Annotated in this window: 52 protein-coding genes, 1 pseudogene and 1 riboswitch (1 of these 54 running past the window's edge); of the genes and pseudogenes, 21 read left to right on the top strand and 32 right to left on the bottom strand. The window is 72.6% G+C overall.

Annotated features, from left to right (window positions below):
* From IF37_RS0116305 to IF37_RS0116280, 6 genes are all read right to left on the bottom strand, one after another.
* On the bottom strand, positions 1-689 hold the 5' portion of the coding sequence (locus IF37_RS0116305) for an endonuclease/exonuclease/phosphatase family protein (RefSeq protein WP_030742583.1). It extends 58 nt beyond the left edge of the window; 689 of the gene's 747 nt are visible here — the first part of the coding sequence; the start codon lies at positions 687-689; its stop codon lies off the left edge, out of view.
* Positions 690-825: 136 nt separating this feature from the next.
* Positions 826-1,779 (bottom strand): ROK family glucokinase, encoded by a 954-nt coding sequence (locus tag IF37_RS0116300; protein WP_030742581.1) that lies wholly within the window; start codon positions 1,777-1,779, stop codon positions 826-828.
* Positions 1,780-1,846: 67 nt separating this feature from the next.
* Positions 1,847-2,347: a DUF5304 domain-containing protein gene (locus IF37_RS0116295; protein WP_030742579.1), complete on the bottom strand. Its 501-nt coding sequence runs from the start codon at positions 2,345-2,347 to the stop codon at positions 1,847-1,849.
* Positions 2,348-2,404: 57 nt separating this feature from the next.
* Positions 2,405-3,577, bottom strand: a complete 1,173-nt coding sequence (locus tag IF37_RS0116290; RefSeq protein WP_030742577.1) for an ArsA family ATPase — start codon at positions 3,575-3,577, stop codon at positions 2,405-2,407.
* A 44-nt stretch (positions 3,578-3,621) separates the two neighbouring features.
* Positions 3,622-4,065 (bottom strand): SRPBCC family protein, encoded by a 444-nt coding sequence (locus IF37_RS0116285; RefSeq protein WP_030742575.1) that lies wholly within the window; start codon positions 4,063-4,065, stop codon positions 3,622-3,624.
* A gap of 124 nt (positions 4,066-4,189) precedes the next feature.
* Entirely contained in the window at positions 4,190-4,987 is a 798-nt protein-coding gene (locus IF37_RS0116280) for a metallophosphoesterase (RefSeq protein WP_030742573.1), read from the bottom strand.
* A gap of 296 nt (positions 4,988-5,283) precedes the next feature.
* On the opposite strand from IF37_RS0116280, the gene IF37_RS0116275 reads away from it, so the two are divergent.
* Positions 5,284-7,080: a long-chain fatty acid--CoA ligase gene (locus IF37_RS0116275; protein WP_030742571.1), complete on the top strand. Its 1,797-nt coding sequence runs from the start codon at positions 5,284-5,286 to the stop codon at positions 7,078-7,080.
* Positions 7,081-7,305: 225 nt separating this feature from the next.
* Here the strand turns inward: IF37_RS0116275 and IF37_RS0116270 are convergent, their stop codons facing one another.
* The gene (locus IF37_RS0116270; protein ID WP_030742569.1) at positions 7,306-8,448 is read right to left on the bottom strand and encodes a glycosyltransferase family 4 protein; all 1,143 of its coding nucleotides are present in this window, start codon (positions 8,446-8,448) and stop codon (positions 7,306-7,308) included.
* A 134-nt stretch (positions 8,449-8,582) separates the two neighbouring features.
* Here IF37_RS0116270 and IF37_RS0116265 point away from each other — a divergent pair, with 134 nt between their 5' ends.
* Positions 8,583-9,818 carry a glycosyltransferase family 87 protein gene (locus tag IF37_RS0116265; protein ID WP_030742567.1) on the top strand — a complete coding sequence of 412 codons (1,236 nt, stop codon included), beginning with the start codon at positions 8,583-8,585 and terminating at the stop codon, positions 9,816-9,818.
* Between the two features lie 13 nt (positions 9,819-9,831).
* Here the strand turns inward: IF37_RS0116265 and IF37_RS0116260 are convergent, their stop codons facing one another.
* The 5 genes from IF37_RS0116260 to IF37_RS0116240 all read right to left on the bottom strand — a co-directional run bounded on the left by IF37_RS0116260 (position 9,832) and on the right by IF37_RS0116240 (position 15,164).
* Positions 9,832-11,016, bottom strand: coding sequence for a hypothetical protein (locus IF37_RS0116260; RefSeq protein ID WP_253915778.1), 1,185 nt, complete (start codon positions 11,014-11,016; stop codon positions 9,832-9,834).
* 27 nt (positions 11,017-11,043) lie between these two features.
* Positions 11,044-12,045, bottom strand: coding sequence for an NlpC/P60 family protein (locus tag IF37_RS0116255; RefSeq protein WP_030742564.1), 1,002 nt, complete (start codon positions 12,043-12,045; stop codon positions 11,044-11,046).
* A gap of 238 nt (positions 12,046-12,283) precedes the next feature.
* Complete coding sequence (locus IF37_RS0116250) at positions 12,284-13,324, bottom strand: NlpC/P60 family protein (RefSeq protein WP_030742562.1); 1,041 nt, start codon at positions 13,322-13,324, stop codon at positions 12,284-12,286.
* Positions 13,325-13,534: 210 nt separating this feature from the next.
* The gene (locus IF37_RS0116245; RefSeq protein WP_030742560.1) at positions 13,535-14,878 is read right to left on the bottom strand and encodes an NYN domain-containing protein; all 1,344 of its coding nucleotides are present in this window, start codon (positions 14,876-14,878) and stop codon (positions 13,535-13,537) included.
* Between the two features lie 46 nt (positions 14,879-14,924).
* On the bottom strand, positions 14,925-15,164 hold the full coding sequence (locus IF37_RS0116240) for a hypothetical protein (protein ID WP_014672226.1): 240 nt from the start codon (positions 15,162-15,164) through the stop codon (positions 14,925-14,927).
* Positions 15,165-15,317: 153 nt separating this feature from the next.
* Here IF37_RS0116240 and IF37_RS0116235 point away from each other — a divergent pair, with 153 nt between their 5' ends.
* Positions 15,318-16,061: a rhomboid family intramembrane serine protease gene (locus IF37_RS0116235; RefSeq protein WP_030742558.1), complete on the top strand. Its 744-nt coding sequence runs from the start codon at positions 15,318-15,320 to the stop codon at positions 16,059-16,061.
* Entirely contained in the window at positions 16,058-16,339 is a 282-nt protein-coding gene (locus IF37_RS0116230) for an Lrp/AsnC family transcriptional regulator (protein WP_030742549.1), read from the top strand. The genes IF37_RS0116235 and IF37_RS0116230 overlap by 4 nt, the downstream gene beginning before the upstream one ends.
* Before the next feature lie 123 nt (positions 16,340-16,462).
* Here the strand turns inward: IF37_RS0116230 and IF37_RS0116225 are convergent, their stop codons facing one another.
* The 6 genes from IF37_RS0116225 to IF37_RS0116200 all read right to left on the bottom strand — a co-directional run bounded on the left by IF37_RS0116225 (position 16,463) and on the right by IF37_RS0116200 (position 23,537).
* Positions 16,463-17,824: an aminotransferase class V-fold PLP-dependent enzyme gene (locus tag IF37_RS0116225; RefSeq protein WP_030742547.1), complete on the bottom strand. Its 1,362-nt coding sequence runs from the start codon at positions 17,822-17,824 to the stop codon at positions 16,463-16,465.
* Between the two features lie 143 nt (positions 17,825-17,967).
* A riboswitch (SAM riboswitch) is annotated at positions 17,968-18,084 on the bottom strand.
* Between the two features lie 68 nt (positions 18,085-18,152).
* Positions 18,153-19,217 (bottom strand): anthranilate phosphoribosyltransferase, encoded by a 1,065-nt coding sequence (gene trpD / locus IF37_RS0116220; protein WP_030742545.1) that lies wholly within the window; start codon positions 19,215-19,217, stop codon positions 18,153-18,155.
* 136 nt (positions 19,218-19,353) lie between these two features.
* Positions 19,354-20,991: a cytochrome bc complex cytochrome b subunit gene (locus IF37_RS0116215; RefSeq protein WP_030742537.1), complete on the bottom strand. Its 1,638-nt coding sequence runs from the start codon at positions 20,989-20,991 to the stop codon at positions 19,354-19,356.
* A complete protein-coding gene (locus IF37_RS0116210) occupies positions 20,988-22,046 on the bottom strand; it encodes a ubiquinol-cytochrome c reductase iron-sulfur subunit (protein WP_030742534.1) in 1,059 nt (352 codons plus the stop codon). Before IF37_RS0116210 ends, IF37_RS0116215 begins: the two co-directional genes overlap by 4 nt.
* A complete protein-coding gene (locus IF37_RS0116205) occupies positions 22,043-22,855 on the bottom strand; it encodes a c-type cytochrome (protein WP_030742532.1) in 813 nt (270 codons plus the stop codon). Before IF37_RS0116205 ends, IF37_RS0116210 begins: the two co-directional genes overlap by 4 nt.
* A gap of 61 nt (positions 22,856-22,916) precedes the next feature.
* Positions 22,917-23,537, bottom strand: a complete 621-nt coding sequence (locus IF37_RS0116200; protein WP_030616646.1) for a heme-copper oxidase subunit III — start codon at positions 23,535-23,537, stop codon at positions 22,917-22,919.
* 154 nt (positions 23,538-23,691) lie between these two features.
* Between IF37_RS0116200 and IF37_RS0116195 the strand changes: the two genes are divergently transcribed.
* Positions 23,692-24,093: a response regulator transcription factor gene (locus tag IF37_RS0116195; RefSeq protein WP_030742529.1), complete on the top strand. Its 402-nt coding sequence runs from the start codon at positions 23,692-23,694 to the stop codon at positions 24,091-24,093.
* Between the two features lie 140 nt (positions 24,094-24,233).
* On the opposite strand, the gene IF37_RS0116190 is transcribed toward IF37_RS0116195, so the two are convergent.
* From IF37_RS0116190 to coxB, 4 genes are all read right to left on the bottom strand, one after another.
* Complete coding sequence (locus IF37_RS0116190) at positions 24,234-25,496, bottom strand: Ig-like domain-containing protein (RefSeq protein ID WP_030742527.1); 1,263 nt, start codon at positions 25,494-25,496, stop codon at positions 24,234-24,236.
* A gap of 132 nt (positions 25,497-25,628) precedes the next feature.
* Positions 25,629-26,027, bottom strand: coding sequence for a cytochrome c oxidase subunit 4 (locus IF37_RS0116185; RefSeq protein ID WP_030742525.1), 399 nt, complete (start codon positions 26,025-26,027; stop codon positions 25,629-25,631).
* Positions 26,024-27,757 (bottom strand): cytochrome c oxidase subunit I, encoded by a 1,734-nt coding sequence (gene ctaD / locus IF37_RS0116180; protein ID WP_030742522.1) that lies wholly within the window; start codon positions 27,755-27,757, stop codon positions 26,024-26,026. The genes IF37_RS0116185 and ctaD overlap by 4 nt, the downstream gene beginning before the upstream one ends.
* The gene (coxB, locus tag IF37_RS0116175) at positions 27,754-28,713 is read right to left on the bottom strand and encodes a cytochrome c oxidase subunit II (protein ID WP_030742520.1); all 960 of its coding nucleotides are present in this window, start codon (positions 28,711-28,713) and stop codon (positions 27,754-27,756) included. Before coxB ends, ctaD begins: the two co-directional genes overlap by 4 nt.
* Before the next feature lie 278 nt (positions 28,714-28,991).
* Here coxB and IF37_RS0116170 point away from each other — a divergent pair, with 278 nt between their 5' ends.
* Entirely contained in the window at positions 28,992-30,368 is a 1,377-nt protein-coding gene (locus IF37_RS0116170) for a cysteine desulfurase/sulfurtransferase TusA family protein (protein WP_030742518.1), read from the top strand.
* Positions 30,369-30,452: 84 nt separating this feature from the next.
* Here IF37_RS0116170 and IF37_RS0116165 read toward each other — a convergent pair whose 3' ends face one another.
* On the bottom strand, positions 30,453-31,427 hold the full coding sequence (locus IF37_RS0116165; protein ID WP_030742516.1) for a carbohydrate kinase family protein: 975 nt from the start codon (positions 31,425-31,427) through the stop codon (positions 30,453-30,455).
* Positions 31,428-31,557: 130 nt separating this feature from the next.
* Between IF37_RS0116165 and IF37_RS0116160 the strand changes: the two genes are divergently transcribed.
* Together IF37_RS0116160 and IF37_RS44485 are read left to right on the top strand one after the other, a co-directional pair.
* Positions 31,558-31,764, top strand: a complete 207-nt coding sequence (locus IF37_RS0116160; RefSeq protein ID WP_030742514.1) for a hypothetical protein — start codon at positions 31,558-31,560, stop codon at positions 31,762-31,764.
* 113 nt (positions 31,765-31,877) lie between these two features.
* On the top strand, positions 31,878-32,024 hold the full coding sequence (locus IF37_RS44485; protein ID WP_158727347.1) for a hypothetical protein: 147 nt from the start codon (positions 31,878-31,880) through the stop codon (positions 32,022-32,024).
* On the opposite strand, the gene IF37_RS0116150 is transcribed toward IF37_RS44485, so the two are convergent.
* Positions 32,017-32,373 carry an iron-sulfur cluster assembly accessory protein gene (locus IF37_RS0116150; RefSeq protein ID WP_023551351.1) on the bottom strand — a complete coding sequence of 119 codons (357 nt, stop codon included), beginning with the start codon at positions 32,371-32,373 and terminating at the stop codon, positions 32,017-32,019. The genes IF37_RS44485 and IF37_RS0116150 overlap by 8 nt on opposite strands.
* A gap of 271 nt (positions 32,374-32,644) precedes the next feature.
* Here IF37_RS0116150 and nadA point away from each other — a divergent pair, with 271 nt between their 5' ends.
* Positions 32,645-33,829 carry a quinolinate synthase NadA gene (gene nadA / locus IF37_RS0116145; protein ID WP_030742510.1) on the top strand — a complete coding sequence of 395 codons (1,185 nt, stop codon included), beginning with the start codon at positions 32,645-32,647 and terminating at the stop codon, positions 33,827-33,829.
* Positions 33,830-33,888: 59 nt separating this feature from the next.
* Here nadA and IF37_RS0116140 read toward each other — a convergent pair whose 3' ends face one another.
* From IF37_RS0116140 to IF37_RS0116130, 3 genes are all read right to left on the bottom strand, one after another.
* The gene (locus IF37_RS0116140; RefSeq protein ID WP_030742508.1) at positions 33,889-36,990 is read right to left on the bottom strand and encodes an efflux RND transporter permease subunit; all 3,102 of its coding nucleotides are present in this window, start codon (positions 36,988-36,990) and stop codon (positions 33,889-33,891) included.
* Positions 36,991-37,143: 153 nt separating this feature from the next.
* Complete coding sequence (locus IF37_RS0116135) at positions 37,144-37,824, bottom strand: response regulator transcription factor (RefSeq protein ID WP_030742506.1); 681 nt, start codon at positions 37,822-37,824, stop codon at positions 37,144-37,146.
* Positions 37,821-39,038, bottom strand: a complete 1,218-nt coding sequence (locus IF37_RS0116130; protein ID WP_030742504.1) for a sensor histidine kinase — start codon at positions 39,036-39,038, stop codon at positions 37,821-37,823. Before IF37_RS0116130 ends, IF37_RS0116135 begins: the two co-directional genes overlap by 4 nt.
* Positions 39,039-39,312: 274 nt before the next feature.
* Here IF37_RS0116130 and IF37_RS0116125 point away from each other — a divergent pair, with 274 nt between their 5' ends.
* Positions 39,313-40,680, top strand: a complete 1,368-nt coding sequence (locus IF37_RS0116125; protein ID WP_030742495.1) for a hypothetical protein — start codon at positions 39,313-39,315, stop codon at positions 40,678-40,680.
* Positions 40,681-40,701: 21 nt separating this feature from the next.
* Here the strand turns inward: IF37_RS0116125 and IF37_RS0116120 are convergent, their stop codons facing one another.
* Positions 40,702-40,980 carry a hypothetical protein gene (locus IF37_RS0116120; protein ID WP_030742493.1) on the bottom strand — a complete coding sequence of 93 codons (279 nt, stop codon included), beginning with the start codon at positions 40,978-40,980 and terminating at the stop codon, positions 40,702-40,704.
* 32 nt (positions 40,981-41,012) lie between these two features.
* On the bottom strand, positions 41,013-41,804 hold the full coding sequence (locus IF37_RS0116115; RefSeq protein ID WP_079165769.1) for a PspA/IM30 family protein: 792 nt from the start codon (positions 41,802-41,804) through the stop codon (positions 41,013-41,015).
* A 287-nt stretch (positions 41,805-42,091) separates the two neighbouring features.
* On the opposite strand from IF37_RS0116115, the gene IF37_RS0116110 reads away from it, so the two are divergent.
* From IF37_RS0116110 to IF37_RS0116100, 3 genes are all read left to right on the top strand, one after another.
* Positions 42,092-42,691 (top strand): DUF3043 domain-containing protein, encoded by a 600-nt coding sequence (locus IF37_RS0116110; RefSeq protein ID WP_030742488.1) that lies wholly within the window; start codon positions 42,092-42,094, stop codon positions 42,689-42,691.
* A gap of 77 nt (positions 42,692-42,768) precedes the next feature.
* Complete coding sequence (locus IF37_RS0116105) at positions 42,769-43,542, top strand: bifunctional 2-polyprenyl-6-hydroxyphenol methylase/3-demethylubiquinol 3-O-methyltransferase UbiG (RefSeq protein WP_030742486.1); 774 nt, start codon at positions 42,769-42,771, stop codon at positions 43,540-43,542.
* A gap of 56 nt (positions 43,543-43,598) precedes the next feature.
* Positions 43,599-44,717, top strand: a complete 1,119-nt coding sequence (locus IF37_RS0116100) for a S1C family serine protease (protein ID WP_030742484.1) — start codon at positions 43,599-43,601, stop codon at positions 44,715-44,717.
* A gap of 36 nt (positions 44,718-44,753) precedes the next feature.
* Here IF37_RS0116100 and IF37_RS0116095 read toward each other — a convergent pair whose 3' ends face one another.
* Positions 44,754-44,963, bottom strand: a complete 210-nt coding sequence (locus tag IF37_RS0116095) for a hypothetical protein (protein WP_030742483.1) — start codon at positions 44,961-44,963, stop codon at positions 44,754-44,756.
* Between the two features lie 79 nt (positions 44,964-45,042).
* On the opposite strand from IF37_RS0116095, the gene IF37_RS0116090 reads away from it, so the two are divergent.
* Entirely contained in the window at positions 45,043-46,245 is a 1,203-nt protein-coding gene (locus IF37_RS0116090) for a bifunctional adenosylcobinamide kinase/adenosylcobinamide-phosphate guanylyltransferase (protein WP_030742481.1), read from the top strand.
* Between the two features lie 30 nt (positions 46,246-46,275).
* On the opposite strand, the gene IF37_RS0116085 is transcribed toward IF37_RS0116090, so the two are convergent.
* A complete protein-coding gene (locus tag IF37_RS0116085; RefSeq protein ID WP_030742479.1) occupies positions 46,276-47,259 on the bottom strand; it encodes a class I SAM-dependent methyltransferase in 984 nt (327 codons plus the stop codon).
* A 133-nt stretch (positions 47,260-47,392) separates the two neighbouring features.
* Between IF37_RS0116085 and cobT the strand changes: the two genes are divergently transcribed.
* The 3 genes from cobT to IF37_RS44480 all read left to right on the top strand — a co-directional run bounded on the left by cobT (position 47,393) and on the right by IF37_RS44480 (position 51,235).
* Positions 47,393-48,463, top strand: a complete 1,071-nt coding sequence (gene cobT / locus IF37_RS0116080) for a nicotinate-nucleotide--dimethylbenzimidazole phosphoribosyltransferase (protein WP_030742477.1) — start codon at positions 47,393-47,395, stop codon at positions 48,461-48,463.
* Between the two features lie 219 nt (positions 48,464-48,682).
* Complete coding sequence (locus IF37_RS0116075; RefSeq protein WP_030742475.1) at positions 48,683-50,479, top strand: phosphatidylglycerol lysyltransferase domain-containing protein; 1,797 nt, start codon at positions 48,683-48,685, stop codon at positions 50,477-50,479.
* Between the two features lie 21 nt (positions 50,480-50,500).
* Positions 50,501-51,235, top strand: coding sequence for a hypothetical protein (locus IF37_RS44480; protein WP_030742474.1), 735 nt, complete (start codon positions 50,501-50,503; stop codon positions 51,233-51,235).
* Here IF37_RS44480 and IF37_RS0116065 read toward each other — a convergent pair.
* Positions 51,175-51,384 (bottom strand): annotated as a pseudogene (locus IF37_RS0116065) (hypothetical protein); the annotation flags it as partial. The gene IF37_RS44480 and the pseudogene IF37_RS0116065 sit on opposite strands and share 61 nt — an antisense overlap.
* A gap of 125 nt (positions 51,385-51,509) precedes the next feature.
* Between IF37_RS0116065 and IF37_RS0116060 the strand changes: the two are divergent.
* The 4 genes from IF37_RS0116060 to IF37_RS39465 form a co-directional block, all read left to right on the top strand.
* Positions 51,510-52,295, top strand: a complete 786-nt coding sequence (locus IF37_RS0116060; protein WP_030742469.1) for an adenosylcobinamide-GDP ribazoletransferase — start codon at positions 51,510-51,512, stop codon at positions 52,293-52,295.
* 297 nt (positions 52,296-52,592) lie between these two features.
* Positions 52,593-54,158: a leucyl aminopeptidase gene (locus tag IF37_RS0116055; protein WP_030742468.1), complete on the top strand. Its 1,566-nt coding sequence runs from the start codon at positions 52,593-52,595 to the stop codon at positions 54,156-54,158.
* Positions 54,159-54,433: 275 nt separating this feature from the next.
* Positions 54,434-55,822 carry a dihydrolipoyl dehydrogenase gene (lpdA, locus tag IF37_RS0116050; protein WP_030742466.1) on the top strand — a complete coding sequence of 463 codons (1,389 nt, stop codon included), beginning with the start codon at positions 54,434-54,436 and terminating at the stop codon, positions 55,820-55,822.
* A 63-nt stretch (positions 55,823-55,885) separates the two neighbouring features.
* Positions 55,886-56,192 (top strand): biotin/lipoyl-containing protein (locus tag IF37_RS39465; protein ID WP_037856621.1); only part of this gene is annotated, 307 nt, incomplete at its 3' end.

The following is a 56,192-nucleotide window of genomic DNA, read 5'->3' as shown; positions in this document are numbered from 1 at the left end:
AGGTCCGTCTCGCGCACGCCGGGCTGGTCCAGCGGGACACCGCAGCCCAGTACCTCGACGCCCCGGGTCGCGAAGACCGCGTCGATGCGCCGGCGGGGGTCTGCGGGGGTGGAGGTGAACTCGCCGCCCCAGGGCGCGGTGGCACGGCAGTCCTGGAGGCTGTCGGCGAGGCGGCGGAAGGCCGGGCCGTCGGGGCGTTCGTTGAGGTCTCCGCCGGCGACGGCGTGCTCGACGCCGAGTCCGGCGAGGCGGTCGAGGAGCAGGGCGCCCTGGGCACGGCGCTCGTCCTGCCGGAGCGAGAGGTGACAGCTGAGGACGCCCAGGCGGGCGCCGCCGAACCGGACCACCGCGGTGGCGAAGCCGCGGCGGTGCAGACCGGGGGTGAGCGGCAGGAGGACGTCCTCCGTGCGCTCGACGGTGGCGCGCAGGGAGCAGAGGATCGCGGGGCCGGCCGCCGTGGCTCCGCCGGTGAGGACGACCTGGCCGGAGGCGGCCGCCAGCCGGGCGAGCTTCTTGCGCCAGCGGAAGAAGCGGGGGGCCTCCTGGACCAGGACCAGGTCCGGGGCGCAGGCGGCGATCACCCTGGCGAGGGCGGCCGTGTCGTCCCGCATCGAGCGGATGTTGTAGCTCAGGACCCTGATGACCGCGGAACCGTCGGGCTCGGTGCGGGAGTTGGGGAGCAGCTCCATGTGGATCAATGTACGCCCCCGGCCCGGGGCGTGCGGTGGGTGCCCGTGCGACGCGTGCCGCACGGGCACCCGGCCCCGCCGCCTTCCCGGCCGGCCGGCGCGGTGGCCGGACGCCGGGGAGACGGGGAGGCGGGGGTTACATGATCGGGTCGGGCTCCCGCGCCAGGTCCGCCGCGCCCACCATGCCCGCCTTGTTGCCGAGCTGGGCCGCGATCACGTCGGCCACCGGGCGCCAGTTGCCGCCCACCAGCCAGCGCTTGTACGACTTGCGGATCGGGTCGAGCACCAGCTCGCCCTCGTCGGAGAGGCCGCCGCCGACGATGAAGGCGGACGGGTCGAAGAGGGAGGCCAGGTCGGCGAGGCCGGCACCGGCCCAGCGGGCCAGCTCGCGGTAGGAGTCGACGGCCACCGGGTCGCCCTGGCGGGCGGCCATCGAGATGTGCTTGCCCTCGATGCCGTCCGGGGTGCCGTCGCCCATCGAGAGGAGCACCTCCGCGTTCTCGGGGGTGGCGTTGGCACGCTGCTTGGCGTACCGGACCAGGGCGCGACCGGAGGCGTACTGCTCCCAGCAGCCCTGCGAACCGCAGCCGCAGAGCAGGCCGTCCGGGACCATCCGGATGTGGCCGAACTCGGCGGCGACGCCGAAGTGGCCGCGGCGCAGCTTGTTGCCGATGATGATGCCGCCGCCGAGGCCGGTGCCGAGCGTGATGCAGATGACGTTGCGGTGGCCCTTGCCGGCACCGAACTTGTACTCGCCCCAGGCGGCTGCGTTGGCGTCGTTCTCGACCACGACCGGCAGGCCCGTGCGGGCCTCGACCTTCTCCTTGAGCGGCTCGTTGCGCCAGTCGATGTTGGGCGCGAAGTACACCGTGGAGCGCTGCCGGTTGACGTAACCGGCCGCACCGATGCCCACGCCGACGATCTCGTGCCCGGCGCGCGCGCCCTCCACGGCCGAGGCGATGGCGTCCACGATGGCCTCGGCCGTGGAAGGGGTCGGCACCTTGAAGGTCGAGAGGATGTTGCCTTCCTCGTCGACCACGCCGGCCGCGATCTTCGTGCCGCCGATGTCGACGCCGATGGTGAGTCCCATGAATCCCTCAGTTCCGGTCGTGCCCCGCTACGGCCAACCGTACCCGAGGCCCCACCGTGGGAGGGCTTCAGTCCAGGTCGATCCGCTCCCCGGGCCCGGTGCCCTCGCCGGGGTCGCGCCGGTCCGGACCGTCGCCGGCCGCCGGGCCGCCGCCGGCCGCCGGGTCGGCGCCGCGGGCGGTCCAGCGCCGCTCCTGGGACTGGACGGCCGAGCGGTAGGCGGCGAGCAGCTCGCCGCCGGCGGCGGCCAGGTGGTCGAAGACGTCCGGGTTGCGCTCCATGACGGGTTCCACGGCGGCCTTCGCCTGCTGGACGACCTGCCGCACCGCCTGCTGGGCGGCCGGCCCGGCGAGGCCGCCGAGGAGCGGCGACGGCAGACCGGACAGCCTGTCGGCCACCGCGTCCACGAGCTTCCTCAGCTCCTCGGCGGCCGAGCCCGGCGGCGGGCCGTGCTCGGTGCGGCGGCGGGTCTTCTCGGCGGCGAGGTCCTCGGCACAGGCCGTGGCCCAGGCGTCGGCGTCGGTCGCCCGCTCCTGCGGCGGTTCGGGTGCGGAACGCTCTTCGCTCATGGCGGACTCCTGACTGCGGTTCGCCCTTACGACGTTACCCGAACGGACGTGCCCGGTTCACCGTCCGCCACCCGGCCACAGTGACGGATCCGGGGCGAAGCGGATGCGCAGTTCCCCGTCCCGCAGTCCGGCGCCGGCGACGGTGCAGCGGCGCAGGGCGGAGGGCAGCGGGACGATCCGGCGGAACGGACCCACGGTGATCAGGAGTTCGTCGCCGCGCCGGACGAGGTCCAGCTCCTCCCGTATCGCGCCGGGCAGCGGGAGGTGCCAGACCAGCACGCCGTCCTCGGCGGTCCGGTCGGTGACCGGCCACCCGGCCGTGGCGGGAGCGGGGTTGACGGCCGGCACGGCGAGCGCGGCGAGGTCGTCGGGGCCGTGCGGGTCGCGGCCGAGGTGCGGGACGGGGTGGACGTCGTAGGGGTCGCTCCAGTCGGCGAGCGTCTTGCGCTGCTGGGCGAGGAGCCCCGCGAGCCAGCCGTCGGGGGCGGCCTCGGGCAGGGTCCGGTTGGCGATCAGGGCCTCGGTGCGCAGCCCGCGCAGGGCGAGGCCGAGGCCGGCGGTGCGGACCGCGTCGGCACCGGCCGGGCCGGGCTCGGCGACCAGGCGTACGGCGGTGTCCCGGTCGGTGAGGACGGCCTCGACGGCGGCCAGTTCGACGTCCCAGCGGGCCGCGGTCTCGTACAGCCAGTCGGCGGGCATGGGCACGCCGGCCAGCCGGCCGAGGACCGGGCGCAGGGCGCGGGCGGCCTGCCGCTCGGGCGGGAGGAGGCGGCGCAGGTAGCGGCGCAGTTCCTCGGGCAGGCCGAGCAGGGCGAGCGCCGGGGCCAGGGGCGGGAGGTCGGCCACCAGCAGGTCGTACCGTTCGCTGAGCGCTCCGTCGCGCAGCGCGCGCAGGAAGGACAGCTCCTCGGCGCCGGGCAGCGGGGTGACCTCCTCGGCGTCCAGTCGGGCGGCGCCCAGCAGGTCGAGGACGTTCACGGCGCGGGTCTGGAAGGCGGCGAGGTCCTGCCGGAAGCGTTCCGTGGCGTCCGGACGCCAGACGGTGAGGTGCGGCGCGGCCTGGACCGGGGCCGGTCCGGTCGGGGTGCCCAGGGCCGTGCCGGGGGTGTCGGTGCGGTCGGCGCTGAGCAGGAGCGTACGGACGCCCTCGCCGGCGGCGCGCAGGGCGGTCGCGGCGGCGATCGTGGTGCGCCCGCTGCCGCCCGGGCCCGTGATCAGGATGGTGCGCATGACGGTGAACGGTACCGCCGTGCGCGGGGCGGGGACCGGGGCGACTACTCGTCGCCCGACTCCACCCGCTTCTTCAGGCCCGCCAGCGCCCGGTCGATGATGACCTTCTCCGCCTTGCGCTTGATCATGCCGAGCATGGGGATCTTGACGTCGACGGTGAGCCGGTAGGTGACCTCGGTGGCGTCCGGGCCGGCCGGCGCCAGCAGGTAGGTGCCGTCCAGGGAGCGGAGCATCTGGGACTTGACCAGGGTCCAGGAGACCTCGTGGTCGCCGGTCCAGGTGTAGGCGAGGGTCTGGTCGTCCTTGATGGCGCCGGCGTCCATGACGAGGCGGACCTGCTCGGCGCGGCCCTGTCCGTCGGCGGCGAGGACCGTCGCCTCCTTCACCTCTCCGGTCCAGTCCGGGTAACGCTCGAAGTCCGCGATCACCGCCATGACGTCGGCCGGAGCGGCCTCGATCGTGATGCTCGAACTGGTGTGTTCCGCCATCGCCGTGGCTCCTCCGGATGCGGGCCGTGTGGGGAGAGGTCTGTGTGCGCCGGGCTGCGCACGTCTGTGCAGCGTGAAGGCTACCGCGCCGCCGGCCCGCGCCCCTCACCCCGTCCGCCGGGCCTCACCATTCGAGCACCCAGGGGGTGCCGGTGCCGGCGAAGTGCCCCACGTTCACGCACTCGGTGGCGCCGATCCGCATCCGGCGCGCCAGGGGCTGGTGCACATGCCCGAAGAGCGCGTACCGGGGCCGCGTGCGGCGGATGGCGTCCAGCAGGGCCCGGCTGCCCCGCTCGAAGCGGCGGGCCACGGTGTCGTAGACGAGTTCGGGGACCTCCGGGGGAATGTGGGTGCACAGCACGTCGACCTCGCCGACGGCCTCGATCTTCGCCGCGTACTCCTCGTCGCCGATCTCGTACGGGGTGCGCATCGGGGTGCGCAGGCCGCCGCCGACGAAGCCGAAGGTGCGGCCGCCGATCTCCACCCGCTGGCCGTCGAGGACGGTGGTGCCGGGTCCGGCGTACTCCGCCCACAACTGCGGCATGTCGACGTTGCCGTAGGTGGCGTACGTCGGGGTGGGGAACGCGGCGAACAGCTCGGCGTACTGCCTGCGCACCGCCTTCTCGATGGCCGTGGCCCGGTCGGTGCCGATCCCGGCCCACAGCCGGGCGCCGAACTCACGGGCCTCGGCGAACCGGCGGGCGGTGCGCAGCGCGACGATGCGGTCGGCGTTCTCCTCGCCGAAGAGGTCGGGGAAGATGCCGCGCGAGTGGTCGGCGTAGTCGAGGAAGAGGACGAGGTCGCCCAGGCAGATCAGGGCGTCGGCACCGTCGCCGGCCCGGGCCAGGTCACGGGCGTTGCCGTGGACGTCGCTGACCACATGGATCCGGGTCCGCCGGTCGCCGGTGCGTGGGGATGCCATGGTGATCAAGAGTAAGCCTGTGGGGTGTGGGTGAACAGTGCCGGTCCCGCCTGCGGTTACTCGCCGGTCGGTTCACTCGTGGACTACTGTGCGCGAAGGAACGCCCCCGTGTGTGACGCAGCGAACATCTCGGCACGACCCCCTGTCCTAGACGCCATACCGGCGGGTAACGTCCGGGCAGTCCAGTCGTGCTCTGGTTTTCAGCCACCGAAGTACCCGAGCACTGCCCGAGCCTTGGACCGCACCGTCGCATCGCACAACGTCGTGGCGCCGGCGCCCTATGAGGAGCAGCAGTCTTGCGCGAGTTCAGCCTTCCGGCTTTGTACGAGGTCCCCGCGGACGGCAATCTGACCGATATCGTCCGCAGAAACGCCGCGCAGCACCCCGACGTCGCCGTCATCGCCCGCAAGTCGCAGGGCGTCTGGCAGGACGTGACCGCCCGGGAGTTCCTGGCCGAGGTCCGCACCGCCGCCAAGGGTCTGATCGCCTCCGGGGTGCAGCCGGGCGACCGGGTGGGGCTGATGTCCCGGACGCGGTACGAGTGGACGCTGCTGGACTTCGCGATCTGGAGCGCGGGCGCGGTCACCGTGCCGGTGTACGAGACCAGCTCGCCGGAGCAGGTGCGGTGGATCCTGTCCGACTCGGGCGCGACGGCCTGCGTGGTGGAGCTGGACGCGCACGCGGCGGCGGTGGAGTCGGTGCGCGAGTCGCTGCCCGCGCTGAAGCACGTCTGGCAGATCGAGGCCGGTGGCGTGGCGGAGCTGGGCCGGCTCGGGCAGGACGTGTCGGACGAGGCGGTGGAGGAGCGCGGCTCGCTCGCCAAGGCCGACGATCCGGCGACCATCGTGTACACGAGCGGTACGACCGGGCGCCCCAAGGGCTGTGTGCTCACCCACCGCAGCTTCTTCGCCGAGTGCGGCAACATCGTGGAGCGGCTGCGTCCGCTGTTCCGCACCGGTGAGTGCTCGGTACTGCTCTTCCTGCCGCTCGCGCACGTCTTCGGGCGGCTGGTGCAGATCGCGCCGATGATGGCGCCGATCAGGCTGGGGTGCGTCCCGGACATCAAGCACCTCACGGACGAGCTGGCCGCGTTCCGGCCGACGCTGATCCTCGGTGTGCCGCGGGTCTTCGAGAAGGTCTACAACTCGGCTCGGGCCAAGGCGCGCGCGGAGGGCAAGGGCCGGATCTTCGACAAGTCGGCGGACACCGCGATCGCCTACAGCAAGGCGCTGGACACCCCGTCGGGCCCGTCGTTCGGCCTGAAGGTCAAGCACAGGGTCTTCGACCGGCTGGTCTACGGCAAGCTGCGCGCGGTGCTCGGCGGCCGGGGCGAGTACGCCATCTCCGGCGGCGCCCCGCTGGGCGAGCGGCTCGGCCACTTCTTCCGGGGCATCGGCTTCACGGTGCTGGAGGGGTACGGCCTGACGGAGTCCTGTGCGGCGACCGCGTTCAACCCGTGGGACCGGCCGAAGATCGGCACGGTGGGACAGCCCCTGCCCGGCTCGGTGGTGCGGATCGCGGACGACGGCGAGGTGCTGCTGCACGGCGATCACCTGTTCAAGGAGTACTGGAACAACCCGGACGCGACGGCGGAGGCGCTGGCCGACGGCTGGTTCCACACCGGTGACATCGGCACCCTCGACGAGGACGGCTATCTGCGGATCACCGGCCGGAAGAAGGAGATCATCGTCACGGCGGGCGGCAAGAACGTGGCCCCGGCCGTGATCGAGGACCGCATCCGGGCGCACGCGCTGGTCGCGGAGTGCATGGTGGTGGGCGACGGGCGGCCGTTCGTGGGCGCGCTGATCACCCTCGACGAGGAGTTCCTGGGGCGATGGGCCGTCGAGCACGGCAAGCCGGCGGGTTCCACCGCGGCGTCGCTGTGCGAGGACCCGGATCTGCTGGCGGCGGTCCAGGCGGCCGTGGACGACGGCAACGCCGCGGTGTCGAAGGCGGAATCGGTGCGGAAGTTCCGCATCCTGTCCTCCCAGTTCACGGAGGATTCGGGCCATCTGACCCCGTCGCTGAAGCTGAAGCGGGGCATGGTGGCGAAGGACTACGCCGGCGAGATCGAGGCGATCTACGCCAAGTGATCGCGGGGCGGGCTCGGGGCGCGGTGTCCTCGGCGAGGACCCGCGCCGGCGTGCGTTCGGCGGGGGCCGTGATGGTGACGCACGGGTCCATGCCGATGTTCCCGGGCACGAGCGAGCCGTCGGTGAGTCGGGGTTGTCCTATCGGCAGTTGACGCCGCATCAGTTTCGCTGGCGTGTTCCGCAGCATGTGCGGACTCTCCGCATTCGGCCAGGGCGTGGCCAGGATCAGAGGAGATCCCTCAGCTTCTCCGCCAGCAGGTCCCAGCGCCACCTCTCCTCGACCCACCGCCGGCCCCGCTCCCCCATCCGGCGGCGCAGTCCGGGGTCGCCGAGCAGGGCGACGATCCGTTCGGCGGTCTCTCCCACCGAGCCGCCCCGCACCACCCAGCCGGTCTCCCCGTCGAGCACCGCGTCCGGCGCGCCCCCGGAGTCGCCCGCGACCACCGGCAGACCGGTGGCCGACGCCTCCAGGTAGACGATGCCGAGGCCCTCGACGTCGAGGCCGCCCCGGCGGGTCCGGCACGGCATCGCGAAGACGTCCCCGGCGCCGTAGTGGGCGGGCAGTTCGGACCAGGGCACCGGGCCGGTGAAGCGGACGGAGCCGGCGACACCGGTCTGGTGCGCCAGTCGGCGCAGGTCCCCCTCGTACGGTCCGCCGCCGACGATCAGCAGGACCGCCTCCGGCTCGGCGGCCAGGACGGCGGGCATGGCCCGGATCAGGGTGTCCTGCCCCTTGCGCGGCACCAGGCGGGAGACGCAGACCACGACCGGCCGGTCGGTCAGGCCGAGCCGGGCCCGGACCTCGGCACCGCCGGACTCCGGGTGGAAGGTCTTCTCGTCGACCCCCGGCGGCAGCTGCACCATCCGCGCGGCCGCCCGCGGGGTGAGGGCGGTGGCGATCCGGGACCGGGTGTACTCGCCGAGGTAGGTGATCGTGTCCGTGCCCTCGCCGATCCGGCGCAGCAGCCGCCGGGCGGCGGGCAGCTGGGCCCAGCCGGCCTCGTGCCCGTGGGTGGTGGCCACCAGCCGCTCGGCGCCGGCCGCGCGCAGCGCCGGCGCCATCAGGCCGAGCGGTGCCGCCGCGCCGAACCACACCGAGGTGCAGCCGTGCTCGCGGAGCAGTCCGGCCGCCCGCCGGGTCACCCGCGGGGTGGGCAGCAGCATGGTCGTGCGGTCGCGCACCACGGTGAAGGGCTGCTCGGCGTCGAAGGCGGCGGTGGCCTCGGCGCCCTCCCGGCCGCGCTTCCAGGTGGAGGCGTAGACGACCACCCGGCCGGGGTCCAGGCGGAGGGCCATGTTGTGCAGGAATGCCTGGATGCCGCCCGGGCGGGGCGGGAAGTCGTTGGTGACGATCAGGGTCTTGTGCATCGCCGCCGACCCTACCGAACGGACCCTTCCCGGCCGGGCGCGGCCGGGTCTGTGGCATCCGCGCAGGGGCGCGGGACATCATGGTCGCTCGCAGCGGATTCGAACGGCACGGGACGCGGACGGCAGGGGATCACGTGGAGACGAAGGGTGCCGGGCGGTCCCTGGCCTGGCTGCTCGGGACCTGGGCCGTCACACGCGCGGTCCTGCTGCTGTTCGTGTTCCGGGTCTACGTCTTCCCGGGCCCGGACGTCACCTCGGACGTGTCGGTGATCTACCGCGGGTGGTACGAGGTGCTGCGCCAGGGGACGTTTCCGCTGGACGACGTGACCTGGCAGTACCCGCCGGCCGCGGCCCTGGCGGTGCTCTCCCCCGCCGCCCTGCCCTTCCTGTCGTACGCGCACGCCTTCTACGTACTGGCGTGCCTGGCCGACGCCGCCGTGCTGGCGCTGCTGCTCCGCGCGGGCCGGCTGCCCGGCCGCTCCCCGCGCGGGGCCGGGGTGTGGGTGGCGGGGGTGCCGCTGCTCGGCCCGACGGTGTACGCCCGCTACGACGTGATGGTGACCGCGGTGGCCGTGGCGGCGCTGCTCGCCGGGGCCCGGCACCCGCGGCTGATGGGGGCGCTGACCGCGTTCGGGGCGCTGCTGAAGGTGTGGCCGGCGCTGCTGCTGGTCGGTGCCGTGCGGCGGCGGGCGTGGGGGTCGGCGGCGGTGACCGCGGCGGGCGTCGCGCTGCTGTTCGCGGTGTCCATGCCGGGCGCGTTCGCGTTCCTGACCTTCCAGCGCGACCGGGGCACCGAGGTGGAGTCGCTGGGCGCCCTGGTCTTCCACGTGGCCCGGCACTTCGGCTGGCGCGGCGAGGTGTTGCTGAACTACGGCTCGATCGAGTTCCTGGGCCCGTACGTGGACGTGGTCAGCGCGGCCGCGCTGGCGCTGACCGGGGCCGCGTTCGGCTGGCTGCTGCTGTGGCGGCTGCGCGCGACCCGTCCGGCCCCGCACACCCTGGCCGAGGCGGCGCTGACGGCGGTGCTGCTGTTCACGGTGACCAGCCGGGTGATCAGCCCGCAGTACCTGGTGTGGCTGATCGGCCTGGCCGCCGTCTGCCTCTCGTACCGGGCGAGCCGGATGGCCGCGCCCGCGCTGATGGTCGTGCTCGCGTCCTTCGTCACGGTCCTGGAGTTCCCGCTCGGCTTCTCGCACGTGGTGCTGAGCGACTGGTACGGCGTCGCGCTGCTGGGCGTGCGCGACGGCCTGCTGGTCGCGGCCACGGTCACGGCGGCCCGCCGGCTCTGGCGCTCCACCGTCCCGCCGTCCGCGACCGCCCCCTTCCCGCCCCGGCCCGCCCGGACCACCGGGACGCCGGTCTCCTCCTGACGCGCCGGCGCGCTCAGCCGAGCTGCGTCCTGACGTAGTCCCGCCAGCCCGCGGTGAACTTGCCCGACGTCGTGCCGAGCACCTTCCCCAGGGCGTCCTCGACCGCCCCCGCCCGTCGCGGGTGGGCGCCGACGGCCCGGTAGAAGGCGCCGAGCCGGGCCGGGCCCCACCGGTCGGCGATCATCCGGCAGGCCAACCAGCCGCTCTCGTAGGCCCGCGCCAGCTTGGTGGGGTCGCTGGTGAAGCCGAAGTCCGCGTCGGCGGGGAGCGCCCGCGGCACCTCGCCGTCCCGTACCGCCCGGCCGAGTTCCGGGGCGGCCTCGGCGGCGGTGCGGCCGGTGCCGAGGTAGCCGATCCAGTCCGCGTACCCCTCGGAGAGCCACAGCGGTGTGGCGGCGGTGGTGTCCGCCCGGGTGGCGACATGGGTGGTCTCGTGGGTGACGACGACCTGCCGGCCGGTGTCGCCGAGCGTCGAGTAGGCCTCCGGGTTGACCACCACCCGGTCCGCGGGCGCCTGGCCGGAGCCTCCCGCCTCGCCCGTGGTGACGGCCGCGATGCCCCGGTAGTCGGCGGCGGGCGAGCCGAGCAGGGCCGCCATGCCCTCAAGGGACGCCGGGACGAGGACGACGACCCGGCGGCTCCAGCGGGTGCCCCACGCCCCGGAGACGGCCGGGACCGCCCGGTCGGCCAGCCGGGCGAACGGCTTCAGACCGGCGGGGGCGCCGGTGCCCAGCACCAGGCTGTGCGTGCCCCGGACGGCGGTCACCGTGCCCTGGTCCCACAATTGCTGCCCGGCCTCCCGCGCGGGTCGGTCGGCGGTGACGTACCAGCGGCCGTCGGCGGTGCGGCCGAGGGTGAGGGTGCGGCGGGTGTCGACGGGGGCCCGGTCGTAGCCGGTGACGCGGTAGCTCAGGTAGGCGTCGGCGGTGGCGCCGGAGGCGGTGCGGCGCACGGCGGTGACCCGGTAGCCGAAGGAGGCCAGCGGGACGGCGCGCAGCCGGATGTACCCGGTGCGGGTGCCCGTGGCGCCGTACGCCCGCTCGTCGTGGCCGAGCAGCGCCGCCGAGCGCCGGTCCAGCACCCGCTGCACCTCGGTCCGGGCCGGATCGGGCGGCGGGTGCCCGCCGCACCCGGCGAGCGGCGCCAGCAGCCCCAGCGCCACCGCTCCGATGCTCCACGCCCGTCCGCGACCAGCCACTTCCCGATCGTACGGCGCGGAGCGCGGTCAGGGCCGGGTGACCGAGGAGACCGGCATCATCCCGACCGGGTCGTAACGCACCGGGGCGCCGGGATAGGGCGCGTGGATGACCCGGCCGTCACCGGCGTACATCGCCACATGGCTGGCGTCGGAGCGGTAGACGACCAGGTCACCGGGGCGTGCCTGGGAGAGCGGGACCCGCCGGCCGGCCGACCGCTGCGCCTGCGAGGTGCGCGGCAGGTGGACGCCGGCGTGCGCGTACGCCCACTGCGTCAGGCCCGAGCAGTCGAAGCCGGAGGGGCCGTTGGCGCCCCACACATAGGGGCGGCCGAGGGCGGAGCGGGCGGCGGCCAGGGCCGCGGCGGCGCGGCCGTCGGCGGCGGCCGGGCCGGGCAGGTCCGGGCGGCTGCCGCGGGAGGCCCGCTCGTAGGCGGCGCGTTCCGTGGCGGACAGGGCGTTGATCAGCTGCCGGGCCCGGGCGAGCTTGCGCTCCACGGTCCGCTTGTGGGCGGCCGCGGCCGCGCGGCTGCGCTCCAGTTCTGCCAGGATCCCGGCCGCCTCCGCGCGCTCCTGGCCGAGTGCGCGCAAGCCGGACCGCAACTCCCCCAGCCGGCCCGCCTGCCGGGTGCCGATCCGGTCGAGCGTGGCCGCCTTGTCCAGGTAGTCGTCGGGGTCGGCGGAGAAGAGCAGGGCGACCGCCGGGTCGATGCCGCCGGCGCGGTACTGCGCGCCGGCCAGCGAACCGAGCTGCTCGCGCAGGTCGTTGACCTTCTGCTGCTGCCGGGCGATGTGGTCCTGCGCGGCGCGGACCCGCCGGCGCAGCTCATCGGCGCGCTCGTCGGTCGCGTCGTACGCCTGGGTCGCCTTCTCGGCCTCCTCGTACAGCCGGTCCAGCTCGGCGCGGGCGCCGCCGCCCGGCGCCCCCTGCGCGGGTACGGCGCCGAGCGCGGCCGCCGCGGCCGACAGCGCGCACAGGGCGGCGGCGCCCCGGTCGAATCCGGACGGTGCAAGGCGGCGATGGGACCCCACGGCAGTCCTTCTGCAGGCGGACACAGACCGTTTCCCCGGCGCCTGGGGACGGGGAGGCCCCGGCGCCGGGGAAACGCGGCAGACAGTAGCCGTGGGAACGGGTCCGGACCAAAGACATCGGCGTCAACACACGCTGACGCCCCGCCGCTGACGCAGGTCACCGGCGGGGCGTGGGGTCAGTTCCGGTTCCGGTGATTCGCCCGTTCGGGCGCCACCGTGTCCGGGTCGGGCGCGGGCGTCAGACGCGGACGCCGAACATGAACGGGCCGCCGATGGTGGTCATCGACTCGTACCGGACCACCGTGCCGGTGCGCGGGGCGTGCAGGATCTGGCCGTTGCCCGCGTAGAGACCGACGTGGTGCAGGTCGTTGAAGAAGAAGACCAGGTCGCCGACCTTGAGGTCGCTCTGGCTGTAGATCCGGGTGCCGATGTTGGCCTGCGCCTCGGAGGTGCGCGGGATGGAGACGCCGGCCTGGGCGTAGGACCAGGAGGTCAGACCCGAGCAGTCGTACGAGGAGGGGCCCGTCGCGCCGTAGACGTACGGCGAGCCGATCCTGGTCTGGGCGGCGGCGAAGGCGGCCTGGGCGCGGCCGGAGGCGGGCGGGGCGTCCCTGAGCTCCACGCGCTCGGTGGAGGATCGGCTGGCGCGCTGCTGCTCCTCGGCGAGCTGCGCCTTCTCCTTGGCCGTCAGGGTGTTCAGGAGCCGCTGCGCCTCGGCGAGCTTGCCCTGGACTTCCTTCTTCTTGTTGCCCAGCTCGGTGCGGGTGGCGGAGAGGTCCTTGAGCTTCTCGCCGGCCTCGGCCCGCTCCTGGGCGAGTTCGCGCTGCTTGTCCTGGATCTTCTTCAGCGCGTCGACCTGCTGGCTGCTCAACTGGTCGAGCGTGGACGCCTTGTCGAGGTAGTCGTCCGGGTTCGAGGAGAGGAACAGCTGGACCGAGGCGTCGATGCCGCCGGAGCGGTACTGGGCCGTGGCCAGCGAACCCAGGCCGTCGCGCAGCTTGTTGAGCTCCTCCTGGCCGCGGGCGACGTCGTCCTGGATGGTGGAGATCTCCTTCTGGAGCTTCTGCTGCTTCTCCTTGGCGCCGTTGTACTTCTCGGTCGCCTGCTCGGCCTGCTCGTAGAGCTTGTCGACCTTCGCCTTGACCTCGTCCTTGCCGAGCTTCTCGCTCGGCGCGGCGTTGGCGGCGTTGGCGCTGAGCGCGACAGCAGCTGCGGCAGCGGTGGTGAGCACGGTCACACGGGTGCGGCTCGGCTGCTTGGGTCGACGGTGGGACGCCACGGAGGACGACTCCTTCTTGTGAGTGATCACCCGTTCGGAGGTTCGAGCCAGACCTTAGTGACCCAGTTGTGATCAGTTCAAATCCTCGCGGCAAAAAAACCCGCTACGCCACGCATTCTTTGCACACAACTCACCTGTGGTGATGCGTGGTTGACACTACGTTGCGCGACGATCGGCTCAATTCGGGCATCGACTATGCCCGTTGGACCTTCAGGACAACCGCTTCAGAAGCACCGCGGAAGCCACCGGACGGGCACCCGCCTTGGCGACCCCGTCGGCCACCTCCCGGTCGGTGGAGGCGACGATGACCGGACGTCCGGGCGGCTCCGCGCGCACCAGCTGGCGGATCAGCTCGTCGGCCGTCACACCCGGCTTGGAGAACAGCACCCGCACCCCGCGCGGCGGCGCGAGCAGCACCGGCGCGGCCAGCTCGGCGCCGTCGAAGACGCACGTCACCTCGGCCCCGGTCTGCGCGGCGAGCGCCGAGAGCTGGCCCAGCAGCCGCAGCCGCTGCTTCTCCAACGGCATCTGCGGATAGCCGGTCTTGGTCACGTTGTAACCGTCGACGACCAGATGTGCCTGCGGCAGGGCCAGGAGCTGATCGAGAATGGCCGGATCATGCTCGGACAGGGCGCGCGCCGCGATGTCCTTCGGCGTCATCCGGCCCGGCTCCACCGCGTCGACCGTCTCGGCCGGGCGCACCGACACCGGCGGCAGGGCGAGTTCGCGGCGCAGCCCCTGGGTGGCGTCCAGCAGGGTGTCGAGCAGCAGCCGCACCCGCATGTCCTCCACGCTGCGGCCCTCGCGGGCCGCCCGCCGGGCGGCCTCCAGCCCGGCCTCGGCCTCGCCCAGCCGGGCCTTGAGCCGCCGGGACTCGCTCTCCGCGGCCGACACCTGCGCCTGCGCCTCGGCCCGCACGGCGTCCACCTCGCCCCGCGCCTTGCGCAGCGCGGCCTCGCCCCGCTTCACATCGCTGAGCGCGGAGCGCAGCTTGCGGTGCAACGCGTCCGTCTCCCGCCGCACCGCCTCCAGCTCCGCGCGCAGCCGTTCGGTCTCGGCCCGGGTGTGGTCGCGGGCCAGCGCCAGCTCCGCGCGCAGCCGCTCCAGCTCGGCCCGGCTCTCCTCGTCGGCCCGCTCGGCGTCCGCCCGCTGCGCCTCCTCGCCGGCCGCGGTGACCAGCTTCACCCAGCCCGCCGGGCGCAGCACATAGGCCGCCGCCGCCACGTCGAGCGGGTCCGCGGCCGGGGGCGGCGAACCGGCGTCGAGGGCACCGGCGAGTTCCGGCTGCGCCTCCCGGAACCGATCCCCGATCCGCTGCCGGAACAGCGGTTCGGTCTCCAGCGCCGCCGCCATCGCGTTGCCGGCGAACTTCGCCCGGCGACTCGGCGTGAACCGGGCGTACTGCCTCAGCTGGGCGGGCAGTTCCGTCACCGTCAGCCCGCCGAACGCCTCGGCCACGATTCTCACCACCCGCCGGCGCACGCCGTCGGGCAGGGGACGGTCAAGCACCTCAGCGGTGCCGTCGCCCGGCCCCCCGCCTGCGGTCTCCACCATCCGTCACACCCCAATACCGAGATCGCTCTCCGGGGGCCGCTCCGCTTCAGGAGCCGGCGCCCGGCCTGTCCACGAGTTCCACCTGGTCCACCGCGTTGCACCAGCGGCAGCGCACCGACTCGATGGTCTCACTGACCACCTCGCGCTCCTCCACCGTCGGCTCACCGGCCAGGTCGAGGTGGACGTACTCGACGACCTTGGACGAGCGGGTCACGTCGAAACGGGTGAGGTTGCCGCAGAGGGTGCAGCGCCACCGGGTCGTGGCGGTCGGCAGGGGAACCGTCATCGCGCTGGTTCGCTTCCTTCTCGTGTCGGTCCGCGCCGCTCCCCGACGCGTGTGGCTCGTAACCCTACGGCCTGGCGGGGACTCGCCGCCCGTCCGTTCACGGCGGCGAGGCGGTCTGTCAGCAAGCGTCCCGTTACGTCATGCTCTGTAGTTGTGATCAGCACCTGGAGCACGGCGGCCGGCAGGACACTCAGAGCGGTCCGGGGCACCTCGGCGCCCGTGACGTACGGCCTCATCGCCGTGTGCAGTCTGCTCTTCGCCCTCGGACCGGCCTCCGGGTTCGTCCCCGGGTACGGCACCGGGGACGCCCTGCTCGCCGCGCAGCGGGTGTACTTCCACCGCTGGGGCGTGGTCCCGGCCGAGCTGTTCGACGGGCCGGCCGGGGCCGCGCTCACCCCTGCGACCGCGCTCTTCGTGCACGGCAACTGGGTGCATCTGCTCGGCAACATGCTCTTCCTCTTCGTCTTCGGAGCGATGACCGAGGAACGGATGGGCCGGGTCGAGTTCACCCTGTTCTACGTCGGCTGCGGATACCTCGCCCTGCTCGGCTACGCGGCGGCCAACGCGGCCTCCGGGCAGTCGCTCGTCGGCGCCTCCGGGGCGGTCTCGGCGGTCCTCGGAGCGTTCCTCTACCTGTTCCCCCGAGCGCGCGTGACCAGTCTTCTGCCGTTCCTGTTCTTCCTGCCGCTGCGCTTCCCGGCGTGGGTGGTGCTGCCCTGCTGGGCGGCCCTCCAGTGGCTGGCGGCGGAGCAGGCCTCCGAGGGGCCCGGGGTGGCCTACCTCGCGCACCTCATCGGCTTCGGCCTGGGCTTCGGCTACGCGTGGGTGCGTCACGGCCGTGGGACTAGAGTGAAGGCCGCACCGGCTCCGGCCACCGAGGGAGAGAGACAACCGTGATCACCGCGATCGTTCTGATCAAGACCAGCGTGGACCGGATCCCCGAGATCGCGGAGCGGATCGCCGCGCTGGACAGCGTCAGCGAGGTCTTCTCGGTCACCGGCACCTACGACCTGATCGCCATGGTCCGGGTCCGGCAGCACGAGGACCTGGCCGAGGTCATCCCGGCCCGCATCAGCAAGATCCCCGGCGTCGAGGCCACCGACACGCACGTCGCGTTCCGCACCTACTCCCAGCACGACCTGGAGGCGGCGTTCGCGATCGGCCTGGACAACTAGGAGCTTCTCCTCGAATTCAACCCGGCCGCCGCGGCGACGCCGGGGCGCGGGATCACGCGGCCGCCCGCGCCGAGCCGGTGCGTGACCGGGTCCGGGCGCGGGCGGGGGTGCGCGCGGGCCGCCTCACACCGCCGGGACGCAGCGGCCCTCCTCCGTGCGGTACCGCCACTTGGCGCCGTCGCTCACCAGCTCCCGTACGGCGCCCACGAAGCGCTCCACGTGCTCGTCCGGCGTGCCCGCGCCGAAGCTGACCCTGATGGCGTTCAGGGACTTCTCCCCCGGGGCCGCCTCGGGGGCCCCGCACTCGCCCTGGCTCTGCGGGTCGCTGCCGAGCAGGGTGCGTACCAGCGGGTGGGCGCAGAACAGGCCGTCGCGGACGCCGATGCCGTACTCGGCGGAGAGCGCGGCGGCGAAGTGGGAGCTGTTCCAGCCCTCGACGACGAAGGAGATGACGCCGACCCGCGGCGCGTCGTCGCCGAAGAGGGAGAGGACGCGCACCTCCGGCACCTCGGCCAGGCCCTCGCGGACCCGGGCGACGAGGTGCTGTTCGCGGGCGACCAGGGCGTCCCAGCCGGCCTCGGTGAGCGCCTTGCAGGCGGAGGCGATGGCGTAGGCGCCGATGACGTTCGGGGAGCCGGCCTCGTGGCGGGCCGCGGTCTCGTGCCACTCGACGGCCACACCGCCGTCCTCGCGCCGGGTCACCTTGCGGCTGGCGCCGCCGCCCGCGAGGTAGGGCTCGGCCGCCCGGAGCCAGTCGGCGCGGCCCGCGAGGACCCCGGAGCCGAAGGGGGCGTACAGCTTGTGGCCGGAGAAGGCGACCCAGTCGACGTCGAGGTCGGCGACGGAGACCGGGTGGTGCGGGGCCAGCTGGGCCGCGTCCAGGACGATCCGGGCGCCGTGGGCGTGTGCGGCGGCGGCCAGCTCGCGCACCGGCCACAGCTCGCCGGTGACGTTGGAGGCGCCGGTGACGCAGACCAGGGCCGGGCCGTGCGGGTCGCGGTCGGCGAGCGCCCGCTCCAGGGTCTCGACCGCCTGCCGGGGGGTGCGCGGGGCGTCGAGGTAGGTGACGTCCGCGTCCTGCCAGGGCAGCAGGGAGGCGTGGTGCTCGGTCTCGAAGACGAAGACCCGGCAGCCGGCCGGCACCGCCCGGGCGAGCAGGTTCAGGGAGTCGGTGGTCGAGCGGGTGAAGACCACCTGGTCGTCCGCCCGGCAGCCGAGGAACGCGGCGACCGTCTTGCGGGCGTTCTCGAACAGGTCGGTGGACAGCTGGGAGAGGTAGCCGGCGCCGCGGTGCACGCTGCCGTAGTACGGGGCGTAGGCGGCGACGTCGTCCCAGACCCGCTGGAGGGCGGGGGCGCTGGCCGCGTAGTCGAGGGCGGCGTAGCCGACTTCGCCTCCGGTGACCAGCGGGACGGTGACATCTCGTCCCAGAACGGGCAGCGGGGCACAAACAGACCGGTCGATGGCAGCGGTGAAGACGGACATGGCGAAACTCCCGTGGCAGGACGGCGAAGAAGAGAGAAGGGTGTGCGGAGGCGGGGCTCTGCGGCCCTAAAGCATTCGCTTGCTCACGGAAGACTCCTCGACGACCAGGATCCCTGGTCCCGCACCCGGAAGAGTGCGCGAGGGATCCGCGCTTGCCGTGGACCTTGCTGTCCACGGCCTGGTCTTCACCCGGGGCACCCCGCCACGGACGGAGGGTTGCCGGACAGTCGGCCGGGGCCTCATGACTGTCACTCATGACCTGGTTCAGGAAAGTACGGGAAATGATCGTCGTCCCGCAACCCGTGTCCGGATCGCGGGACGAAATCTCCTAGGCGTTGCTCGCGGCCACCCAGCGCTCCAGTGACCGCTTCGCGGCCCCGGAGTCGATGGACAGGGCGGCCTTCGCCATGCCCGCGCGGAGCTGCTCGGTGAGCGGCGCGTCCGAGGGCTGGAGGGCCACCAGCGCCGCCGCCGAGTTCAGCAGCACGGCGTCCCGGACGGCCCCCCGCTCGCCGTCCAGCAGCCGGCGGGCGACCTCCGCGTTGTAGGAGGCGTCCGCGCCGCGCAGGGCGTCCACGGGGACGAGGTCGAGGCCGACGTCCCGCGGGTCGAAGGTCTGCTCCGTGACCTTGCCGTCCCGGACCGCCCACACCCGGGACGGGGCGGTGACGGTCAGTTCGTCCAGGCCGTCGTCGCCGCGGAAGACCAGCGCGGAGTTGCCCCGTTCGGCGAGGACACCGGCGACGATCGGCGCCATGCGGGGGTCCGCCACGCCGACGGCCTGTGCCCGCACCCGCGCCGGGTTGGTCAGCGGACCCAGCACGTTGAAGGTGGTCCGGATGCCCAACTGGGCCCGAGCCGGGGCGACATGGCGCAGCGACGGGTGGAACCGCACCGCGAAGCAGATGGTGATGCCGGCTTCCTCGGCGACCTCGGCGACCCGCAGCGGGGTCAGGTTGAGGTTGATCCCGAGCTTCTCCAGGACGTCGGAGGAGCCGGAGGCGGAGGAGGCGGCGCGGTTGCCGTGCTTGACGACCTTCGCGCCCGTGCCGGCGACGACGATCGCGGACATCGTGGAGATGTTCACCGTCTTGGCGCCGTCGCCGCCGGTACCGACGATGTCGACGGCCGGTCCGGGCACCTCGATGACGTTGGCGTGCGCGTACATCGTCCGGACGAGTCCGGTGATCTCCTCGACCGTCTCGCCCTTGGCCCGCAGCGCCACCATGAACGCGGCGACCTGGGCGTCGGTCGCCTCGCCGCGCATGATCAGGTCCATCGCCCAGGCGGTCTCGTCCGCGGACAGGTCCCGGCCGTCGAGCAGGCCGTTCAGCAGGACGGGCCAGGAGCGGCCCGCCGCGGTGTCGCCTCCAGCGGGGGTCACAGCGCTCATCAGCCGCTCCTGGGTGGTATCCCGTGACTACGGGGACGATTCTCGAACAGGTCCACCCTATCCATCCCGGGACACCGCGAAGGGCCCCGTCCGCAACCCGGACGGGGCCCCTCAGCGTGGTGTGGCGACGTGGTGATCAGTGGTGGCCGTGGCCGCTCGTGATCTCCTTGTACTCGTCGACGGTCGGCTTCGGGATCTGGTTGTCCTCCCCGTAGTAGGCGTTGGACAGCTTGACCCGCAGCTTCTGCGAGGCCGGCACCTTGCGCTCGACACCGTTCTCGTCGACCGTCGGGCCGATCTCGGCCGGCTGGTACTGCTCGTGCGCGGTGAGCGTGTGCAGCTGCTCCTGGCTGAGCGGCTCGTGCACCTCGATGAACTCACCGTGCGGCAGCCGCTTGATGATGCCGGTCTCGCGACCGTGCAGCACCTTGTCGCGGTCGCGGCGCTGGAGACCCAGGCAGATCCGCTTGGTCACGATGAACATGACCACCGGGGCGACGAAGTAGGCGATCCGGACGAACCAGGTGACCGCGTTGATCGACAGGTGGAAGTGCGTGGCGACGATGTCGTTGCCACCACCGATCAGCATCACGAAGTACACGGTCAGCCAGGCGACACCGAACGCGGTACGGGTCGGGGCGTTGCGCGGGCGGTCCAGGATGTGGTGCTCGCGCTTGTCCCCGGTGACCCAGGACTCGATGAACGGGTACGCGGCGATCACGCCGAGGATCACGCCGAACAGCACCAGCGGGATGAACACGCCCAGGACCAGGGTGTGGCCCCAGAAGTTGATCTCCCAGCCCGGCATCGCGCGGATCAGGCCCTCGGCCATGCCCATGTACCAGTCGGGCTGGGCGCCGGTCGACACCTGGTCCGGACGGTAGGGGCCGATCGCCCAGATCGGGTTGATCTGCGCGATCGCCGCGAGGGCGGCGAGGACACCGAAGACCAGGAAGAAGAAGCCGCCCGCCTTCGCCATGTACACCGGCAGCAGCGGCATGCCGACGACGTTCTTGTTCGTCTTGCCGGGACCCGCGAACTGCGTGTGCTTGTGGTAGAAGACCAGGATCAGGTGGCCCACCACCAGGCCCAGCATGATGCCCGGCAGCAGCAGGATGTGGATCGAGTAGAAGCGGGCCACGAAGTCGCCGCCCGGGAACTCGCCGCCGAAGAGGAAGAACGACAGGTACGTGCCGACGATGGGCACGGACAGGATCGCGCCCTCCATGAAGCGGACACCGGTGCCGGAGAGCAGGTCGTCCGGGAGCGAGTAACCGGTGAAACCGGTGAACATGCCCAGGACGAACAGCAGGAAGCCGAACAGCCAGTTGATCTCACGCGGCTTGCGGAACGCGCCGGTGAAGAACACGCGCATCATGTGCACGAACATGCCCGCGATGAAGACCACCGCGCCCCAGTGGTGGATCTGCCGGATGAGCAGACCACCGCGCACGTCGAAGGAGATGTGCAGGGTCGAGCTGAACGCCTCGGACATCAGCTGCCCCTGGAGCGGGACGTACGAGCCGTGGTACTCCACCTCGTTCATCGACGGGTGGAAGAACAGCGTCAGATAGACACCCGTGATGATGATGATGAGGAAGCTGTACAAGCACACTTCGCCCAGCATGAACGACCAGTGGTCGGGGAAGATCTTGCGCATGTTGGCCTTGGCCAGGGAGTAGATCCCGAGCCGGCCGTCGGCCCAGTCGGCGACACGTTCGCCGGCCGGTGCCTTCCCGCGCGAGCGGGACGTCTCGTTCGCTGAAGTACTCATCCGCGCTCCCAGAATGCAGGACCGACGGGCTCCTCGAAGTCGCCGAGCGCCTGGAGGTAACCCTCGCTGTCCACGCCGATGCGCAGCTGCGGCAGGGCGTGGCCGGCGGGACCGAAGATCACTCGGGCTCCGTCGGAGAGGTCGAAGGTGGACTGGTGGCACGGGCACAGCACGTGGTGCGTCTGCTGCTCGTAGAGCGAGATCGGACAGCCGACGTGGGTGCAGATCTTCGAGTAGGCGACGATGCCCTCGTGGGACCAGTCGAGCTCGCGCTTGTCCTTGATGTTGCCCGGCTGGAGCCGGACGATCATCAGGGCCGCCTTGGCGATCTCCGTCTGGAACTCCTCGGAGTGCTCCTCCAGGCCGTCGGGCTTGGCGAAGGTGAGCGAGCCGACGGCGACGTCCTCGGGACGCAGCGGCTGGTTCGTGTTCATGTTGACCAGGCGCTTGCCCTTGGCCCACATGGTGTGGCGCAGGCTCGTCTTCGGCGCCGGGCCGAGACCGCCGAGCAGCATGACGCCGGAGAGCGGCACCAGGGCCAGCGCGCCGAACATCGTGTTGCGGATCAGCTTGCGGCGGCCGAACGCCGACTCCTTGGCGCCCTGGCGGAAGTCCGCGTGGACCTTCGCACGGACCTCGGGAGAGGCCTCGATCGGGTGCCGGTCGTCGGCGACCTCCACGTCCGACATCAGGGTGCGGGCCCAGTGGACCGCGCCCGCGCCGATGCAGAACAGCGCCACGCCGAGGGTCAGGCCCAGCGCGAAGTTCATCGCGCTGATGTGACCGATCGGGAAGACGAAGATCTGCTTGTCGTTCGGGATGGCCAGGTAGGCGACGATGAAGCCGATGGTGGCCAGCATCGACACCGTGAACAGCAGGGCCACCACACGCTCGGACCGCTTGGCGGCCCGCTCGTCGATGTCCTGGATCCGGTGCTCGTGCGGCGGCAGGCCCGGGTCCGAGAACGGGTTCTCCTCGTCCGCGACCCCTACCGCGCCGTGCGCGTGGTCCCGCTCAGCGGGCAGGTTCTCTTCTGGAATGTCTTGGCTACTCATGACTTCTTGGCCTTTGCGGTCCGAGCGGCGACCCAGACGGCGACCACGATCAGCGTGCCGAGGCCGAAGATCCAGCCGAACAGACCCTCGCTGACCGGCCCGAGGCCGCCCAGCTTCAGACCACCCGGGTTCTCGGTCTCATCGCCGTTGACCGCGTTCAGGTACGCGATGATGTCCTTCTTGTTCTTCTCCGACATCGTGGTGTCGGGGAAGGACGGCATGTTCTGCGGGCCCGTCTGCATGGCCTCGTAGATGTGCTTGGGAGCGACGCCCGCGAGGCTCGGCGCGTACTTGCCATGGGTCAGGGCGCCGCCCTCGCCGGTGGCGTTGTGGCACTGCGCGCAGTTGGTGCGGAACAGCTCGCCGCCCTGGGCGATGTCCGCACCCGCGGGGCCGTACTGCTGCTTGGTCGGCACGTTCGGGCCGGCGCCCAGCGACGCGACGTACGCGGCGAGCTGGTCGATCTGGGCCTGCGTGTAGACGACCTTCTTGCGCGGGATCTGCGCCATCTGGGAGGTGGAGGCCGGCATCCGGCCGGTGCCCACCTGGAAGTCGACCGCGGCGGCGCCGACACCGACCAGGCTCGGGCCGTCGGAGGAGCCCTGGCCACCGGTGCCGTGGCAGCTGGCGCAGCCGACCTCGTAGAGCTTCTTGCCCTCCTTGATGGTCAGGGACTGGGAGGTTTCATCGGCCTGCGCCTTGCCCGCGGGCGCGAACGCGGCGTACAGCCCCCCAGTGGCCGCCAGCGCGAGGAGTAGGACGACGACCGCCGCCAGCGGATGGCGTCGTCGTGCGGAGAGCTTTTTCACGGATTACCCCGGTGTCAGGATCTTCTGCGTCGGTGCTTCTGGATGTGCGGGAGCGGTCCCGCTACTTGATCAAGTAGATCGTGGCGAAAAGGCCGATCCAGACGACATCGACGAAGTGCCAGTAGTAGGACACGACGATGGCGGCGGTCGCCTGCTCGTGAGTGAACCTCTTGGCCATGTAGGTACGGCCGAGGACCAGCAGGAAGGCGATGAGACCGCCCGTCACGTGCAGGCCGTGGAAGCCGGTGGTCAGGTAGAACACCGAGCCGTACGGGTCGGAGGACAGCGAGATGCCGTCCTTCTTCACCAGCTCCGTGTACTCGTAGATCTGACCGCCGATGAAGATCGCACCCATGATGAAGGTGAGGATGAACCAGCCACGGAGCTTCTTCACATCGCCGCGCTCGGCGGCGAACACGCCGAGCTGACAGGTGAGGGAGGAGAGCACCAGGATCGTGGTGTTCGTCGCGGAGAAGGGCACGTTGAGCGCGTGCGCCATCTCCTTCCAGTGGTCCGGTCCGGTCACCGACCGGAGGGTGAAGTACATCGCGAAGAGGGCCGCGAAGAACATCAGCTCGGAACTCAGCCAGATGATGGTTCCGACGCTGGTGAGGTTCGGCCGGTTGACCGACGGGTGCGCGTGCCCGGTTTCTACTGTCGTTGCTGTCGCCACGACCGACATTATGTCGGTCGCTTATCTCGCGCTCACTCCGGGGGGTGCCGTTCGGAGTGTTGCCGCCCGCCGAACCGGTGCTGACGTGGTGTTCATGGGAGTAGCATCCGCGCAGACGGCCCTGTCCGTCCCGTCCGTACGACGCCGACGTCCCGGAGGAACAATGCAGCCGACCGCCACCGTGCTGGTCTACAGCGACGACTCCAGCACCCGAGAGCAAGTACGGCTGGCCGCCGGGCGCCGGCCGGCTCAGGACGTCCCCCTGGTGGAGTTCGTGGAGTGCGCGACCCCCGGGGCGGTGCTGCGGGAACTGGACAAGGGGGGCATCGACGTCTGCGTGCTGGACGGCGAGGCCGTGCCGATGGGCGGCATGGGGGTGTGCCGGCAGATCAAGGACGAGGTCTTCGACTGCCCGCCGGTGCTGCTGCTGATGGGCCGTCCGCAGGACGCCTGGCTGGCCACCTGGAGCCGGGCCGACGCGGCGGTGACGCTGCCGGTGGACCCGGTGGAGTTCGCCTCCGCGCTGGCGTCCCTGCTGCGCCGCAAGAGGCTGCTGAGCGCCTAGCGGGGCCGGGGAGGCGGGCGCCGCGGTCCGGTCCGGTCCGCCGCGCACGGAACTCCCCGGGCCGTCGGGGCGCGAGGACGGTGCGCGGCGGCCGGTCCGCGCCGGCCGGCCGCGCGGTGTCCCGCGCCCCCCGGGTGTGCTCACAGGGCGGCCGGCTGGATCCTCGCCGCGTCCGCCGGTGCCGGGCCGTCCTGGGCGCCGCCGGACAGGGCGCTGCCCGCGCGCCACTTCTTCCAGTCGACGTTCCAGTCGCCGAAGCCGTTGCCGAAGGGCTCCATGGGGTCGCCGTTGGAGTTGACGACCTTGACGATGTCACCGGTGCGGATGTTGTCGAAGAACCACTCGGCGTTCGACGTGCTCATACCGGTGCAGCCGTGGCTGACGTTGGCGGAGCCCTGCGATCCGACGGACCAGGGGGCGGCGTGGACGTACTCGCCGGACCAGGTGACCCGGGTGGCGTAGTAGACCGGCAGGTCGTAGGAGTCGGAGGTGCCCTCGGCGATGCCGACGGTGGTGCCGCGCATCCGTACGAAGTACTGCTTCTCCAGTACGACCTTGACGCCGTTGCGGGTCTCGAAGCCGGCCTTGCCGGTGGTGACCGGGATCTGCTCGACCTGCTGCCCGTTCCGGTAGTACGTGAGCTGGTGGGTGGCGGCGTCCGTGACGGCCTCGACCCGGTCGCCGGTGGTGATCTTCAGGGGTTTGGCCGTCCCGCCCCACAGCCGGTCGCCGATCCTGATGCCGTCCAGGTTGCTGTGCACCTGGATGGTGGCGTGGGCGGGCCAGTAGTCCTTGGGGCGGTAGTGGAGCTCCTTGCCGCTCACCCAGTACCAGGAGCCCGGTACGGCCGGCACGGAGTCCACCCTCAGGGCGCGTTCCACGACGGCACGCTGTCCCTTGTCCTTGATGTCCTGGTCGAGTTGGGCCGTGATGGGCTGTCCGACGCCGTAGGTGCCCGCTCCGGGCCCGAACGTGACGCCCAGCCGCTTCTTGCCGGTGGGCTTGCTGGTGTCGAACGTGAGGACCTTGCGGCCGGGTGCGCCGTCCTCGTCCTCGGTGCTCACCGTGACCGTGTAGTGGGCGTTGGCGGCCAGCGGGGAGGTGCTGTGCCAGCGGCTGCCGTCGGCGGCCAGTTCGCCCGTCACGTAGCGCCCTGTGGAGTCCTGGGCCGTGACGTCCGTGATGCGGCCCTCACCGCTGTTGGCGGTGACCTCCAGGGGCTTGTCCGGATCGGCCCGTTTCCCCGCTTCGGTGGGGCCGTTGAAGGAGATCAGGTCCGCTGCGTCGTACGGCCTGGCCGACAGGGGGTCGCCGTCCGAACCGCAAGCGGTGACGCCCGCACCCAGGGTGGTCACCAGCAGGGCGCAGCTGACGACGGTGCGGGTCCGCGCAATGTGGTTCATACGATCACGCTATGAGATGGAGAGACTACCGGCGCGGCGGGTAACCCATCCGGGCGAACGGCGCTGCGGCAAACGAGGAGAGCCCGGACCCTCCGTCAGGAAGGTCCGGGCTCCCGGTGCGTTCAGCGCGCCCTACTGGGTGCGGTTCTCACCGTGGTAGTACTCGAACACCCAGCCGAACAGGCCGACCAGGATGAACGGGGCGGCGAAGTAGATCAGCCACCAGCCGACCGCGATGCTGAGGAAGGCGACCGCGCCGCCGAAGCCCAGCATGAGCGGCTGCCAGCTGTGCGGGCTGAAGAAGCCCAGCTCGCCCGCGTCGTCCGCGACATCGGCCTCCATGTCGTCCTGGGCGCCCGCGTCGACCCGCCGGGCGGTGAAGCCCAGGTAGAAGCCGATCATGACGGACAGGCCGAAGGCCAGGAAGAGCGCCGTGGTGCCGGCCGGCTCCTTCGACCACACGCCATACACGATGGCCATGATCAGGATGAAGACGCTCAGCCAGATGAACATCCGACCCTGGATCTTCACTTGCCGGCCTCCTTGCTGCCCGCGACGGCGGTGCCGTGACCGGCGTGCTCAAGCTGTTCGAGCGCGGCGATCTCGGGGTGGTGCAGGTCGAACGCCGGGGATTCGCTGCGGATCCGCGGCAGGGTGAGGAAGTTGTGCCGGGGCGGCGGGCAGGACGTCGCCCACTCCAGCGAGCGGCCGTAGCCCCACGGGTCGTCCACGCCGACCGGCTTGCCGTACTTGGCCGTCTTCCACACGTTGTAGAGGAACGGCAGGATCGACAGGCCGAGCAGGAAGGAGCTGATGGTCGACACCGTGTTCAGCGCGGTGAAGCCGTCGGCCGCCAGGTAGTCGGCGTACCGGCGCGGCATGCCCTCGGCGCCCAGCCAGTGCTGGACCAGGAAGGTGCCGTGGAAACCGATGAACAGCGTCCAGAAGGTGATCTTGCCGAGGCGCTCGTCCAGCATCTTGCCGGTCCACTTCGGCCACCAGAAGTGGAAGCCGGAGAACATGGCGAAGACGACCGTACCGAAGACCACGTAGTGGAAGTGCGCCACCACGAAGTACGAGTCGGAGACGTGGAAGTCCATCGGGGGCGAGGCCAGGATGACACCGGTCAGACCACCGAAGGTGAAGGTGATCAGGAAGCCGGTCGCCCAGAGCATCGGTGTCTCGAAGGACAACGAGCCCTTCCACATCGTGCCGATCCAGTTGAAGAACTTCACACCGGTCGGTACGGCGATCAGGAAGGTCATGAAGGAGAAGAACGGCAGCAGCACACCACCGGTGACGTACATGTGGTGGGCCCACACCGTCACGGACAGACCGGCGATCGCGATGGTGGCGGCGATCAGGCCCATGTAGCCGAACATCGGCTTCCGGCTGAACACCGGGATCACTTCACTGATGATGCCGAAGAACGGCAACGCGATGATGTACACCTCTGGATGTCCGAAGAACCAGAAGAGGTGTTGCCACAGCAGCGCTCCGCCGTTCGCGGCGTCGAAGACGTGGGCGCCGAACTTGCGGTCCGCCTCCAGGGCGAACAGCGCGGCCGCGAGGACCGGGAAGGCCAGCAGGACCAGCACACCGGTCAGCAGCACGTTCCACACGAAGATCGGCATGCGGAACATGGTCATGCCCGGCGCGCGCATGCAGATGATCGTGGTGATGAAGTTGACCGAGCCGAGGATCGTGCCGAAGCCGGAGAAGGCCAGACCCATGATCCACATGTCGGCGCCGAGCCCCGGGCTGCGGACCGCGTCCGACAGCGGCGAGTAGGCGAACCAGCCGAAGTCGGCCGCGCCCTGCGGGGTGAGGAAGCCGGCCACCGCGATGAGCGAGCCGAACAGGTAGAGCCAGTAGGCGAACATGTTCAGCCGCGGGAACGCCACATCGGGCGCGCCGATCTGGAGCGGCATGATCCAGTTCGCGAAACCGGCGAACAGCGGCGTCGCGAACATCAGCAGCATGATCGTGCCGTGCATCGTGAACGCCTGGTTGAACTGCTCGTTCGACATGATCTGCAAGCCCGGGCGGGCCAGCTCGGCACGCATGAGCAGCGCCATCACGCCGCCGATCAGGAAGAACGCGAACGACGTCGCCAGGTACAGCGTGCCGATCGTCTTGTGGTCGGTGGTCGTCAGCCACTTGATGACGACTTGACCGCGGCGCTGGCGCCGGACCGGCAGCTCGTCCGCGTAGTGGGACCCTGCTGCCGCGGCACCCTGGGGTTCGTTGAGGATGCTCACAGGTTGTTCGTCTCCCGGTTCTTCTCGTGGCTCGTCTGCGCGATGCCGGCGGGAATGTAACCGGTCTGCCCCTTCTTGGCGAGGTCCTTGAGGTGCTGCTCGTAGCGCTCGGGGGAGACGACCTTCACGTTGAACAGCATCCGGGAGTGGTCGACGCCGCAGAGCTCGGCACACTTGCCGAGGAAGGTGCCCTCCTTGTTGGGGGTCACCTGGAAGGCGTTGGTGTGGCCCGGGATGACGTCCTGCTTCATGAGGAACGGCACCACCCAGAAGGAGTGGATGACGTCACGCGAGGTCAGGACGAAGCGGACCGTCTTGCCCTTGGGGAGCCAGAGCGTCGGACCGGGGTTGTTCGTCTGCGGGTTCCGCGTGCCGGGCGTGCCGACGTCGTAGACGCCGCCGGCGTTCGCCGGGAATTCCTTCTTGAACCGGTCCGGGATGGCGTCCAGGTTCTTGTCGGTCTTGGCATCGCCGGTGGAACCGGAGACGTTCTCGATGTAGTTGAAGCCCCAGCTCCACTGGAAGCCGACCACGTTGACCGTGACGTCGGGCTTCTTCGAGGTGTCCAGGAGCTTCGACTCGTCCCGGGCCGTGAAGTAGAAGAGCACCGAGATGATGATGATCGGGACCACCGTGTACAGGGCCTCGATCGGCATGTTGTACCGGGTCTGCGGAGGAACCTCGACCTTGGTGCGGCTGCGCCGGTGGAAGAAAGCACTCCACAGGATCAGGCCCCACACCAGCACGCCGACGGCGAGCGCGGCAGCCCAGGAGCCCTGCCACAGGGAGAGGATCCGCGGAGCCTCTTCCGTGGTCGGGGTGGGCATGCCAAGGCGGGGGAAGTCCTTATATGTGCAACCGGTTGCGGTCGCCAGGACCAGGCCCGCGGTCAGTGCCTGCAGCAGCTTCCGCCGCATCGGGCGCCGCGGCGAGCGGTCGGAGCCGTTGGGACTCACGTAGCGCCTTCCCGAGAGTCTCGCCCGCGCGGTCGGCTGCGGCCTTCTCGCTGGTCGGTCGCCGCCCTGCGTCGGGCAGGGGTTTGGATGTTTATGCGGACCAAACCCTAGCCGACGCCCTCCGGGGGTTCGCGGGGAGGGGGGCATACGCGCTACGGGTCACCCGAAAGCGTCTGGGGGCTCGGGTGGTTTCGGGGTTTTTGCACGGCCCGCACGGCTGTGGCCTGGCCTGCTTCCCCGTCCGGCGGACCGGTTGCCGGAAGCTTTAACGTTGCCCTGTGTCCTATTTCGACGCCGCGTCCGGCGCTCCTCTGCATCCCGTGGCCCGTCAGGCCCTGATGGCCTCCCTGGACGAGGGGTGGGCCGATCCGGCCCGGCTCCACCGGGAGGGGCGGAAGGCCCGGATGCTGCTGGACGCCGCGCGCGAGGCCGCCGCCGAGGCCGTGGGCTGCCGGGCCGACGAGGTGGTGTTCACGCCGTCCGGGACCCGGGCCGTGCACGCGGGCGTCACCGGGGCGTTGGCCGGGCGGAGGCGCGTCGGACGCCACCTGATCGTGTCATCCGTCGAACACTCCTCCGTACTCCATGCGGCGGACATGTGCGAGGCCGAGGGCGGGACGGTCACCCGGGTGGCCGTCGGCCGGACGGGAGCCGTCACCCCGTCGGCGTACGCCGCCGCCCTCCGCCCGGACACCGCGCTGGCGTGCCTCCAGTCGGCCAACCACGAGGTGGGGACCGTGCAGCCGGTGGCCGAGGTGGCCGGCGTGTGCCGGGAGGCCGGGGTGCCGCTGCTGGTGGACGCGGCGCAGTCGCTGGGCTGGGGGCCGGTCGGGGGCGACTGGTCGCTGCTGACGGCCAGCGCGCACAAGTGGGGCGGGCCGCCCGGGGTCGGACTGCTCGTCGTGCGCAAGGGGGTGCGGTTCGCCGCCCAAGGGCCGGTGGACGAGCGGGAGTCGGGCCGGGCTCCCGGGTTCGAGAACATCCCGGCGATCGTGGCGGCCGTGGCGTCGCTGCGCGCGGTGCGGGCCGAGGCGGCCCGGGAGGCGGTACGGCTGCGGGAGCTGACGGAGCGGATCCGGACCCGGGTGCCGGAGCTGGTCCCGGACGTGGAGGTGGTCGGCGACGCCGGGCACCGGCTGCCCGGGATCGTCACCTTCTCCTGCCTCTACGTCGACGGCGAGGCACTGCTGCACGAGCTGGACCGGGCGGGCTTCTCGGTCTCCTCCGGCTCCTCCTGCACGAGCAGCACGCTGACGCCCAGCCATGTGCTGCGGGCGATGGGGGTGCTGAGCGAGGGCAACGTACGGGTATCGCTGCCGCCGGGCACGGCGGAGGCGGACGTGGCGCGGTTCCTCGAGGTGCTGCCGGGGGCCGTGGCGGGCGTCCGGGAGAAGCTGGGCGCCCCGGCCCCCGCGACGGCCGCCGGGGCGCGGGAGCTGCTCGTCGACTCCCTGGGCAAGCGCTGCCCGATCCCGGTCATCGAGCTGGCCAAGGTGATCGGCGAGGTCCCGGTGGGCGGGATCGTGCGGGTCCTCTCGGACGACGCGGCGGCCCGGCTGGACATCCCGGCGTGGTGCGAGATGCGGGGGCAGGAGTACGTGGGCGAGGAACCGGCGGACCGGGGAACGGCGTACCTGGTCCGCCGGGTGACCTGAGCGCCCCCGCACACCCTCCGCGCGGTCATCCCTGCCGAGGACGCGGACTGCCCTCCGGGCGCCCCGCCACAGACCCGTGACGGGTCAGCGCAGGTGGGCGCGGACCTCCTGGCCGGCCTCGTCGCCGTACGCCTTCTCGAACCGCTCCATGAAGTGCCCCCGCCGCAGCTGGTACTCCTGCGTGCCCACGGTCTCGATGACCAGCGTGGCGAGCATGCACCCGACCTGCGCGGCCCGCTCCAGCGGGACGCCCCACGCCAGCCCCGACAGGAACCCGGCGCGGAAGGCGTCGCCGACGCCGGTGGGGTCGGCCTTGCGCTCCTCCTCCGGACAGCCGACCTCGATCGGGTCCTCGCCGGCCCGCTCGATCCGCACGCCCCGCGCGCCGAGCGTGGTCACGCGGTGGCCGACCTTGGACAGGATCTCGGCGTCGGACCAGCCGGTCTTGGCCTCGATGAGCCCCTTCTCGTACTCGTTGGAGAACAGGTACGTCGCGCCGTCCAGCAGTATCCGGATCTCCTCGCCCTCCATCCGGGCGATCTGCTGGGAGAAGTCGGCGGCGAAGGGGATGTTCCGGGAGCGGCACTCCTCGGTGTGGCGGAGCATCGCCTCGGGGTCGTCGGCACCGATGAGGACCAGGTCCAGGCCGCCCACGCGGTCCGCGACCGTCTTCAGCTCGATCAGCCGGGCCTCGCTCATCGCGCCGGTGTAGAAGGAGCCGATCTGGTTGTGGTCGGCGTCGGTGGTGCACACGAAGCGGGCGGTGTGCAGGGTCTCGGAGAGGCGCACCGAGCCGGTGTCCACGCCGTGCCGGTCGAGCCAGGCCCGGTATTCGTCGAAGTCGAAGCCGGCGGCGCCGACCAGGATCGGCCCGGTGCCGAGCTGGCCCATGCCGAAGGCGATGTTGGCGCCGACGCCGCCGCGGCGGACGTCGAGGTTGTCGACCAGGAAGGAGAGCGAAACCGTGTGCAGCTGGTCCGCGACGAACTGGTCGGCGAAACGGCCGGGGAAGGTCATGAGGTGGTCGGTGGCGATGGAGCCGGTGACTGCGATGCGCACGACGGGGATTCTCCTGCGGCAGGCGGGATTGACAGTTCACGCTACCCGGTCGGAAGCCGCCACTGAAGCTGGCAAAACTACCCGATAGTAGATCTTTCTTCGCAGTGCGCGCCGTGCGTACGGTGCGGGCATGACGAACCCCGAGGTCACCTCCTCCGCCCCGGCCGAGCCCGACGATCTCGCGTCGCTGCGCGGCGACTGCGCCCGGATGGCCCCGCACTGGGTCGCCCCGGAGCGCGCCGCGTCCCGTCCGGTGTCCCCGTCCCGCATCCACGGCGTGGACGTGCCGACGCGGTCCGCCCGGCTGCTGGACGCGATGTCGGAGTACGGCGACTGACCGGTTCCCCGGCCTCGGGCGACCGTGCGCCCTGCGGGACACGAGTAAGCGCGGGAACACGCGGGCCGGGCGACGGTGACGGTCACCGGGACGCCCGGCCGGACCGGGTGTGCGTGCCGGCCACCAAGGAGTACGTGCGGGCCGTACGGCCGGCCGCGCCGACCCCCTCCGGACGCACGGAGGCGGCGGCCCCCGCCGAGGGGACCGCCGCCTCCGTCATGACCGTCGGGCCGGCGAACCGGCCCGGCCCGTTCAGCTGAAGGAGTCGCCGCAGGCGCAGGAGCCGGTCGCGTTCGGGTTGTCGATCGTGAAGCCCTGCTTCTCGATCGTGTCCACGAAGTCGACGGTGGCGCCGCCCAGGTACGGAGCGCTCATGCGGTCGGTGACGACCTTGACCCCGCCGAAGTCCTTCTCCACGTCGCCGTCGAGCGAGCGCTCGTCGAAGAAGAGCTGGTAGCGCAGGCCGGAGCAGCCGCCGGGCTGGACGGCGACGCGCAGCGCCAGGTCGTCGCGGCCTTCCTGGTCGAGCAGGGCCTTGACCTTGGCCGCGGCGGCGTCGGTCAGGATGATGCCGTCGGTGACGGTGGTGGTCTCGTCCGATACGGACATCTACATCTCTCCCGGGTTGTACGGAGACTGCTTGCCGACGAGTGCAACCGGCGCTTCCGCGGATTCATTCCGGGCCGGGCATTCGCGTGGTCGCGTTTTTCTTCCTTCCTCATGCTCGCACATGCCCGTGGAGGCGGACAGGCGTCCGCGGGGCACCCCCGGGAGTCCGGCGGGATTCACGTCACACGGACGCTATGGCCATCGTCAAAGTGACGTGAAGCAGATATCATGGATAGCGTCAGTTAGACGAAAAGTAGAAAGGGTGCGTGTCGTGACCACCGCCCAGACCCCGGAGCTCGACGTGCGGCCGACTCCGCTCGCCCTGTTGCTGCTCGGCCGCGAGGCCGACCCGAAGAGCGAGCGGGGCGTCGAGTGTCCCGGTGACCTGCCGTCGCCGTCCGACCCCGACCTGGTGCTGCGCGCCCGCGCGGCGAAGGAGAAGCTCGGCGACAAGGTCTTCGTGCTCGGCCACCACTACCAGCGCGACGAGGTCATCCAGTTCGCCGACGTCACGGGCGACTCCTTCAAGCTGGCCCGGGACGCCGCAGCGCGCCCCGAGGCCGAGTACATCGTCTTCTGCGGTGTGCACTTCATGGCCGAGTCGGCGGACATCCTGACCTCCGACGACCAGAAGGTCGTCCTGCCCGACCTCGCCGCTGGCTGCTCCATGGCCGACATGGCGACGGCCGAGCAGGTCGCCGAGTGCTGGGACGTGCTGACCGAGGCGGGCGTCGCCGAGCAGGTGGTGCCGGTCTCGTACATGAACTCCTCGGCCGACATCAAGGCGTTCACCGGCCGGCACGGCGGTCTCATCTGCACCTCCTCCAACGCCAAGCGGGCGCTGGACTGGGCCTTCGAGCAGGGTGAGAAGGTGCTGTTCCTGCCCGACCAGCACCTGGGCCGCAACACCGCCGTCCGCGACATGGGCATGTCGCTGGACGACTGCGTGGTCTACAACCCGCACAAGCCGGGCGGCGGCCTGACGGCGGAGGAGCTGCGCGCCGCGAAGATGATCCTGTGGCGGGGCCACTGCTCCGTGCACGGCCGCTTCAGCCTGGACTCGGTGAACGACGTCCGCGAGCGCATCCCCGGCGTGAACGTCCTGGTGCACCCCGAGTGCAAGCACGAGGTCGTGGCCGCGGCGGACCACGTCGGCTCGACCGAGTACATCATCAAGGCCCTGGAGGCCGCCCCGGCCGGTTCCAAGTGGGCCATCGGCACCGAGCTGAACCTGGTCCGCCGCCTGGCGAACCGTTTCGCCCCCGAGGGCAAGGAGATCGTCTTCCTCGACAAGACGGTCTGCTTCTGCTCGACCATGAACCGCATCGACCTGCCCCACCTGGTCTGGACCCTGGAGTCGCTGGCCGAGGGCAACCTGGTCAACCGCATCCAGGTCGACCGGGAGACGGAGGCGTTCGCCAAGCTGGCGCTGGAGCGGATGCTGGCGCTGCCGTAACCGCGGCGGATGTGCCGGAGGGCCGGGCCTGTCACCAGGCCCGGCCCTCCGTCGTACCGTCACACGCCGGCCGGTTCCGGCGTCCTCGGCTCGCTCGGCTCCTTCTTCGCCGCGCGCTTCGCCGCCCGGCGCTCCTTGCGCAGCTCCAGCATCGCGTAGAGCGTCGGGACGAGGAGCAGGGTGAGCAGGGTCGAGGTGATCAGACCGCCGATGACCACCACGGCCAGCGGCTGGGCGATGAAACCGCCCTCGCCGGTGACGCCCAGGGCCATCGGGAGCAGGGCGAAGATGGTCGCCAGCGCCGTCATCAGGATCGGGCGGAGCCGGTGCCGGCCGCCCTCGATCACGGCCTCCACCACACCATGGCCCTGGGCCCGGTACTGGTTGATCAGGTCGATCAGCACGATCGCGTTGGTCACCACGATGCCGATCAGCATCAGCATGCCGATCATCGCGGGCACGCCCATCGGGGTGCCGGTGACGAGCAGCAGGCCGATCGCGCCCGTCGCCGCGAACGGGACGGAGACCAGCAGGATCAGCGGCTGGGCCAGCGAGCGGAAGGTCGCGACCAGCAGCATGAAGACGATCGCGATGGCCGCCAGCATGGCCAGGCCCAGGTTCTTGAACGCGTCGTCCTGGTCGGAGCTGACGCCGCCGATCTCGGCCGTGGCGCCCGCCGGGAGCTTCAGGGCCTTGATCTTCGCCTGGAGCTTGCTGCTGATGGCGCCCGTGTTGTCACCCGTCGGCCGGGCCGTGACGGTGGCGGCGCGCTGCCCGTCGATCCGGGTCATCGACACCGGGCCGTCCACCAGCTTCACCGTGGCGATGTCACCGAGCCGCACCGGGCCGAGACGCAGCTTCCGCAACTCGGCCAGCGTGGTCGCGGGCTTCGCCGACCGTACGACGACGTCCCGCTCGGTGTCGTCCAGGACCGCCTTGGCCGCCGTCGTGCCGCGCACGGCCTGCGCCACCGCGGCGCCCAGCTTCTGGTCGTCGAACCCGGCCGCCGCCGCCTTGGCGTTCGCCTTGACGGAGATCCGCGGCACGCTCTGCGCGAGGTCGCTGCTGACGTCCGTGACGTGGTCCAGCCCGGCGACCGTGGAGCGGACCTGCTCCGCCGCCGTCCGCAGCGCCGTCGCGTCGGATGCCTTGACCACCACGCTCAGGTCCTGGCTGCCGAAGCCGTCACCGGCCGACACGGTGACCGTCCCGGCGCCGTTGAGCCGCTCCAGACCGTCCTCGAGGTGCCGCTGGACGTCGTCGTAGGACGCCGAGTCCGTCAGCATGACCTGGTAACTGGCCTGGTTGGTGTCGGTGCCGCCACCGAAGGCCGCCATGAAGCCGGAGGAGCCGACGGTGACCTGGTAGTCCTTGACGCCGTCGGTGGAGGCGAGCAGCTTCTCCACCCGCCTGGCCTGCCGGTCGGTCTCGGCGAGGCTGGTGCCGGGCCTCAGCTTCTGCTTGACGGTGAGGACCTCCTGCTCGCCCTGGTCGAAGAAGTTCGTCTTCAGCAGGCCGGACATGCCGAAGGTGACGACCAGGACCACGATCGCGATCAGCACGCTGGTGAGCCGGCGGCGCGTCGCGAACCGCAGGACCGGGACGTACGCGCGCTGGAGACGGCTGTTCGCCTCCTTCTCCTCGGCCTTGCGGCGGGCCTCCGCCGCGTCCCCGGGGGTGCCCTTCGGGGCGCGCAGGAACCAGTACGACAGGACCGGCACCACCGTCAGCGAGACCAGCAGGGAGGCCAGCAGGGCCGCCGTCACCGTGATGCTGAACGAGCCGAACAGGGCGCCCACCATGCCGCCGACCAGGCCGATCGGCAGGAACACGGCGACCGTGGTGAGGGTGGAGGAGGTGACCGCGCCGGCCACCTCGCGCACCGCGGTGAGGATGGCCTCCTTGCGCTCCTCGCCGTAGCCGAGGTGCCGCTTGACGTTCTCCAGGACCACGATCGAGTCGTCGACGACCCGGCCGATGGCGATGGTCAGCGCGCCCAGCGTGAGCATGTTCAGCGACAGGCCGCGCGTCCACAGCACGAGCAGGGCGAGGACCACGGACAGCGGGATGGACACCGCGGTGACCAGCGTCGAGCGGACCGACGCCAGGAAGACCAGGATCACCAGGACGGCGAAGAGCAGACCGAGCGCGCCCTCCGTGGTCAGGCCCTTGATGGACTTGGACACGGCCGGGCCCTGGTCGCTGACGACCGTGAGCTTCGCGCCGGAGCCGAGGTCCGCGCGCAGGCCGGGCAGCTTGTCCTCGACCGCGTTCGAGATGGAGACGGCGCTGCCGTCGTGGTCCATGGTGACGTTGACGGCGAGGCTGGGACGGCCGTCGGTGCGGGTGATGGAGTCGGCGGGGGCCGGCCGCTGCCGGACGGCGGCCACGTCACCGAGGCGTACCGGCTGCCTCCCGCCCCCGCCGGTGACCATCAGGTCCTTGATCTGCTTCAGGGAGGTGAAGCCGCCGCCGACCTGGACGGTGCGGTTGGCGCCGTCCTCGTCGAAGGAGCCGGCCGGGACGGTCGCGCCGCCCGCCTGGAGGGCCTGGCCGAGCGCCGCGGGGGTCAGCCCGGCCCGGGCGAGCTTCGCGTCGTCGGGGGTGACGGTGACCTGGAGGTCGCGGACGCCCATGACCTGGACACGGCCGACGCCGTCGATGTCCTTCAGGGCGGGTACGACCGTGGTGTCGAGCTGGTCCGCGAGCGCCTGCTGGTCCTTGTCGGAGGTGACGGCGAGGACCACGGTCGGCATGTCGTCGGTGGAACCGGAGACGACCTGCGGGTCGACTGTGTCCGGGAGCTGGTTGCGGGCCCGGTTCACGGCCTGCTGGACGTCGGAGACGATCCGCTTGGTGTCGTTGCCGTAGTCGAAGGACGCCATGATCACGGCGTTGCCCTCGCTCGCGGTGGAGGTGACGCCGGTGACGCCGTCGACGGCCTGGAGGTTGTCCTCGAGGGGCTCGACGACCTGCTTCTCGACCACGTCGGGCGAGGCGCCCTGGTACGGCGCGATCACCGACACCATGGGCAGTTCGATGGTGGGCAGCAGCTGCTGCTTGATCTGGGGTATCGCGATCAGCCCGAAGGCGAGCGCGACGAGCGACACGAGCGCCACGAGGGCCCGTTGCGCGAGGCTGAACCGGGACAGCCAGGACATGGGTCAGGGTCTCTCTTCGGTGAGCGGCGGCGGGGCGCGCAGGCGCGCGCCCACTCCACACCACCCTGAGCCATCACGGAGGGCTCATCCGTAGGCCCCAGGTCCCGTTCCTCACCGGGCCCCTACTCCGCGCGCAGTACACGTGGGTGGAGATCAGTCCATCCGCGGACGTACCAGTCCGGACTCGTACGCGGTCACGACGAGCTGCGCCCGGTCCCGCGCGCCCAGCTTGGCCATGGCCCGGTTGACGTGCGTCTTCACCGTCAGCGGGCTGACCGCCAGGCGCTCGGCGATCTCGTCGTTGGAGTGGCCGCCGGCGACCAGGACGAGGACTTCCCGCTCCCTGCCGGTGAGCGCGCCGAGCCGCTCGGCACGGGCGGGGTCGGGGACGGCGCCGTCGTCGCCCTGGGCGAGGAAGCGGGCGATCAGGCCCTTGGTGGCGGCGGGCGACAGCAGGGCCTCGCCGCCCGCCGCGACCCGGATGGCGTTCAGCAGCTCCTCGGGCTCGCTGCCCTTGCCGAGGAAGCCGGAGGCGCCCGCGCGCAGCGCCCGGACCACGTAGTCGTCCACCTCGAAGGTGGTCAGGATGACCACACGGACCTGGGCCAGGGCGGGGTCGTCGCCGATCGCGCGGGTGGCGGCGAGCCCGTCGGTGCCGGGCATCCGGATGTCCATGAGGACGACGTCGGGGCCGTGCTCCCGGGCCAGCCGGACCGCTTCGGCGCCGTCGGACGCCTCCCCCACCACCTCCATGTCGGGCTCGGAGTCGACCAGCACCCGGAACGCGCTGCGCAGCAGTGCCTGGTCGTCGGCGAGCAGGACACGGATGGTCATACGGGTTCCCCCTGGGCCGTCGTCGTGGTGACCGGCAGGATCGCATGGACGCGGAAGCCGCCGCCGTAGCGGGGTCCGGTGGTCAGGGTGCCGCCCAGGGCGGTGACCCGCTCGCGCATGCCGAGCAGCCCGTGCCCGCCGCCGGCCTCCGGGGCGCCGGGCTCGCCCGGGCCGTCGTCGAGGACGGTGACCTCCAGGCGCGGTCCGACGCGCACCACGCTCACCTCGGCCCGGGCCCGCGCGCCCGCGTGCTTGCGCACGTTGGTCAGCGCCTCCTGCACGATCCGGTAGGCGGCCAGGTCGACGGCGGCCGGCAGCGCACCGCCCTGGTCGGCGCCGGCCACCTCCACCGGCAGCCCGGCGCTGCGGAAGGTGGCCGCCAGCTCCTGGAGGCGGCTGAGACCGGGGGCGGGCTCGGTGGGCGCCTCGGGGTCGCCGGACTGGCGCAGCAGGCCGACGGTGGCGCGCAGCTCGTTCAGCGCGCTGCGGCTGGCCTCGCGGACATGGCCGAGGGCCTCCTTGGCCTGGTCGGGCCGCTTGTCCATGACGTGGGCCGCGACCCCGGCCTGCACGTTGACCAGGGCGATGTGGTGGGCGACGACGTCGTGCAGGTCCCGGGCGATGCGCAGCCGCTCCTCGGCGACCCGGCGGCGGGCCTCCTCCTCACGGGTGCGTTCGGCGCGTTCGGCCCGGTCCCGGATGGCCTGGACGACGGCGCGGCGGCTGCGTACGGCGTCCCCCGCGGTGGCGCCGATGCCGGTCCAGGCGAGGACGCCCAGGTTCTCCTGGGCGTACCAGGGCAGCGGGCCGGCGAGCATCGCGGCGGCCGTCAGCACGGTCATGGTGAGCAGGCCGAGGCGCCAGGTGGTGGCCCGGTCGGTGGTGGCGGCGACGGTGTACAGGGCGACCACGGCGGACATCGCGACCGGGGCGCGCGGATCGCCGGTGACGCTCTCGACCACGGAGGCCAAGCCGGTGACGGCGAGGACCGCCCGGGAGTGGCGGCGGCGGAAGACGAGCGCGACGGCGCCGGCCAGCATGAGCAGGAGGCCGAGGGGTTCGGGGGTGCGCACCCCCCAGGTGATCCCGTGCTGGTCGCGGGGGGCGGCGAAAGAGCCCACGACCATGCAGACCAGCACGCCCGCCGCGACGGCCGCGTCCAGCGCCAGCGGGTGGGCCCGGAGGCCGCACCGGGCGCGTTCGAGAGTGCTCACGGAGGAACAGTACGGTTCGGGGCCGGGCCGACGGCAAGATGCCGGGTAAGGGGCTTTCGCCCGCCGGGGCCGACGGGGTGCCCGCGCGCCCGCCGAAGGGGCGCGGGGAAGCGCGCGATCGGCCAGACTGGAGCTGTGGCCGCCCGACCGCGCTCGCCCCTTCGAGCTGTTGGGCCCCGGTCGGCGAACCGACCGTCCGCCGTCAGGCGCTGTCGGCCGGGCCTGCCCAGCCTTCTCCTCGACACGCGAGCCCCCGTCGACGAAAGGCACCCCCATGCGCCACCCCTCGCTCCCGGCCGTCGCCGTCCTCGCCCTGCTGTCGGCCGCCGGCCCGGCCGGCCCCGCCCACGCCGCCGCCTACGGCACGCCCACGATCAAGCTGTCCGCCGCCTATCTGTCCGGTTCCGTCGGCGGCACCGGGGACCCGGTCGTCACCGTGACGGTCGCGCAGAGCGGCGCGGACGCCTCCGCGCTCACGGTCACGGCGTCGCGGAGCAGCCGGAGCACGGTCGCCGCCACCACCGACGTCCACGTCACCGGGACCGGCGCCGACCGCACCGTGGCCGTCACCGCGCGCTCCCGGGGCTACACCGACCTCACGCTGAAGGTGGCCGGCGCGGGCGGCGGGACGGCCACCGCGACCCTGCACTACGCGGCCTCCCCGGCCGTCCGGCACAGCGCCGACGCCCGCTATCTGACCGGCGCCTCGGACGCCTCCGCCGCCGTGGACGCAGGCGGCGGATACCTGATCGTCGCCGACGACGAGGACAACACCCTGCGCCTGTACGACGGCGCCGTCTCCGGCGCGCCGGTGCGGACCTGGGACCTCGACGGCGCGCTGGGCGCGGACAAGGAGGTCGACATCGAGGGCGCGGCCCGCGTCGGGGACACGGTCTACTGGACGGGTTCGCTGGGCAACAACAAGGACGGCGTGTACAAGCCGGACCGCAACACCGTGTTCACCACGACCGTCTCCGGGTCGGGCGCCGCCACCCGGCTGTCCTTCGGCACCGCCGGGCACCGGCTCCGCGACGACCTGGTGGCCTGGGACGAGGCGAACGGCGACCGGTACGGCTTCGCCGCCGCGACCGCCGACGGGCAGGCCCCGAAGCGGATCGACGGCTTCAACGTCGAGGGGCTGGAGTTCGCCCCCGGTTCGGCCACCACCGCCTACGTCGGCTTCCGCGCCCCGCTGGCGCCGCCGCGCAACGACGGCAAGGCGCTGCTCGTGCCGGTGACGAACATGGACCGGGTGGCGCGCGGGGCCGAGGCGGCCTTCGGCACGCCGGTCGAGCTGGACCTCGGCGGGCTGTCGGTGCGGGACCTGCGCCGCAACGACCAGGGGCGGTACCTGATCCTCGCCGGGTCCTGGGCCGCGGAGGACAACAGCGCCCCGTACGCCCTGTACTCCTGGGACGGGATCGCCGGGCACCGGCCGGTGAAGGTGCTGGACCTGCCGACGGCGGACGCGGGCGGCTGGGAGTCCGTGGTGTCCGTGCCCGACCCGACCGCCGCCGGCGCCCGGGTGCAGCTCCTCACCGACGACGGGGCCGCCGACCTCTACGGCGACGGCACCGACGCGAAGGACCTCACGCACCCGGAGTGGCGGAAGTCCCGGACCACCTGGTTCACCCTGGACTGAGCCGGGGGCGGGCCCGGGCGCTCAGCCGGGGATCAGGCCGTCGTCGCTCAGCAGTTCCCGCACCTCGTCCAGGGTCGAGTCCGGCGACGGCAGGATCAGGCCGGAGGGTTCCAGCGCGTCGTCCGGCAGCGGGGTGCCGAGCCGGCGCACGGCGTCCAGCAGCGCGGTGAGCGTGCGGCGGAAGCCCTCGCCGTCGCCGCCCTCCACCTCGGCCAGCAGTTCGTCGTCCAGCTGGTTCAGCTCGGCGAGGTGGGTGTCGTCCAGCCTCACCTGGCCCTCCCCCATGATCCGTACGATCACGTCGGCCTCCTCGGCTCGGACCCGGCGCCGGGCTACTGCTTGTCGAAGCGCGGGGTGTCCTGCGGCTGCTGCTGGGACTGCCCCTGACCGGCGCCGCCCTCGATGGCCTGCTGCGGGGAGCCCCCGGCCAGCTCGGCCTTCATGCGCTGGAGTTCCAGCTCTACATCCGTACCACCGGAGAGCCGGTCCAGCTCGGCCTGGATGTCGTCCTTGCGGGTGCCGGAGGGGTCGTCCAGGGCGCCGGAGGCGAGCAGCTCGTCGATGGCGCCGGCCCGGGCCTGGAGCTGGGCGGTCTTGTCCTCGGCGCGCTGGATGGCCAGGCCGACGTCGCCCATCTCCTCGGAGATGCCGGTGAACGCCTCCCCGATGCGGGTCTGGGCCTGGGCGGCGGTGTAGGTGGCCTTGATGGTCTCCTTCTTCGTACGGAAGGCGTCCACCTTGGCCTGGAGGCGCTGGGCCGCCAGGGTGAGCTTCTCCTCCTCGCCCTGGAGGGTGGCGTGCTGCGTCTCCAGGTCGGTGACCTGCTGCTGGAGCGCGGCCTTGCGGGAGAGGGCCTCGCGGGCCAGGTCCTCGCGGCCGAGCGCCAGCGCCTTGCGGCCCTGGTCCTCCAGCTTGCCGGACTGCTGCTGGAGCTGGTTGAGCTGGAGCTCCAGGCGCTTGCGGCTGGTGGCCACGTCGGCGACGCCGCGCCGCACCTTCTGGAGCAGCTCCAGCTGCTTCTGGTACGAGTAGTCGAGGGTCTCGCGCGGGTCCTCGGCCCGGTCAAGGGCCTTGTTCGCCTTCGCGCGGAAGATCATCCCCATACGCTTCATGACACCGCTCATGGGCTTCGCGCGCCCCCTTCTGACGGACTCCGGCTCACAGATCCTGCGACAGGACCCACAGTACGGGCCCCGTCTCCATTACCGCACTGTTCACGGGGTGATGCGCTCATCCCCGAGGACGACTGCGGAGCGTACGGCTCCGGCGTGAGGAGTAGGTGATGCCACCGACCCCCGGATGGGTGTCCCTTCCGTGTGCCCCGTTCTCCCCCCTGGAGACGTGCGGTGTTGCCGGATCGTTCCCCACCGGACTGGGGTCCACGCGGGTGCAGCCCGTACCCTTGGGTTTTGTGTTCCGTAGCCGTGCCAAGGAAGAGAAGGCCCCGACCGCCGACAAGGCGCAGGTGACCCTCTCCAAGCAGCCCCGTGACCCTCAGGCCCCGAAGGGTCGGCCCACGCCCAAGCGCAGTGAGGCCCAGACCCAGCGCCGCAGCGTCGCCACCACGCCGACGAACCGCAAGGAGGCCGCGAAGCGCCAGCGAGAGGAGCGGCGGCGGGCGCTGGAGCGCCAGCGCCAGGCGCTGGCCGGCGGCGACGAGCGGTACCTGCCGGCCCGGGACAGGGGTCCGGTCCGCCGGTTCGCCCGGAACTGGGTGGACTCGCGGTTCAACGTGGCGGAGTTCTTCCTGCCGCTCGCCGTGGTCATCCTGGTGCTGAGCGTGGTGCGGGTGCCCGCGATCCAGAGCGTCGCGCTGCTGCTCTGGCTGATCGTGATCGTGCTGATCGTGCTGGACGCGGCCGTCAGCGGCTTCCGTCTGAAGAAGCGGCTGGCCGAGCGCTTCCCGAACGAGAACACCCGGGGCGCGGTCGCCTACGCCCTGATGCGGTCCTTGCAGATGCGTCGGCTCCGGCTGCCGAAGCCGCAGGTCAAGCGCGGAGAGCGGCCCTGAGCGCAGACGCTTCTCCCGTGGGTGCGGTCCGGCTGGACGGGCCTCAGGACCTGCGCGACATCGTCCGGCGGGAGTTGCTGACCCGGCAGCTGGACGAGCAGATAGCCGGGCGGTTCCCGGTCGGGCGGCGGCTGCGGGTGCTCGACGTGGGGATGGGCCGGGGCGCGCAGGCACTGCGGCTGGCCCGGCTCGGCCACCAGGTGACCGGGGTCGAGCAGGACGCGACGCTGGTCGCCGCCGCCCGCGAGGCCGTGTCCCGGGAACCGGAGGGCATCCGGGAGCGGGTGCGGCTGGTGCAGGGCGACGGCCGGGACACCGGCGTGCACTTCCTGCCGGGCAGCTTCGACGTCGTGCTCTGCCACGGCGTCCTGATGTACGTGGAGGAGCCCGACCCGCTGGTGGCGGGCCTGGCCCGGATGCTGGCCCCCGGCGGGCTGCTCTCCCTCGTCGTCCGCAACGGCGACGCGCTCGCCATGCGTCCCGGTCTGACCGGCGACTGGGCGGGCGCCCTGGCCGCCTTCGACGGCGCGGCCACCCTCCCCCATGCCCGCACGGCCCCGGACGGGGACCCCGGCGCAGACCCCGACGGGGGCACCGACGGGGGCACCCCCCTCCGTACCGGCCCGGACGTCCGGGCCGACCGCCTGGCCTCCCTCACCGCCACGCTCGCCGGCATCGCCGCCCCACTGCACGCCTGGTACGGCGTCCGGGTCTTCACCGACACGGCGGCGGACGGCGCGACGCTCCCGGCGGACCTCGGCACCCTGCTCGCGGTCGAGGAGCGGGCCGGGCGCACGGACCCATACCGCCGGGTGGCGGCCCTGCTGCACTTGTGCGGGGTACGCGGCTGAGCCCGTTCGGGGCAACAGCGCGGGCCGGGTGATCACGGCGCGGTGAGACTCGGGGCATGGACGCTTCCCGTGCCCGTGCGCTCCGTGCCCCTGCGCTTCGTACCCGTGCGCCGCGTACCCGTGCGCCGCGTACGGCCGTCCGCGCCGCGTCGCTGGCCGTCTGCGCGGTCCTCGCCGCCGGCTGCTCCGGCCCCGCGGCCCCGGCCGGCCGGGACGACCCGGCGACCGCCCGGGCGGTGGCGCCGGCGGCCGCGAACGATCTCCAGAGCCGGTACCAGCGGGTCATCAAGGAGGTCCTGCCGTCGGTCGTGCAGATCCAGGCGAGCCACGACCTGGGCTCCGGGGTGGTCTACGACGACAAGGGGCACATCGTCACCAACGCCCATGTGGTGGGGGCGGAGAAGAAGTTCCTGGTGACGACGGCCAACAGCGAGGAGCCGCTGACCGCGAGCCTGGTCTACTCCTACCCCGAGCAGGACCTGGCCGTGATCAGGCTGGACCAGGTGCCGGACGGGCTGCGACCGGCGGTGTTCGGGGACTCCGAGAAGGTGGAGGTCGGCCGGATCGTACTGGCCATGGGATCGCCGCTGGGGCTGTCGTCCAGTGTCACCGAGGGCATCGTCTCGGCGACCGGGCGGACCGTCAGCGAGGGCAGCTCGGGCGGCGGCACGGGCGCGACGATCGCGAACATGGTGCAGACCTCGGCCGCGATCAACCCCGGCAACAGCGGCGGCGCCCTGGTCGACCTGGACGGCCGGGTGATCGGCATCCCGACGCTCGCCGCGGCCGACCCGGACCTCGGGGGCAGCGCGGCGCCCGGGATCGGCTTCGCGATCCCGGCGTCGATGGTGCGGACGGTCGCCGACCAGATCGTGCGGACCGGCAAGGTCGTCGACTCCGGCCGGGCGGCCCTGGACATCACCGCGCGGACGGTCGTGGACGACCGCTACCAGCCGATCGGGGTGGCGGTGGTGACCGCGCGCGGCGGCGGCGCGGCCGACCGGGCGGGCCTGCGCCCCGGCGACGTCATCACCGGGGTGGGCGGCCGGCCCATCACCACCGTCACCTCGCTGTCCGAGGCCCTGGCCGCGGACCGGCCGGGGCAGCGGACCGCGGTGACGTACCAGCGCGACGGCGTCCAGCGGACGGCCGAGGTCACGCTGGGCGAGCAGTGAGGAGGGGGACCCCTCCCCACGCCGCCCCCGCTCGGGTCACGCCTCGGCGTGCAGGCTCATCGGCCCGTAGATCTCGCTGGTCTCCTCGAACAGCCGCACCTGGTCGGCCCCGCCCTCCCGCAGCGCCTTCCAGTGCTCGCCGATCCAGGACTCGGCGTCCCCCTGGGTGGTGAACTCCTCGGGCTGGACCGCGGGCTGGACCTCCGTCCCGTCGGACTTCTCGAACCGCCACGTCCATGCCGTCATGTGCGCCTCCTTTGATCCAACACCTGCTGGCAGCCTAGCCGGGAGCGCAAGACCTGCCGGGACAGGCGAAAATCGGTCCGTGGAAATCACTCTGCTCGGTACCGGTGCCCCCGCGGGGCTGCCTCGACCCGGTTGTTCCTGTGCCGTCTGCGCGACCGCGCTCGGGCCGGACGCGCGGGCCGCGACCGCGGTGCTCGTGGACGGCACACTGCTGCTCGACCTCACGCCGGGCGCGGCGTTCGCGGCGGCCCGCGCCGGGCACTCGCTGGGCGGGGTGCGGCAGGTGCTGCTGTCGCACCCGCACGACGGCCCGGCGGTGGAGGTGCCGGCCGGGCTGCCGCAGCCCGGCCGGGTGCCGGACGGGCGGGAGTTGGCGCTGCTGACGGGACATCGGGTGCGGGCCGTGGCGATGGACGCGGGCGGCACCGGGTACGCGGTGACCGGGCCGGACGGGCAGCGGCTGCTGTACCTGCCGCCGGGCGGGGCGCCGGCCGGTCTGGAGGAGGCGACGGCGCAGTCCTACGACATGGTCCTCGCGGACGTGGTGACCCGTCCGGACGCGCTCGCCCGGCTCCGGGCGGTCGGCTCGGCGGGTCCCACGACGGACGTCCTCGCCGTCCACCTCGGCCACGACGTGCCGCCCGGCGCGGAGTTGCGGCGCCGGCTCGCGGCGGCCGGGGCGCGGGCGGTGCCGGACGGCACGACGCTGCTGGTCGGGGCGTACCAGGAGGTGCCGGACGTGCCGCGCCGGACGCTGGTGCTGGGCGGTGCCCGCTCGGGCAAGTCGGTGGAGGCGGAGCGGCGCCTGGAGACGTTCCCGGACGTGCTGTACGTGGCGACGGGCGGCACGCGCGGCGGGGACACCGAGTGGGCGGCGCGGGTGGCCCTGCACCGGGAGCGGCGGCCGGGGTCGTGGCGTACGACGGAGACGACGGACCTGGTGCCGCTGCTGGCCGAGGACGGTCCGCCGCTGCTGGTCGACTGTCTGTCGCTGTGGCTGACGGACGTGATGGACTCGGTCGGGGCGTGGGACGACGCGGAGTGGGCGGGCGGCGGCGAGAAGGCGCTGCGGGAGCGGGTGCGGGAGCTGGCGCACGCGGTGCGGACCGCGCGGCGGACCGTGGTCGCGGTCTCCAACGAGGTGGGGTCGGGCATCGTGCCCGCGACCGCCTCCGGCCGGCGTTACCGGGACGAACTGGGGCGCCTGAACGCGGCGTTCGCGGCGGAGTGCGAGCAGGTGCTGCTGGTCGTGGCCGGGCAGGCGCTGGTGCTGCGGGGCTGACCGGGGGCGGGCTCCCCACGGGGGCGCGGGTCAGCGGACGGCCTTGCGGGCCACGATCCGGCAGGCGTTGGAGAACGGCGTGTGCCGCAGCAGGGGTGCCAGGGCGTGGTCCGCGGCCGAGGCCAGCGCGGTCACCGGCGCGGCGGCCAGCCGGAACACCGGGTGGGCGTGGAGGGCGGCCAGGGTGAGCGCCGCCGACAGGTCGCAGGGCACGTGCGCGTCCGCGCGGTCGGTGACGAGGACCGTGCAGCCCAGGCGCTCCAGTTCCGCGCGCAGGTTGGCCGGCGGGACCAGGTGCAGGTGGCGCGGCTGGCCGTACGGCAGCCACCACCTGCCCAGCAGCCGGGCGAACGCGCAGCGCGGGTCGGGGACTTCGACGACCAGGTGGCCGCCGGGGCGCAGGACGGTCAGCGCGGCGCGGAGTTCGGCGCGCGGGTCGGGGGCGTGCGCCAGGTGGTGGAACATGCTGACCACGTCGTAGCGGGCGCGCAGTCGGGCCGCCGTGCCGGGGGTCGTCAGATAGCCGCGGTGCGCCTCCTCCACCCGGCCCTCCAGGAGCGCCTGCTCGACGCGGGCCGTGGGGTCCAGCCCGTCGAAGCTGGTGTAAGGGAAGAACTCCTTCGCCGCCTCGGGGAAGCGGGCGTGTCCCGTGCCGACGTCCAGCCAGCTCTCCGGTTCGCGCAGCGCCGACAGGCGGCGGGCGGCGGCGCGGTGCCGGCGCCGGACCGCGCGGGCGGTGCGGACGCGGTCGGTGAACTCCTCCAGCTGCCTCTCGTAGAAGTCCCGGTGGAAGAAGGCGAGTCCCTCAGCGGTGAGGCGGGGGTTCTGGAAGACGTGGCCGCAGTCGCGGCAGGCGTCGACGGCGAAGGTGCCCGCCCGGTGGCGCAGCGGGTCGGGCGCGTGCAGCCGGGTGCGCAGTCTCCGGGAGCCGCACCAGGGGCAGTCCGCGCGGCGCGGCTCCAGGAAGGGGTCGAAGGGGGTGGTGATCTGCGGGGTGAGGGGCGTGGTCGGCATGGGCGGCTCCCTGTGCGACATTCCGCGGCAAAGCGGAACGTATGGGATACCGCCCCGGGGTGCAAAGACATCGTGCGGGTGGGGTGACGATGTGGCGCGGGCCCGTCGGTCCACGGGCGGTACTGTTCGGCGAATGAGCAGCCTTAATCTGGACGACTTCACCGATCTGATCGAGCGCCCGGACGGGGGCGTGCGCCGTGACGCCGAGGCCCTGCGCGAGCGCCGGATCGTGCCGCCCGGGGCACTGGGCCGCCTCGACGAGCTGGGCGAGTGGCTGGCCGCCGCCCGCGGCGAGGTACCGGTACGGCAGGTCGAGCGGCCGCGGGTGGTGCTGTTCGCCGGTGACCACGGCATCGCCGAGCTGGGCGTCTCGGCACGCCCCGCGGGCAGCGCGGAGCGGCTGGTGCGGGCGGTGCTGGAGGGTGCGAGCCCGGTGGCCGTGCTCGCGCGCCGGCAGGAGGTGCCCGTACGGGTGGTGGACATGGCGCTGGACTGCCCGCCGGACGCCTTCCCCGAGGACGTGGTGCGGCACCGGGTGCGGCGGGGCAGCGGCCGTATCGACGTCGAGGACGCGCTCACCGTCGAGGAGGCCGAGGCGGCCCTGCGGGCGGGTGTGGCGATCGCCGACGAGGAGGCCGACTCGGGCACCGATCTGGTGGTGCTCGGTGATGTCAGCGTGGGCGGCACCACGGCCGCGGCGGTGCTGATCGCCGCGCTGTGCGGCACCGACGCGTCCGTGGTGACCGGCCGGGGCGGGCTCGCGATCGACGACCTGACATGGATGCGCAAGTGCGCGGCGATCCGGGACGCGCTGCGGCGCGCCCGGCCGGTGCTCGGCGACCAGCTCCGGCTGCTGGCGGCCGTGGGCGGGGCGGACCTCGCGGCGATGACCGGGTTCCTGCTCCAGTGCGCGGTGCGGAAGCTGCCGGTGGTCCTCGACGGCGTGGTGTCCGCCGCGTGCGCGCTGGTCGCCCAGCGGATCGCGTTCCGGGCGCCGGACTGGTGGCTGGCCGGGCACTTCGGCGGGGAGCCGGGGCAGGAGAAGGCGCTGGACCGGATGGCGCTGGAGCCGCTGCTGGACCAGGGGGTGAAGGTCGGCGAGGGCGTCGGCGCGCTGCTGGCGCTGCCGCTGGTGCGGGCCGCCGCCGCGCTGGCCGCGGAGCTTCCCGAGCGGGAGCCCGGGGAGGAGCCCGCGGCGGAGTAAGCGACGGCGGGACGGGAGCCGGCGGAGCGGGAGCAGCCCGGACGCGGGGCGGGGGGCCGACGGAGCGGGAGCAGCCCGGACGCGGAGCCGGAAATCGGCGGAGCGGGAGCAGCCCGGACACGCGGCCGGTGCCGGGGCGCGCCGCTTACCGGGACAGGCACGGGACAGGCGCCCTGAATAGCACGGTTCGCCCGATCTTCGCCCATATCATCCTGCACCATGGGAGATGCCCGGACTGCCGTGGTGCGGCGAGCGGACGCGGAGCGGACCGGTGGGCGGGCACGGTGGCCGTCCGGGGCGTCCCGGAGGGCCGCCGCCTTCGCCGTCTGGTACCTGCGGGCCGTCGCCTTCGTCAACTTCCTCAGCGCGGTGTGGGTCTCGCTCGGCCAGGACGTGCGCCGGCACAACCAGGACGACTTCTTCACGCCGTACCTGCTGACCGCCGGCTTCGCCTCCGGTGTCTTCACCGCCTTCCTGGCGATCACCATGCGGCGCCGCAAGCGGGCCGCGTGGATCCTGAACCTGGTGACGAGCGGGCTGTTCCTGGCCCTGTTCGCGGCCGCCATGGCGTTCTGGGAGATCCGGCGGTACACCCAGAACTGGGTCTCCCTGGCGCTGACGGCCGCCTTCGTCGGCGCGCTGCTCGCCGGCCGCCGGGAGTTCTACGCCAAGGGCGACCGGTCCAACCCCCGGCTCGCGGCCACCGTGGCGGCCGGCGGCGGCCTGGCCGCGAGCCTGCTCGCCGCGCTGCTGGTGACGGCCACCAACCAGGCGCCGGACGCGGCCCGCTCGACGTTCTGGGAACGCTGGCACTACGGCACCCTGCGGCTGGTCTCGGTCGCGGCCGAGGGGTCGCGCTTCCCCGGCATCGCCCCGCCCAACTGGGCCAACGTGGCGGTCAACGTGCTCAGCACGGCCCTCGTCCTCGCCGTGCTCTACGCCGCCTTCCGCTCCCGGCGGGCCGTCGACCCGCTCACCGAGGACGACGAGAAGCGGCTGCGGGCGCTGCTGGAGCGGCACGGGGACCGCGACTCGCTCGGCTACTTCGCGCTGCGCCGGGAGAAGAGCGTGGTGTGGTCGCCGACCGGGAAGGCCGCCGTCGCCTACCGGGTCGTCGGCGGGGTGAGCCTGGCCTCCGGCGATCCGCTCGGCGACCCGGAGGCATGGCCGGGGGCGATCACGCCGTGGCTGGCCGAGGCGCGGGCGCACGGCTGGATCCCGGCGGTGATGGGGGCGGGCGAGGAGGCCGGGACCGTCTACGCCCGGCACGGGCTGCACGCGCTGGAGCTCGGTGACGAGGCGATCGTGGAGGTCGCCGAGTTCACGCTGGAGGGACGGGCGATGCGCACGGTCCGGCAGGCGTACAACCGGGTGCGGCGGGCCGGGTACGAGGTGCGCGTGCGGCGGCACGAGGACATCCCGGCGCGGGAGATGGCGTACCTCGTGGAGCGCGCCGACGACTGGCGGGACGGGGCGACCGAGCGCGGCTTCAGCATGGCGCTGGGCCGGCTCGGCGACCCGCGCGACGGCCGGTGCGTGATGCTGGAGTGCACGGACGCCGCAGGGCGGCTGCGGGCGCTGCTGTCCTTCGTGCCGTGGGGTCCGGGCGGGCTCTCCCTTGACCTGATGCGGCGGGACCGGGACTCCGACAACGGGCTGATGGAGTTCATGGTCATCGAGCTGCTGCGGCGGGCCCCCGAGACCGGGATCACTCAGGTCTCGCTCAACTTCGCGATGTTCCGGTCGGTCTTCGAACGTGGCGCGCGCCTCGGTGCCGGACCGGTGTTGAGGCTGTGGCGGTCGCTGCTCAGCTTCTTCTCGCGCTGGTGGCAGATCGAGTCGCTGTACCGCGCCAACGCCAAGTACCGGCCCATCTGGGAGCCGCGGTTCCTGCTCTTCGAGAAGAGCGCGGACCTGCCGCGCATCGGCCTCGCCTCGGCCCGCGCGGAGGGCTTCCTGGAGGCGCCGGGGCTGCCGAAGTGGCTGCACCGCAGGCACCTGGGCACGCACCGATGACCGTACGGGGATGAGGAACGCGTGAGGGGAACGCTCGCCCGCTGGGGCCGCGCCGAGTGGGGACCGCTGTACACCGCCGTACGCGGGCGCCTGCGGGAACGGGGGCCGCTGGCGCTGCCGATGACGCTCTCGGCGGTCGCGCTGACGGCGTTCCTCCAGCACGCGCAGAACCAGCCCTGGGGCTATCGCTGCGTGCAGGACATGGGCGCGGTGCGGGCCGAGGACCCGTTGTGGGCGGCGCTGCTGCGCACTCCCCTGTCGCTGTTCGTGCCCGCGCCGGACCTGCCGGTGTGGGGGGCGCTGGCCCAGATCCTGCTGGTGTTCGGGATCGCCGAGCTGTGCCTGGGCTGGTGGCGGACGCTGGCCGTCGCCTACGTCGCCACGCTCGCCGGCACGCTGTACGCGCGGCTCGGCATCACCCTCGGCGCGCACGCCCCGTTCGGGCTGCCGTGGACCGACGCGCAGGTGGTGGACACCGGGCCGTCGGCGGCGGTGGTGGGGCTCGCGGTGTTCGCGGGCTGGCGGTACGGCGCCTACGTCACGACGGGCGCGGTGACGCTGGCGATGGTCGTGGAGGTGCTGGTGAAGGAGAACCTGGCGGGCAAGGAGCACCTGGCGGCGCTGATGGCGGTGGGGCTGCTGTGCCTGCTGGCGGCGGTGCGGGACCGGCGCGGGAGCCGGCCGCGGCCCCGCCCTCACCGGTGGTCGGGCAGATGGGCCGGGCGGGGGTCGGGCTTGCCGCCGATCCAGTCCTGAAGGGCGCGGCTCGGCCGGGTCCAGCGGCGGTCGTGCCGGAAGGCGCGCAGCTCGGCCCGGGCGCGGGCGCGGGGCCGGCGGGCGTACAAGCGGCGGGCCCACGGGGAGCCGGGGCGGGCCAGCCGGACCGCGCCGACGAGCGCGACCAAGTGACGACGAAGGTCAGCAGGAAGGCGGCGAGGGCGAGCAGCAGCGGCAGTTCGCAGTGCCCCATATGCGCACCCTGGCCCCGGCCGCGGGAGGCGGCTCGAGGACCGCCGGGTAACCTGCGCCGGTGCTCACGTCCTCGCGCCTCGACGGTCTCCGCTTCGCCTTCGGCACGCTCACCGTGCTGCCCGTCCGGGTGCACCGCTGGGACCGGGGGGCGGCGCGCGGCGGAATGCTGTGCGCCCCGGTGGCCGGGCTGGTCGTCGGCGGCTGCGCGGCCGGGCTCGGCCTGCTGCTGCTCGCCCTCGGCGCCGGCGCGCCGCTCGCCGCCGTCGCCTCGGTCGCCGTACCCGCCGCGCTGACCCGCGGGCTGCACCTCGACGGGCTCGCCGACACCGCCGACGGGCTGGGCAGCGGCAGACCCGCCGAGGACGCCCTCAGGATCATGAAGCAGTCGGACATCGGGCCGTTCGGGGTGCTCACCCTCGTGCTGGTGCTGCTGGCCCAGGTGGCGGTGGTGGCGCAGCTCTACGCCGTCTCCTGGGCCCGGGGCGCCCTGGCCACCGTGGTGGCGGCGGTCGCGGCCCGACTGGCGCTCACCCTGGCCGCCCGGGCCGGGGTCCCGGCGGCCCGCCCGGAGGGGCTGGGCGCCGCGGTCGCCGGGGTGGTGCCGAGGGGGGCCGCACTGGGCGGCGCGGCCGGTGTGGTGGCGGCGGCCGGGGTGGCGGGCGCGTGCCTCGGCGGGTACGACGGCGTACGGACCGCCGCCGCGGTGGCCGCCGGTGCCGTCGTCGCCGAGCTGCTGCTGCGGCGGTGCGTCCGCAGGTTCGGCGGGGTGACGGGGGACGTGTTCGGGGCGGTCGCGGAGACGGCCGCGACGGCGGCGCTCGTGGTGCTGGCGCTCGGGCGGTAGCGCCGTGCGGCAACCCGTGGGCGTCATGCGAACCGGTGAGCCGGAACCCGGCGGGCACGACCCGGGTCTCGGGTGTACGGGGAGGCGAAATGACCATGCCGCCACACACAGGTGTATAACCGAAAGAATGAGCGAATGGGCCCACGCGCGTAGGCTCGTCCCGGGTGTTCGCCGACGCGGTGAAGGCCCCGGTAGCCACCTGTCCACAGGCCTGGACCTAGGGTCGGCTGTCGGGCCCGGTCGACCCACCCCTTTTCGGCCACAGCAACTTCACATCGGAAGCGAGATCTCACCACCGTGACTGCTCTGACTCTCAGCACCGCCGCGGCGCCCGGCCTGCGGGCCGACGCGATCGTGATCGGTGTCGCCAAGGGCGCCCAGGGGCCCGTCGTCGCGCCGGGCGCCGAGGCCGTGGACAAGGCGTACGACGGCCGGCTGGCCGGCGTCCTGGAGACCCTCGGCGCCTCGGGTGCCGAGGGCGAGCTGACGAAGCTGCCCGCACCGGCCGGCTTCAAGGCCCCGCTCGTGGTGGCCGTGGGCCTGGGCGCGCTGCCCGACGGCGAGAACGCCGCCGCCGACACCGAGGACGGCGACGGCGGCGACACCGGGTACGACGCCGAGGCGCTGCGCCGGGCCGCCGGCCTCGCGGCCCGCGCGCTCGCCGGGTCCCGCAAGGCCGCGTTCGCGCTGCCCGTCGACAGCCCCGGCGCGATCGGCGCGATCAGCGAGGGCGTCCTGCTCGGCGCCTACTCCTTCGACACCTACAAGAGCGACGCCGGGAACGCGCGGGCGAAGAACGGCAAGGCGCCGCTGGCCGAGGCCGCGCTGCTCGGCGGCAAGCCGCGCGACGCCGCCCACAAGGGCGCGGTCGCCCGCGCGGTCGCTGTCTCCGAGGAGCTGAACCGCGCCCGCGACCTGATCAACACCCCGCCGAACGACCTCACCCCCGCCGCCTTCGCCGCCATCGCGCAGGCCGCGGCCAAGGAGCACGGCATCAAGGTGCAGGTGCTCGACGACAAGGCCCTGGTCAAGGGCGGCTACGGCGGCATCCTCGGCGTCGGCGGCGGCTCCGCGGCCACTCCGCGCCTGGTGAAGCTGTCGTACAAGCACCCCAAGGCGGCCAAGCACCTGGCGTTCGTCGGCAAGGGCATCACCTACGACTCGGGCGGCATCTCGCTGAAGCCGGCCGGGCACAACGAGACGATGAAGTGCGACATGAGCGGTGCCGCCGCCGTGTTCGCCGCGGTCGTCTCCGCCGCCCGCCTCGGCCTGGAGGTCGACGTCACCGGCTGGCTGGCGCTGGCCGAGAACATGCCGTCCGGTTCCGCCGTGCGCCCGGGTGACGTGCTGCGCATGTACAGCGGCAAGACGGTCGAGGTGCTCAACACCGACGCCGAGGGCCGGCTGGTCCTCGCCGACGCGCTGTGGGCGGCCTCGCAGGAGAACCCGGACGCGATCGTGGACGTCGCCACGCTCACCGGCGCGATGATGCTGGCGCTGGGCAGCCGGACGTTCGCTGTCATGGCCAACGACGACGCGTTCCGCTCCGCGGTGCACGAGGCGGCGGAGGAGGTCGGCGAGCCGGCCTGGCCGATGCCGCTGCCGGAGCACCTGCGCAAGGGCATGGAGTCGCAGGTCGCCGACATCGCGAACATGGGCGAGCGGATGGGCGGCGGCCTGGTGGCCGGCCTCTTCCTGCGCGAGTTCGTGGGCGAGGGCATCACCTGGGCGCACCTGGACATCGCCGGGCCCGCGTTCAACGAGGGCGGCCCGTTCGGGTACACGCCGAAGGGCGGGACCGGGTCTGCGGTGCGGACGCTGGTCCGCCTCGCCGAGCTGACGGCCGCGGGCGACCTGGGCTGAGCCGCCCGACGGCTCGGCCGCTTCCGTAGTACGGGGAGGCGCCGGGGCGTGGGGCCGTGCGCGCCCACGCCCCCGCTCCGCGCGCCCGGCCCACCGGCGCGAGTGGGGTGTCTCACACTCCAGCCCGGCGTCTCGTCCGCCTCGAACAAGTGCAAAGATGGAGCCCGGCAGGACAGGGCCCCCACCGAAGGGCCGAAGCATCAAGCGGCCGGACACCAGCCGCCAGCCGGTCATCGTCGACCGGCGTACGGCGCACATGCATGGAGGAACGTGACGTGGCGAACGACGCCAGCACCGTTTTCGACCTAGTGATCCTCGGCGGTGGCAGCGGTGGTTACGCCGCGGCCCTGCGCGGGGCGCAGCTGGGTCTGGACGTCGCCCTGATCGAGAAGGACAAGGTCGGCGGCACCTGCCTGCACAAGGGTTGCATCCCCACCAAGGCCCTGCTCCACGCGGGCGAGGTCGCCGACCAGGCCCGCGAGAGCGAGCAGTTCGGCGTCAAGGCCACCCTCGAGGGCATCGACGTCCCGGCTGTCCACAAGTACAAGGACGAGGTCATCTCGGGCCTGTACAAGGGCCTCCAGGGGCTCATCGCCTCCCGCAAGGTGACGTACATCGAGGGTGAGGGCCGGCTGTCCTCCCCGACCTCCGTCGACGTGAACGGCCAGCGCGTCGAGGGCCGTCACGTCCTGCTGGCGACCGGCTCCGTGCCGAAGTCCCTGCCGGGCCTGGAGATCGACGGCAACCGCATCATCTCCTCCGACCACGCCCTCGTCCTGGACCGCGTGCCCAAGTCCGCGATCATCCTGGGCGGCGGTGTCATCGGCGTCGAGTTCGCCTCGGCGTGGAAGTCCTTCGGCTCGGACGTCACGGTCATCGAGGGCCTGAAGCACCTCGTCCCCGTGGAGGACGAGAACTCCTCCAAGCTCCTGGAGCGCGCGTTCCGCAAGCGCGGCATCAAGTTCAACCTGGGCACGTTCTTCCAGAAGGCCGAGTACACCCAGGACGGTGTGAAGGTCACCCTGGCGGACGGCAAGGAGTTCGAGGCCGAGATCCTGCTCGTCGCCGTCGGCCGCGGCCCGGTCTCGCAGGGCCTCGGCTACGAGGAGCAGGGCGTCGCGACGGACCGCGGCTACGTCCTGGTCGACGAGTACATGCGCACCAACGTCCCGACCATCTCCGCCGTCGGCGACCTCGTCCCCACCCTCCAGCTCGCGCACGTCGGCTTCGCCGAGGGCATCCTGGTCGCGGAGCGTCTGGCCGGCCTGAAGGTCGTCCCGATCGACTACGACGGTGTCCCGCGGGTGACGTACTGCAGCCCGGAGGTCGCCTCCGTCGGCATCACCGAGGCCAAGGCCAAGGAGGTCTACGGCGCGGACAAGGTCGTCTCCATCAAGTTCCCGCTCGGCGGCAACGGCAAGAGCCGGATCCTGAAGACCGCGGGCGAGGTCAAGCTCGTGCAGGTCAAGGACGGCGCCGTGGTCGGCGTCCACATGGTCGGCGAGCGCATGGGCGAGCAGGTCGGCGAGGCCCAGCTCATCTACAACTGGGAGGCCCTGCCCTCCGAGGTGGCCCAGCTCATCCACGCCCACCCGACGCAGAACGAGGCCCTCGGCGAGGCGCACCTGGCGCTGGTCGGCAAGCCCCTCCACATGCACGACTGACGCCTTCCGTCTTCGGGCGCGACGACACAGACTTCCGCAATTTCGTAAGGAGCAACCGAAACCATGGCGGTTTCCGTAACCCTTCCGGCGCTCGGCGAGAGCGTCACCGAGGGCACTGTCACCCGCTGGCTGAAGGCCGAGGGCGAGCGTGTCGAGGCCGACGAGCCGCTGCTCGAGGTCTCGACCGACAAGGTCGACACCGAGATCCCCGCCCCCGCCGCCGGCGTGCTGTCCTCCATCAAGGTCGCCGAGGACGAGACCGTCGAGGTCGGCGCCGAGCTGGCCATCATCGACGACGGCACGGGCGCGCCCGCCGCCGCCGAGGCCCCCGCCGCCGAGGCCGCCCCGGCTCCGGCCGCCGAGCCCGCGC

The sequence above is a fragment of the Streptomyces sp. NRRL S-31 genome, assembly GCF_000718775.1.
In the GTDB taxonomy this organism is placed as follows: Bacteria; Actinomycetota; Actinomycetes; order Streptomycetales; family Streptomycetaceae; genus Streptomyces.
This window is presented reverse-complemented; position numbering and strand designations above follow the sequence as displayed.

Coding starts and splice junctions, on each gene's coding strand:
- IF37_RS0116300 (WP_030742581.1), bottom strand. CDS start 1,779: ATGGGACTCACCATCGGCGTCGACATCGGCGGCACGAAGATCGCGGCC.
- IF37_RS0116295 (WP_030742579.1), bottom strand. CDS start 2,347: ATGAGCGAAGAGCGTTCCGCACCCGAACCGCCGCAGGAGCGGGCGACC.
- IF37_RS0116290 (WP_030742577.1), bottom strand. CDS start 3,577: ATGCGCACCATCCTGATCACGGGCCCGGGCGGCAGCGGGCGCACCACG.
- IF37_RS0116285 (WP_030742575.1), bottom strand. CDS start 4,065: ATGGCGGAACACACCAGTTCGAGCATCACGATCGAGGCCGCTCCGGCC.
- IF37_RS0116280 (WP_030742573.1), bottom strand. CDS start 4,987: ATGGCATCCCCACGCACCGGCGACCGGCGGACCCGGATCCATGTGGTC.
- IF37_RS0116270 (WP_030742569.1), bottom strand. CDS start 8,448: ATGCACAAGACCCTGATCGTCACCAACGACTTCCCGCCCCGCCCGGGC.
- IF37_RS0116245 (WP_030742560.1), bottom strand. CDS start 14,878: ATGGTGGAGACCGCAGGCGGGGGGCCGGGCGACGGCACCGCTGAGGTG.
- IF37_RS0116240 (WP_014672226.1), bottom strand. CDS start 15,164: ATGACGGTTCCCCTGCCGACCGCCACGACCCGGTGGCGCTGCACCCTC.
- IF37_RS0116225 (WP_030742547.1), bottom strand. CDS start 17,824: ATGTCCGTCTTCACCGCTGCCATCGACCGGTCTGTTTGTGCCCCGCTG.
- trpD (WP_030742545.1), bottom strand. CDS start 19,217: ATGAGCGCTGTGACCCCCGCTGGAGGCGACACCGCGGCGGGCCGCTCC.
- IF37_RS0116215 (WP_030742537.1), bottom strand. CDS start 20,991: ATGAGTACTTCAGCGAACGAGACGTCCCGCTCGCGCGGGAAGGCACCG.
- IF37_RS0116210 (WP_030742534.1), bottom strand. CDS start 22,046: ATGAGTAGCCAAGACATTCCAGAAGAGAACCTGCCCGCTGAGCGGGAC.
- IF37_RS0116200 (WP_030616646.1), bottom strand. CDS start 23,537: ATGTCGGTCGTGGCGACAGCAACGACAGTAGAAACCGGGCACGCGCAC.
- IF37_RS0116195 (WP_030742529.1), top strand. CDS start 23,692: ATGCAGCCGACCGCCACCGTGCTGGTCTACAGCGACGACTCCAGCACC.
- IF37_RS0116190 (WP_030742527.1), bottom strand. CDS start 25,496: ATGAACCACATTGCGCGGACCCGCACCGTCGTCAGCTGCGCCCTGCTG.
- IF37_RS0116160 (WP_030742514.1), top strand. CDS start 31,558: ATGACGAACCCCGAGGTCACCTCCTCCGCCCCGGCCGAGCCCGACGAT.
- IF37_RS0116150 (WP_023551351.1), bottom strand. CDS start 32,373: ATGTCCGTATCGGACGAGACCACCACCGTCACCGACGGCATCATCCTG.
- IF37_RS0116140 (WP_030742508.1), bottom strand. CDS start 36,990: ATGTCCTGGCTGTCCCGGTTCAGCCTCGCGCAACGGGCCCTCGTGGCG.
- IF37_RS0116135 (WP_030742506.1), bottom strand. CDS start 37,824: ATGACCATCCGTGTCCTGCTCGCCGACGACCAGGCACTGCTGCGCAGC.
- IF37_RS0116125 (WP_030742495.1), top strand. CDS start 39,313: ATGCGCCACCCCTCGCTCCCGGCCGTCGCCGTCCTCGCCCTGCTGTCG.
- IF37_RS0116115 (WP_079165769.1), bottom strand. CDS start 41,804: ATGAGCGGTGTCATGAAGCGTATGGGGATGATCTTCCGCGCGAAGGCG.
- IF37_RS0116100 (WP_030742484.1), top strand. CDS start 43,599: ATGGACGCTTCCCGTGCCCGTGCGCTCCGTGCCCCTGCGCTTCGTACC.
- IF37_RS0116095 (WP_030742483.1), bottom strand. CDS start 44,963: ATGACGGCATGGACGTGGCGGTTCGAGAAGTCCGACGGGACGGAGGTC.
- IF37_RS0116085 (WP_030742479.1), bottom strand. CDS start 47,259: ATGCCGACCACGCCCCTCACCCCGCAGATCACCACCCCCTTCGACCCC.
- cobT (WP_030742477.1), top strand. CDS start 47,393: ATGAGCAGCCTTAATCTGGACGACTTCACCGATCTGATCGAGCGCCCG.
- IF37_RS0116075 (WP_030742475.1), top strand. CDS start 48,683: ATGGGAGATGCCCGGACTGCCGTGGTGCGGCGAGCGGACGCGGAGCGG.